The sequence below is a fragment of the Ruegeria arenilitoris genome (assembly GCF_013032445.1).
GTDB lineage: Bacteria > Pseudomonadota > Alphaproteobacteria > Rhodobacterales > Rhodobacteraceae > Ruegeria > Ruegeria arenilitoris_F.
In genome coordinates this window covers 280,912-330,731 of sequence record NZ_WQCA01000006.1, presented here as the reverse complement: position 1 = coordinate 330,731, position 49,820 = coordinate 280,912, and the positions used below count along the sequence as shown (strand labels likewise).

Annotated in this window: 55 protein-coding genes (1 of these 55 running past the window's edge); 29 read left to right on the top strand and 26 right to left on the bottom strand. The window is 58.5% G+C overall.

Features of this window, described 5'->3' with window-relative positions:
- Positions 1 to 296: 296 nt before the first annotated feature.
- From GOW98_RS11180 to trxB, 3 genes are read right to left on the bottom strand one after another with little or no spacing between them, the layout of a single operon-like run.
- A complete protein-coding gene (locus GOW98_RS11180) occupies positions 297 to 1,967 on the bottom strand; it encodes an adenylate/guanylate cyclase domain-containing protein (protein ID WP_170331948.1) in 1,671 nt (556 codons plus the stop codon).
- Between the two features lie 58 nt (positions 1,968 to 2,025).
- Complete coding sequence (locus tag GOW98_RS11175) at positions 2,026 to 2,484, bottom strand: RES family NAD+ phosphorylase (RefSeq protein WP_170331946.1); 459 nt, start codon at positions 2,482 to 2,484, stop codon at positions 2,026 to 2,028.
- A gap of 4 nt (positions 2,485 to 2,488) precedes the next feature.
- On the bottom strand, positions 2,489 to 3,430 hold the full coding sequence (gene trxB, locus GOW98_RS11170; protein ID WP_170331944.1) for a thioredoxin-disulfide reductase: 942 nt from the start codon (positions 3,428 to 3,430) through the stop codon (positions 2,489 to 2,491).
- Between the two features lie 227 nt (positions 3,431 to 3,657).
- Here trxB and GOW98_RS11165 point away from each other — a divergent pair, with 227 nt between their 5' ends.
- A complete protein-coding gene (locus tag GOW98_RS11165) occupies positions 3,658 to 4,158 on the top strand; it encodes an Lrp/AsnC family transcriptional regulator (protein WP_170331943.1) in 501 nt (166 codons plus the stop codon).
- 116 nt (positions 4,159 to 4,274) lie between these two features.
- On the opposite strand, the gene GOW98_RS11160 is transcribed toward GOW98_RS11165, so the two are convergent.
- The 4 genes from GOW98_RS11160 to lgt form a co-directional block, all read right to left on the bottom strand.
- On the bottom strand, positions 4,275 to 5,057 hold the full coding sequence (locus GOW98_RS11160) for a Hint domain-containing protein (protein WP_170331941.1): 783 nt from the start codon (positions 5,055 to 5,057) through the stop codon (positions 4,275 to 4,277).
- Between the two features lie 730 nt (positions 5,058 to 5,787).
- Positions 5,788 to 6,546, bottom strand: coding sequence for a peptidoglycan editing factor PgeF (gene pgeF, locus GOW98_RS11155; RefSeq protein WP_170331939.1), 759 nt, complete (start codon positions 6,544 to 6,546; stop codon positions 5,788 to 5,790).
- The gene (locus GOW98_RS11150; RefSeq protein ID WP_170331937.1) at positions 6,543 to 7,610 is read right to left on the bottom strand and encodes a class I SAM-dependent methyltransferase; all 1,068 of its coding nucleotides are present in this window, start codon (positions 7,608 to 7,610) and stop codon (positions 6,543 to 6,545) included. Before GOW98_RS11150 ends, pgeF begins: the two co-directional genes overlap by 4 nt.
- Positions 7,607 to 8,494, bottom strand: coding sequence for a prolipoprotein diacylglyceryl transferase (lgt, locus tag GOW98_RS11145; RefSeq protein ID WP_170331935.1), 888 nt, complete (start codon positions 8,492 to 8,494; stop codon positions 7,607 to 7,609). The genes GOW98_RS11150 and lgt overlap by 4 nt, the downstream gene beginning before the upstream one ends.
- A 97-nt stretch (positions 8,495 to 8,591) precedes the next feature.
- On the opposite strand from lgt, the gene GOW98_RS11140 reads away from it, so the two are divergent.
- From GOW98_RS11140 to GOW98_RS11120, 5 genes are all read left to right on the top strand, one after another.
- Positions 8,592 to 8,840, top strand: coding sequence for an accessory factor UbiK family protein (locus GOW98_RS11140; RefSeq protein ID WP_050604795.1), 249 nt, complete (start codon positions 8,592 to 8,594; stop codon positions 8,838 to 8,840).
- A gap of 310 nt (positions 8,841 to 9,150) precedes the next feature.
- The gene (locus tag GOW98_RS11135) at positions 9,151 to 9,651 is read left to right on the top strand and encodes a YbjN domain-containing protein (protein ID WP_170331933.1); all 501 of its coding nucleotides are present in this window, start codon (positions 9,151 to 9,153) and stop codon (positions 9,649 to 9,651) included.
- Between the two features lie 36 nt (positions 9,652 to 9,687).
- Positions 9,688 to 10,503, top strand: coding sequence for a pyrroline-5-carboxylate reductase (proC, locus tag GOW98_RS11130; protein ID WP_170331931.1), 816 nt, complete (start codon positions 9,688 to 9,690; stop codon positions 10,501 to 10,503).
- On the top strand, positions 10,496 to 10,834 hold the full coding sequence (locus tag GOW98_RS11125; protein ID WP_170331928.1) for a tRNA-binding protein: 339 nt from the start codon (positions 10,496 to 10,498) through the stop codon (positions 10,832 to 10,834). Before proC ends, GOW98_RS11125 begins: the two co-directional genes overlap by 8 nt.
- Entirely contained in the window at positions 10,834 to 11,784 is a 951-nt protein-coding gene (locus GOW98_RS11120; protein WP_170331926.1) for a 2-hydroxyacid dehydrogenase, read from the top strand. The genes GOW98_RS11125 and GOW98_RS11120 overlap by 1 nt, the downstream gene beginning before the upstream one ends.
- On the opposite strand, the gene GOW98_RS11115 is transcribed toward GOW98_RS11120, so the two are convergent.
- Positions 11,781 to 12,359 (bottom strand): thymidine kinase, encoded by a 579-nt coding sequence (locus GOW98_RS11115; protein ID WP_170331924.1) that lies wholly within the window; start codon positions 12,357 to 12,359, stop codon positions 11,781 to 11,783. The two genes, GOW98_RS11120 and GOW98_RS11115, sit on opposite strands and share 4 nt — an antisense overlap.
- A gap of 355 nt (positions 12,360 to 12,714) precedes the next feature.
- On the opposite strand from GOW98_RS11115, the gene GOW98_RS11110 reads away from it, so the two are divergent.
- A complete protein-coding gene (locus GOW98_RS11110; protein ID WP_170331922.1) occupies positions 12,715 to 13,176 on the top strand; it encodes a hypothetical protein in 462 nt (153 codons plus the stop codon).
- A gap of 130 nt (positions 13,177 to 13,306) precedes the next feature.
- On the opposite strand, the gene GOW98_RS11105 is transcribed toward GOW98_RS11110, so the two are convergent.
- Complete coding sequence (locus tag GOW98_RS11105; RefSeq protein ID WP_170331920.1) at positions 13,307 to 13,657, bottom strand: hypothetical protein; 351 nt, start codon at positions 13,655 to 13,657, stop codon at positions 13,307 to 13,309.
- Positions 13,658 to 14,188: 531 nt separating this feature from the next.
- Positions 14,189 to 15,313 (bottom strand): beta-ketoacyl-ACP synthase III, encoded by a 1,125-nt coding sequence (locus tag GOW98_RS11100; protein WP_170331918.1) that lies wholly within the window; start codon positions 15,311 to 15,313, stop codon positions 14,189 to 14,191.
- A gap of 167 nt (positions 15,314 to 15,480) precedes the next feature.
- Here GOW98_RS11100 and GOW98_RS11095 point away from each other — a divergent pair, with 167 nt between their 5' ends.
- Genes GOW98_RS11095 through GOW98_RS11085 form a run of 3 tightly spaced genes read left to right on the top strand, consistent with a single transcriptional unit; the run spans position 15,481 to position 20,034 of the window.
- Positions 15,481 to 15,948: a MarR family winged helix-turn-helix transcriptional regulator gene (locus GOW98_RS11095; RefSeq protein WP_170331916.1), complete on the top strand. Its 468-nt coding sequence runs from the start codon at positions 15,481 to 15,483 to the stop codon at positions 15,946 to 15,948.
- Positions 15,945 to 16,982 carry an efflux RND transporter periplasmic adaptor subunit gene (locus GOW98_RS11090; RefSeq protein ID WP_170331915.1) on the top strand — a complete coding sequence of 346 codons (1,038 nt, stop codon included), beginning with the start codon at positions 15,945 to 15,947 and terminating at the stop codon, positions 16,980 to 16,982. The genes GOW98_RS11095 and GOW98_RS11090 overlap by 4 nt, the downstream gene beginning before the upstream one ends.
- Positions 16,983 to 16,992: 10 nt before the next feature.
- A complete protein-coding gene (locus tag GOW98_RS11085) occupies positions 16,993 to 20,034 on the top strand; it encodes an efflux RND transporter permease subunit (RefSeq protein WP_170331913.1) in 3,042 nt (1,013 codons plus the stop codon).
- A 20-nt stretch (positions 20,035 to 20,054) separates the two neighbouring features.
- Here the strand turns inward: GOW98_RS11085 and GOW98_RS11080 are convergent, their stop codons facing one another.
- Together GOW98_RS11080 and carB are read right to left on the bottom strand one after the other, a co-directional pair.
- Positions 20,055 to 20,465 (bottom strand): VOC family protein, encoded by a 411-nt coding sequence (locus GOW98_RS11080; protein WP_170331911.1) that lies wholly within the window; start codon positions 20,463 to 20,465, stop codon positions 20,055 to 20,057.
- A 254-nt stretch (positions 20,466 to 20,719) separates the two neighbouring features.
- Positions 20,720 to 24,064, bottom strand: coding sequence for a carbamoyl-phosphate synthase large subunit (gene carB, locus GOW98_RS11075; RefSeq protein ID WP_170331909.1), 3,345 nt, complete (start codon positions 24,062 to 24,064; stop codon positions 20,720 to 20,722).
- A 176-nt stretch (positions 24,065 to 24,240) separates the two neighbouring features.
- Between carB and GOW98_RS11070 the strand changes: the two genes are divergently transcribed.
- The 4 genes from GOW98_RS11070 to aspS all read left to right on the top strand — a co-directional run bounded on the left by GOW98_RS11070 (position 24,241) and on the right by aspS (position 28,493).
- Complete coding sequence (locus tag GOW98_RS11070) at positions 24,241 to 25,368, top strand: aminodeoxychorismate synthase component I (RefSeq protein WP_170331990.1); 1,128 nt, start codon at positions 24,241 to 24,243, stop codon at positions 25,366 to 25,368.
- The gene (locus tag GOW98_RS11065; RefSeq protein ID WP_170331907.1) at positions 25,323 to 25,970 is read left to right on the top strand and encodes an aminotransferase class IV family protein; all 648 of its coding nucleotides are present in this window, start codon (positions 25,323 to 25,325) and stop codon (positions 25,968 to 25,970) included. Before GOW98_RS11070 ends, GOW98_RS11065 begins: the two co-directional genes overlap by 46 nt.
- Complete coding sequence (locus GOW98_RS11060; protein WP_170331905.1) at positions 25,967 to 26,638, top strand: CPBP family intramembrane glutamic endopeptidase; 672 nt, start codon at positions 25,967 to 25,969, stop codon at positions 26,636 to 26,638. The genes GOW98_RS11065 and GOW98_RS11060 overlap by 4 nt, the downstream gene beginning before the upstream one ends.
- A gap of 79 nt (positions 26,639 to 26,717) precedes the next feature.
- On the top strand, positions 26,718 to 28,493 hold the full coding sequence (gene aspS / locus GOW98_RS11055) for an aspartate--tRNA ligase (protein WP_170331903.1): 1,776 nt from the start codon (positions 26,718 to 26,720) through the stop codon (positions 28,491 to 28,493).
- 232 nt (positions 28,494 to 28,725) lie between these two features.
- On the opposite strand, the gene GOW98_RS11050 is transcribed toward aspS, so the two are convergent.
- Positions 28,726 to 29,442: a response regulator gene (locus GOW98_RS11050; RefSeq protein ID WP_170331901.1), complete on the bottom strand. Its 717-nt coding sequence runs from the start codon at positions 29,440 to 29,442 to the stop codon at positions 28,726 to 28,728.
- A gap of 134 nt (positions 29,443 to 29,576) precedes the next feature.
- Between GOW98_RS11050 and mce the strand changes: the two genes are divergently transcribed.
- Positions 29,577 to 29,981, top strand: coding sequence for a methylmalonyl-CoA epimerase (gene mce / locus GOW98_RS11045; RefSeq protein WP_170325901.1), 405 nt, complete (start codon positions 29,577 to 29,579; stop codon positions 29,979 to 29,981).
- 16 nt (positions 29,982 to 29,997) lie between these two features.
- Entirely contained in the window at positions 29,998 to 30,273 is a 276-nt protein-coding gene (locus GOW98_RS11040; protein WP_170331899.1) for a DUF1467 family protein, read from the top strand.
- Between the two features lie 3 nt (positions 30,274 to 30,276).
- Here the strand turns inward: GOW98_RS11040 and GOW98_RS11035 are convergent, their stop codons facing one another.
- Together GOW98_RS11035 and GOW98_RS11030 are read right to left on the bottom strand one after the other, a co-directional pair.
- The gene (locus tag GOW98_RS11035) at positions 30,277 to 30,972 is read right to left on the bottom strand and encodes an EI24 domain-containing protein (RefSeq protein WP_170331898.1); all 696 of its coding nucleotides are present in this window, start codon (positions 30,970 to 30,972) and stop codon (positions 30,277 to 30,279) included.
- The gene (locus GOW98_RS11030) at positions 30,972 to 31,550 is read right to left on the bottom strand and encodes a nitroreductase family protein (RefSeq protein ID WP_170331896.1); all 579 of its coding nucleotides are present in this window, start codon (positions 31,548 to 31,550) and stop codon (positions 30,972 to 30,974) included. Before GOW98_RS11030 ends, GOW98_RS11035 begins: the two co-directional genes overlap by 1 nt.
- Before the next feature lie 137 nt (positions 31,551 to 31,687).
- Between GOW98_RS11030 and GOW98_RS11025 the strand changes: the two genes are divergently transcribed.
- The gene (locus GOW98_RS11025; RefSeq protein WP_170331894.1) at positions 31,688 to 31,963 is read left to right on the top strand and encodes a DUF167 domain-containing protein; all 276 of its coding nucleotides are present in this window, start codon (positions 31,688 to 31,690) and stop codon (positions 31,961 to 31,963) included.
- On the opposite strand, the gene GOW98_RS11020 is transcribed toward GOW98_RS11025, so the two are convergent.
- Entirely contained in the window at positions 31,951 to 32,199 is a 249-nt protein-coding gene (locus GOW98_RS11020) for a hypothetical protein (RefSeq protein WP_170331988.1), read from the bottom strand. The genes GOW98_RS11025 and GOW98_RS11020 overlap by 13 nt on opposite strands.
- Before the next feature lie 121 nt (positions 32,200 to 32,320).
- Here GOW98_RS11020 and GOW98_RS11015 point away from each other — a divergent pair, with 121 nt between their 5' ends.
- From GOW98_RS11015 to GOW98_RS11000, 5 genes are all read left to right on the top strand, one after another.
- The gene (locus GOW98_RS11015) at positions 32,321 to 33,028 is read left to right on the top strand and encodes a M48 family metalloprotease (protein WP_170331891.1); all 708 of its coding nucleotides are present in this window, start codon (positions 32,321 to 32,323) and stop codon (positions 33,026 to 33,028) included.
- Positions 33,025 to 33,393, top strand: a complete 369-nt coding sequence (locus tag GOW98_RS11010; RefSeq protein ID WP_170331890.1) for a YigZ family protein — start codon at positions 33,025 to 33,027, stop codon at positions 33,391 to 33,393. Before GOW98_RS11015 ends, GOW98_RS11010 begins: the two co-directional genes overlap by 4 nt.
- Positions 33,394 to 33,462: 69 nt before the next feature.
- Entirely contained in the window at positions 33,463 to 33,714 is a 252-nt protein-coding gene (locus GOW98_RS25740) for a DUF6455 family protein (RefSeq protein WP_302479265.1), read from the top strand.
- Positions 33,715 to 33,729: 15 nt separating this feature from the next.
- The gene (locus GOW98_RS11005; protein WP_170331888.1) at positions 33,730 to 34,002 is read left to right on the top strand and encodes a DUF6455 family protein; all 273 of its coding nucleotides are present in this window, start codon (positions 33,730 to 33,732) and stop codon (positions 34,000 to 34,002) included.
- Positions 33,999 to 34,259, top strand: a complete 261-nt coding sequence (locus GOW98_RS11000; protein ID WP_170331886.1) for a DUF6455 family protein — start codon at positions 33,999 to 34,001, stop codon at positions 34,257 to 34,259. The genes GOW98_RS11005 and GOW98_RS11000 overlap by 4 nt, the downstream gene beginning before the upstream one ends.
- Here GOW98_RS11000 and GOW98_RS10995 read toward each other — a convergent pair whose 3' ends face one another.
- Positions 34,260 to 34,502, bottom strand: coding sequence for a CDGSH iron-sulfur domain-containing protein (locus GOW98_RS10995; RefSeq protein ID WP_170331884.1), 243 nt, complete (start codon positions 34,500 to 34,502; stop codon positions 34,260 to 34,262).
- A 229-nt stretch (positions 34,503 to 34,731) separates the two neighbouring features.
- Between GOW98_RS10995 and GOW98_RS10990 the strand changes: the two genes are divergently transcribed.
- Both GOW98_RS10990 and GOW98_RS10985 read left to right on the top strand, forming a co-directional pair.
- Positions 34,732 to 34,920: a hypothetical protein gene (locus GOW98_RS10990; protein ID WP_170331882.1), complete on the top strand. Its 189-nt coding sequence runs from the start codon at positions 34,732 to 34,734 to the stop codon at positions 34,918 to 34,920.
- Positions 34,921 to 35,050: 130 nt separating this feature from the next.
- Entirely contained in the window at positions 35,051 to 35,407 is a 357-nt protein-coding gene (locus GOW98_RS10985) for a diacylglycerol kinase (RefSeq protein WP_170331880.1), read from the top strand.
- Between the two features lie 14 nt (positions 35,408 to 35,421).
- On the opposite strand, the gene GOW98_RS10980 is transcribed toward GOW98_RS10985, so the two are convergent.
- Both GOW98_RS10980 and rimO read right to left on the bottom strand, forming a co-directional pair.
- Complete coding sequence (locus GOW98_RS10980; protein WP_170331878.1) at positions 35,422 to 35,817, bottom strand: hypothetical protein; 396 nt, start codon at positions 35,815 to 35,817, stop codon at positions 35,422 to 35,424.
- Positions 35,818 to 35,917: 100 nt separating this feature from the next.
- On the bottom strand, positions 35,918 to 37,306 hold the full coding sequence (gene rimO, locus GOW98_RS10975) for a 30S ribosomal protein S12 methylthiotransferase RimO (RefSeq protein WP_170331876.1): 1,389 nt from the start codon (positions 37,304 to 37,306) through the stop codon (positions 35,918 to 35,920).
- Between the two features lie 96 nt (positions 37,307 to 37,402).
- Between rimO and GOW98_RS10970 the strand changes: the two genes are divergently transcribed.
- Complete coding sequence (locus GOW98_RS10970) at positions 37,403 to 39,358, top strand: AsmA family protein (protein ID WP_170331874.1); 1,956 nt, start codon at positions 37,403 to 37,405, stop codon at positions 39,356 to 39,358.
- 33 nt (positions 39,359 to 39,391) lie between these two features.
- Here GOW98_RS10970 and GOW98_RS10965 read toward each other — a convergent pair whose 3' ends face one another.
- The 4 genes from GOW98_RS10965 to GOW98_RS10950 are packed head-to-tail and all read right to left on the bottom strand — an operon-like array spanning position 39,392 to position 43,953.
- On the bottom strand, positions 39,392 to 40,888 hold the full coding sequence (locus GOW98_RS10965; RefSeq protein WP_170331872.1) for a phosphomannomutase/phosphoglucomutase: 1,497 nt from the start codon (positions 40,886 to 40,888) through the stop codon (positions 39,392 to 39,394).
- Between the two features lie 14 nt (positions 40,889 to 40,902).
- Positions 40,903 to 41,736, bottom strand: coding sequence for a 3-deoxy-8-phosphooctulonate synthase (kdsA, locus tag GOW98_RS10960; RefSeq protein WP_170331871.1), 834 nt, complete (start codon positions 41,734 to 41,736; stop codon positions 40,903 to 40,905).
- Between the two features lie 5 nt (positions 41,737 to 41,741).
- Positions 41,742 to 43,316, bottom strand: a complete 1,575-nt coding sequence (locus GOW98_RS10955) for a capsule biosynthesis protein (protein ID WP_170331868.1) — start codon at positions 43,314 to 43,316, stop codon at positions 41,742 to 41,744.
- The gene (locus GOW98_RS10950; protein ID WP_170331866.1) at positions 43,294 to 43,953 is read right to left on the bottom strand and encodes an ABC transporter ATP-binding protein; all 660 of its coding nucleotides are present in this window, start codon (positions 43,951 to 43,953) and stop codon (positions 43,294 to 43,296) included. The genes GOW98_RS10955 and GOW98_RS10950 overlap by 23 nt, the downstream gene beginning before the upstream one ends.
- A 228-nt stretch (positions 43,954 to 44,181) precedes the next feature.
- Here GOW98_RS10950 and GOW98_RS10945 point away from each other — a divergent pair, with 228 nt between their 5' ends.
- Both GOW98_RS10945 and GOW98_RS10940 read left to right on the top strand, forming a co-directional pair.
- Positions 44,182 to 44,769, top strand: a complete 588-nt coding sequence (locus tag GOW98_RS10945; RefSeq protein ID WP_170331864.1) for a uracil-DNA glycosylase family protein — start codon at positions 44,182 to 44,184, stop codon at positions 44,767 to 44,769.
- On the top strand, positions 44,762 to 45,550 hold the full coding sequence (locus tag GOW98_RS10940; protein WP_170331862.1) for an SseB family protein: 789 nt from the start codon (positions 44,762 to 44,764) through the stop codon (positions 45,548 to 45,550). The genes GOW98_RS10945 and GOW98_RS10940 overlap by 8 nt, the downstream gene beginning before the upstream one ends.
- A gap of 40 nt (positions 45,551 to 45,590) precedes the next feature.
- On the opposite strand, the gene yghU is transcribed toward GOW98_RS10940, so the two are convergent.
- Entirely contained in the window at positions 45,591 to 46,469 is an 879-nt protein-coding gene (gene yghU / locus GOW98_RS10935; protein ID WP_170331860.1) for a glutathione-dependent disulfide-bond oxidoreductase, read from the bottom strand.
- Between the two features lie 230 nt (positions 46,470 to 46,699).
- Here yghU and GOW98_RS10930 point away from each other — a divergent pair, with 230 nt between their 5' ends.
- Positions 46,700 to 47,218, top strand: a complete 519-nt coding sequence (locus GOW98_RS10930) for a YHS domain-containing (seleno)protein (protein WP_170331858.1) — start codon at positions 46,700 to 46,702, stop codon at positions 47,216 to 47,218.
- A gap of 53 nt (positions 47,219 to 47,271) precedes the next feature.
- Here the strand turns inward: GOW98_RS10930 and GOW98_RS10925 are convergent, their stop codons facing one another.
- Positions 47,272 to 47,925, bottom strand: a complete 654-nt coding sequence (locus GOW98_RS10925; RefSeq protein ID WP_170331856.1) for a J domain-containing protein — start codon at positions 47,923 to 47,925, stop codon at positions 47,272 to 47,274.
- Between the two features lie 215 nt (positions 47,926 to 48,140).
- Positions 48,141 to 49,007, bottom strand: coding sequence for a methylenetetrahydrofolate reductase [NAD(P)H] (metF, locus tag GOW98_RS10920; RefSeq protein WP_170331854.1), 867 nt, complete (start codon positions 49,005 to 49,007; stop codon positions 48,141 to 48,143).
- A 93-nt stretch (positions 49,008 to 49,100) separates the two neighbouring features.
- Here metF and GOW98_RS10915 point away from each other — a divergent pair, with 93 nt between their 5' ends.
- A protein-coding gene (locus tag GOW98_RS10915; protein WP_170331986.1) for a LysR family transcriptional regulator crosses the window boundary here: on the top strand, positions 49,101 to 49,820 show its 5' portion. The gene runs 186 nt beyond the window's last position; the window shows 720 of its 906 coding nt (coding positions 1-720); it begins with the start codon at positions 49,101 to 49,103; its stop codon lies beyond the right edge, outside the window.

Sequence of the window (49,820 nt, the reverse complement as noted above, 5' to 3'; positions counted from 1 at the left end):
CCTCCACTTTCAGCTTTTGAGCCGAGTCATAAGATACATACAACTCGGAGATCGGAGCTAGATTGCTTAACATCGTCATAGGAATACTCTTGTCGAAGTGCGGTTTTACCGGTGGTTCAGGGGTATTTGCGAGGTATGTGTCCCGACTGCTGATTGAAGTCCATATACATTCATAGAATTAAGGACGATATGTGTGGTTTTTTCTCGAATTGGAAGGATTTTTCGCAGGTAGAGAGTTTTTTGCGACTTAATTCCCATTAATCAGAGGTCGAGGCGCGGATTCAGCACAAGTGTTCCTATCCTGTGCTAGTTAGCAGCAACTCCGAAGCACTTGCCACAGGCAGGGCTGGAATCGGGCGTGTCACGCCGCGCAGCTCAAAACGCCTCATGTGGGTTTGATCACCCTCATACCCTGCCGCCTGCAGCAGTTCGGCTGAAACCAGAAGCTCAACCCCCAGCGCCTTGGTTTCCCCCTCCAGCCGACTGGCTACGTTGACTGCGTCGCCGATGATGGTGCGTGCAGCATGGCCCGCAGCACCGATTTCCCCCAGCACCAGATCGCCCAGATGCAGCCCCATCCCGATGCGTATTCGGGGGCTGCCCTCGGCCTCAAGCCGCTGGTTGAACTGCGCGAGAGCACCGCTGACGTCCATCGCAGCTTTCAATCCGGCGCGAGCCGAGCTTTCCGTGTCAGGCGTTTCGAATACCGCCAGTAGGCCGTCGCCCATGTATTTGTCGACCACGCCGCCATCTGCGGTGATCGACGGAACGATGGCGTCGAAGAACCGGTTCAGCAGGAACACGATGTCATAGGGCAATTGACCGGTAGTGCGCGATGTGAACCCGCGCATATCCAGAAACAGAACGGCCAATTTGCGTTCTTGCCCCTGGCTGGCATGGGCTCGGTGTCGTCCTCCTTCCGGGCGGAACATGCGATACGCAGTAAGCGGTTCGGTCGGACGAATCTGACAGGCCAGCCGCGCCCCGTTTGGAGCGCCAACGGCAGCGAGGCTTCGGGCCTCTATTTCGCCAGGCGCAGGGAGGTTTTCTGCGCCATCCTCGACGATCACCCGGCATGTCGTGCAGCGCCCCTTGCCGCCGCACAGGGCGGTATGCGGAACGCCGTTGGCCTGCGAAATCTCAAGCAGTGTCATGCCCTTTTCAGCCACAACTTCGGGACCTTCGACATATTTTACACGTACGGAATGCCTGCGACGCCACAATTTGCGAAGCGCGTAGACCGCCAGCGCGGTCCCAAGCGCGATCCAAAAAGCCATCAGCGCATTGTCCTTGACGCTGAACATGGCCTCGAAGGCCTCGGGTGAAGGCCAGTTATAATGCTCGATATACTGCTCACGCAGGAAAGGGTCGGCAAAATCCGCCCAGATACGACGCCCTTCGGTCAGCAGCCCAGCCAAAGCGAAGGAGGGGATAAACACCGCCAGACCGATCAGATAGGGCACGGTTTTTGACCACCAACGGGTCAACCGCAGCCACATATGCAGTCCGATGCAGCCGTGCACCCACACCACAAGCAAAAGCAGGCTTTGCATCCAGATCACGGTGCCGGGCCACATCAGGACGATGATATAACCCATTTCGTCATTTACATCATAGATTTCATGCGCATAGCGCGTTTGCACGATGTGTGAGATCAGTTGCAGCGGGATCAGCAAGCCAAGCACAACCTGCAACCCGGTTGAAAACGGCATCCGTAACGTTCTGCGTTGGCTGATCGAGTACAATGCGAGCCCGGCATGTATCAGCAAGGCGGCATATAAAACCACGCTCATGGCATCGTGGCGCGTGACGGTTTTGCGCCCATCCTGCATGCCGTGAAGGTAATCGGTGTGAAACAGCCCCAGTCCGATATTGATGAAGTGGAAGAAGGCAAAGGTGAACAGGATCAGGCCACTGCCGATCCTCAGCCGGGTTGCCCACCCGCCTTGCCATAGAACGCTACTCAATCAGATCACCTGCATTCGCTTTGCTTGGGCATGAGTCTGATACGCGTAAGCGAGTGGGTCAAGAATAAGACGGAATCCATTCGGTTGCCGAAGCATCCGTGCGGATCAAGGCAGGGGAGATGTTGAACAGCACCACATGGCTGAGTTCGGGGCGCGAGCGAGAGCTGTACAGCAACCCATCGGCGCCCATCGCGCGGGCTTCGTCGGAACACTGCCAAGTGGGTGAACACCCCTGAGCGTCGTGGATGTCTTGCCAGACAATCGAAACGTCGGGTCGCCCGCTTAAGTCCATCAACCGTGCCTTCGTGATGCGGGCGCGTTGCAAGACCCGTGGCGGGTCACCGTCCGAGACATACCTACGGATTGCAACACCGGCACCCTCTGCGCTGAGAGAGGCGTACAGGGCTGTCTGCCCCGCATAATGAAAACGCCCCTCGGGCGCTTTTGCAGGGGCCAGAGGGGCGTCGATCTGTGACAGAAACAGAATTCTCCAGACGGGGCCGGAGAATTCCAGCACTGGGTCAGTCCTGCTCCGCCAGGAAGCGTTCTGCGTCCAGCGCGGCCATGCAGCCCATTCCGGCGCTGGTGACGGCCTGACGATAAATGTGGTCGGTCAGGTCACCAGCGGCGAAGACACCGGGCACCGAGGTCTCGGTCGAACCCGGCTTGGTCACGACATAACCGCCCATATGGGTTTCCAGCGAGTCCTTGACCAGTTCGTTGGCAGGCGCGTGGCCGATGGCGACAAACACGCCTTTACAGGGGATCTCGGTAATCTCGCCGGTTTTGACGTTCTTGACGCGCACGCCTTCGACACCCAGCGGGGCATCGGTGCCGACCACTTCTTCCAGCTCGTGGAACCACAGCGGCTCGATCTTTTCGTGCTTCAGCAGGCGATCCTGCAGGATTTTCTCGGCCCGCAATTCGTCGCGGCGGTGGACCAGAGTCACCTTGCTGGCGAAGTTGGTCAGGAACAGCGCCTCCTCCACGGCGGTGTTGCCGCCGCCGATCACCACGATCTCCTGGCCGCGATAGAAGAACCCGTCGCAGGTGGCACAGGCAGACACGCCAAAGCCTTTGAACTTTTCTTCAGAGGGCAGGCCCAGCCATTTCGCACGTGCGCCGGTGGCCAGAATGACGGCATCGGCGGTGTAGGTGGTGCCGCTGTCGCCCTTGGCGGTGAAGGGGCGTTTCGAGACATCCAGATCGCTGATAATGTCCCCGATCACCTCACAACCCATGGCCTGAGCGTGCTCTTGCATCTTGATCATCAGATCAGGACCCTGAACTTCGGTGAAGCCGGGGTAATTCTCGACATCTGTGGTGGTTGTCAGCTGACCGCCGGGCTCGATGCCCTGAACCAGAATCGGCTTCAGCATTGCGCGGCTTGCGTATACGCCCGCAGTGTAACCGGCCGGTCCCGATCCGATGATCAGAACCTTGGTGTGACGTGTTTCGGCCATGGTACCCCCAACTCGATCTGCCTGATTTGGGCGCGCGGCCCTTGGCCGATGGATATAGCGACCCCAGTGCCGCGCTTAAAGCCCCTTCCTGTTTCACATCCGTTATGCGCCCTGAGAATGGCGCTTAAAAAAAAGGACATTGAAAATAAACAATATTGCGCGACCGCGAAAGATTATTGCGCATCCGCCGGGTGCTGATATAACAACCGAAAAATCAGGAGCATGCGATGGTCGCGATACGGCTGGATGAGATTGACCGGAAGATTCTGGCGGAATTGCAGGCAGACGGCCGCATGACCAATGTCGAACTGGCAAAGCGCGTGGGTATTTCTGCGCCTCCGTGCCTGCGGCGGGTGCGGACGTTGGAAGAATCGGGCCTGATCCGCGGCTACCACGCCGAAGTGAACTCGCGCGAGCTGGGATTCGAGGTTCAGGTCTTTGCTATGGTCGGTCTGGAAAGCCAGGCCGAATCCGAACTGAGCGCCTTCGAGGAACGCTGCCGTGAATGGCCGTTGGTGCGGGAATGCCACATGCTGAACGGCGAGGTGGACTTTATCCTGAAATGCGTCGCACCGGATCTGAGCAGCTTTCAGCAGTTCCTGACAGGCGATCTGCTGACCACGCCGAACGTGGCCAGCGTCAAGACTTCGCTCGTCATTCGCGGCGCAAAAGACGAACCCGGCGTGCCCTTTGATGTTCTGGAAGAACGAATGAGCCGGACGGCGTAACCGCTGCCCCCTTCGGATGCGGTTTCATTGGTGGCAGAAAGGCTGCCACCAACATGTAAAAGACCCAACTTATTAATAACTGCATAATGCCCCCACATTGCAGAATTTACCCGGATTTAGGCTGTTATCGCATCCATCTCTCCATCCCCTGCGCGCGGCAGCGCCAACGGCCCGAAGTCGTTCAGCGTGTCGATATGCGCAAACAGGTTCAGATAGATCGACTTCAGTGACTGACTGACCATCCGTATGGCGTTAACACCTGGATGATAGGACTCGAATTGCAGCCCGTCGACCCTGATAACAGCGTGGCGTTTGAGACATATATGAAACAGCTCGATCGGTGTTGGTGGCAGCGTTTCAATGACGCTCATGCCGTCTTGAAACTCGTGGATCGGGGTCAGGACCTGATCGTCACCGTGTAGATGGCGAAGATGTGTGGGCGTTCCCAGTAGCCGCGCAGCGGGTCCTGCGATGACACCCGACATTGGCTTTTGCATTCCGAACGTGTCAGCCATGATCCGTGTCAGCGGCCGCGTCCGGCCGCGGAAGTCCTCGCGTCCGGGAATCAAGGTAACCGAGCCTTTCCACAGCACCGTTTCCGAGGTTCCGTTCTGCGTCAGAACGGTATCGCCGGGCAGCAGGTCTTCGATCGCCATCGGTCCGAACTCGGTTTCGACCAAAGATCCACGCGTAAAGGCGCAGAAGGCATCTTCGAACATTGGCAGGGCAGGTGCAATGTGCCGGGTCTGTACGACATCCCCGTTTTTCATCAGCGTGCTGACTTCATAGCGCCGCAGCTGCGCCTTTTTCTGTGTTGTTGGTCTTGGCGCGTCGCGTAGCAATGCCGACGTCTCGACGGCATTTCTGGCAGCGCGCGACAATGAACGTGGAATGTCCATTACAATTATTTCCCCTCTAACGTCCGAACAGACAGACTGAACCCCCGTGCAGGCCCGCCTTATCGGATTTACTCTTGTCTCGAAGGAAGGTGGCGACCGCAGGGCGGCAGGCGCACAGGACGCTTGTCGCGATGAAAATTCCCACGTTTTTGGTCACTACATTGACCCCCCAAACAAACTCACACAAACGCTGGCGAAATTGCCGGCGCACACAAGCTCCGAACCTGAAACGCGTACAATTGTCGCGACAGGTCGCACATCGGATCGGAGCACCCCTCCGGTGTGCGTCTTGGCCTCTGGGACCGGCAGCTTGGTCCCTTGGGCATTTACGGTCAGCGGCGAACTGCCAATCGGCGTGCGACCCTGACCGAGTGACTGGAGACTCGTTTCCACGGCATCTCCAATTCGTGCTCTCTGGTGGCCGCAACCACGGCGCTGAGAAAGCGTGATTTCGTCTTCATGCTATGTTCCTGCCCGCATTGGGGGCTTTTGCCCCGGTTTCCTTCTGAAGCCTTAACCTGCAGTGCCATTGCGGCAGCGATAAGGCTGATCCGGGATGAATTCGGGACAAAGAACGGTTTGCGATTCCTCTTTTCCGGACGCGTCACGCTCTGCTGAGGTTTTGATAGGTGGCCCCTGAGTGCGGACAAATAAGTCAAAAAGTTGCGACTCAGATAGGCAAAAGATTGTGGCGAAAAAGCGGCGAGTCCGCAGTTGTCCCTGCGCGGTCTTAAAGTCTGATAGCGGAAATCAGGCGGCCATAATCGGCCTCTTTCGCGTGGGTCGACCGGCGGTAGGAATAGAATCTGTCCGGGTCGGAATAGGTGCAGTGGCGTGTCCACTCGGCCTGACCGACCCCCGCCTGACGCAGCCGGTGCAGTCCAAAAGCGGGCAGGTCGAATTGCAGCCGGTCCCCGTTGCCATTTGCGAAGAATTGCAGGTTTTCCGGAGAATCGGCGACGAACTCGTCCAGAAACTCGGGGCCTACCTCATAGGCGCGTTGCGAGATCGACGGGCCGATCACGGCCACGGTGTTTTCCCGCTTCGCGCCCAAGGCTTCCATTGCGTCCAGCGTTTCCTCAAGCACCCCGTCCAGAGCGCCCCGCCACCCGGCATGGGCGGCCCCGATCACGTTTGCGTCAGTATCGGCGAACAGAACCGGTTGGCAATCGGCGGTGAGAATCGTCAGGGCCAGACCGGGTGTTGCCGTGACCACCGCATCGGCCTTGGGTTTTTCGCCATTGAGCGGGGAATCGACGGTCAGAACGGTCGGCGAGTGCACCTGATGAACGCCGATCAGTTCCGCAGGTGCGACGTCCAACGCCCGCGCCACCCGTTCGCGATTCACTGAAACGGCCTCGGTTTGGTCGGATGAACCGTACCCACAATTGAGGCCGGAAAATACACCGGATGAGGCGCCTCCGCGGCGGCTGAAGAACCCGTGACGCAGGGGCGATAGCAAATCTGAGGTCAGAATTTCCAGGGTCATGGCTCTAGTCCCGGTGGTGGCGAGGAAGGGGTGGGGTAGAGGGCCAGCACCTTGAACAGGTTTCCCATTTCCTCGGGGTGCGTCAACCGGTGATGTGCGGCAGTCAGCGCTTCAAGCTCAGACCCGCCGAGCGGTTCTGCCAATATTTGTGCGCGGGTGGTGATTCCCAGCCGTTCAAGGAACACGCCTTGCGGTGTCAGGCGCGAATGAGCGCATCCTGCCGCGCGGGTCGCCAGAGCCAATGGCTCGAAATCCACATGCGCTGTCAGGTCGGCTTGACCGGGCAGGGCCAAAGGGTCGGTGCGTTCATGCGCCTGCAACGCCTGAAACGTGTCACCTTGTGAATGCCAGTCGCCATAATCCACAATCAGACCGGCCCCGCCATGGGTGCCGATTCGCCCGGCGATTACAGTGATGATGGGAATCGCCGCGGTGCAAAGTTCCACCAGATCGCCATCTCTTGTGTCATCCAGCCGATCTTTCAGCGCAACCTGTTCACCCAGCGGTCCCAGTCCCCAGGTCAGTGCGTCGCCATCCAGACCGATCAGACGTTCGCGCCAGCCATCGCCGTCACGCAGAAACTGGCGGATGGGCAGGACGTCGAAGAACTCGTTCGCGACCAGAAACAGAGGGGCGTCGGGCAGGTCCGCAACCGAATCGATCCAGCGCGGGTTATGGTCCTTTAAGGTCTCCGCCTGAATGTCCCGCAGGGTGGGCGAAGCCTCGACCAGCACCACCTCTGCAGCATCAAGAAACCCTGGCACGCGGGCCGTGGCGCGCAGCATATCCGCCATCAGCGTACCGCGTCCCGGGCCAAGCTCGGCCAGCACGAAACGCTCAGGATGCCCCTGATCCAGCCAGCTCTGTGCCAGAGACAGGCCAATCAGTTCTCCGAACATCTGGCTGATTTCCGGGGCCGTGATGAAATCCCCCTGCGCGCCCAGAGGGTCACGGGTGGTGTAATAACCATGTGTCGGGTGCAGCAGGCATTCGGTCATATAGTCGGCCACGCTCATCGGGCCGTCCTGCGCGATCCGCGCCAACAGATGATCTTTCAGGCTCATGAAACCGATCTTGCACGCAAGGCGAACCACAATCCAAGCGCAATCATCGGTAGCGACAGCAATTGCCCCATCGTCAGGCCATAGCCGCCGACCTGCAGGGCCAGACCCAGCGGGTTACCGACCGAGATGAACTGTGCGTCAGGCTGCCGGAAGAACTCGACAATGAACCGCGAGGCGCCATAACCCGCCATGAACAGCCCCATGATCAGGCCGGGCTTGTGGAAAGCTCCGCGCCGGTAGACCAGCCACAGCAGCAGGGTGCCTAGCAGCAGTCCTTCCAGCGCGGCTTCATAGAGTTGCGACGGATGCCGCGCGCACATGCCCGCGACCACGCCGGGGCAATCCTGTGCGGCCGCCCCCGGAAAGATAACAGCCCAAGGCAACTCACTGGGCCGCCCCCAAAGTTCCGCGTTGATGAAATTCGCCAGACGCCCGAGCAGCAACCCCGGCGGTACTGTATGTGCGATCAGGTCGGCCATGGACAGAATCGGAATTTGGTGACGGCGCGCATAGAGGTAAGAGGCGATCACCACACCCAGCAGCCCGCCATGAAAAGCCATGCCGCCCTGCCAGACTTGCAGAATCTCCACCGGGTTCGAAAGGTAATAAGCAGGTTGATAGAACAGCACGAACCCCAGGCGCCCACCCAGAATCACACCGATGATGATCCAGGTGATCAGATCCTCAAGCTGTTCGGGCTTCATTGGTGGTGTCTTGTTGGGCCACAGGCCCGGGCGCTTCAGCGCCATGACCCCTATCCGCCAAGCGATCAGGATACCGGCGATATAGGCCAGCGCGTACCACCGCAGCGCGAACTCCATCCCGAACAACGAGATCGAGAACAATTCGGGTGACAGATCGGGGAAATTCAGAACAGCCTGCATGTGCGTCTCATTGCCCGGGGTTTGCGGGGCAAGTCAACCTTGAGCCCGCGTCAATCATTCCCCATATAGAGACCAACCGCGATTTCGGAGTAAAACCATGCAAACCCGCAACAAGATCCTCGATGACGTTTCCCAACTGATGACCAACGCCATGGGTGTAGCTCAGGGCGCGCGCGAAGAAGCCGAGAACGCGATGAAGTCGATGATCGACCGTTGGCTGGCTGACCGCGATTTCGTCACGCGCGAGGAATTCGATGCCGTCCGCGCGATGGCTCAGAAGGCGCGTGAAGAGAATGCTGCGCTTGAGGCGCGCATTGCCGCGCTTGAGGCAAAACTGGACAAGTAACGTCCGACTCAGAAATTTTTAGAATAAGCCATTCGCCGCGCAATCCAGCCCGGTTTGTGCGGTGTTGTGTATCTTGCCGCCTTGCAGAATTTAATCAAGACAAAGCTGCGTGATGTGCCAATATTTTGATCGCCGTGGCCATTCGTCCACAACTTATTGCTGTTATCCCCAATAAATAGGGTTGCCAGAACCCATCTTGCGTCGCACCATATTTAGTACAGGCCTACGGGGGAAGCCCGGCTTGTAGAGCAGGCAACTAGCGCTGGGGCGCTGCCAGCCCCGAAATGCTAGAGATTAGTGAGGTGGCATTATGGCCCTTTCCGAGCAGTTTCTCGAAGAAGACCTTCATCCTATCGATATTGTTGAACATTTGGCTGAACACCACGACTGGGACTTTGACCGGATCGGGGATGATCAGATCGCTATGGCTGTCGAAGGGCAGTGGCGCACATACTCGATCACTTTGGCCTGGTCGCACTATGACGAGACCCTTCGGATGGTCTGTTCCTTTGAAATGGAGCCGCCGTCCGAGCGTGAAGGCGTTTTGTACGAGCTGCTGAACAAGATGAACGATCAGTGCTGGGCGGGGGCGTTCACCTATTGGGCCAATCAGAAACTGATGGTCTATCGGTACGGCCTGGTGCTGGCGGGTGGTCAGATGGCCAGCCCCGAACAGATCGATACCCTGATCAACGCAGCGGTGCTGAGCGCCGAGCGGTTCTACCCTGCGATCCAACTGGTCACATGGGGTAACCGTACTCCGGAAGAAGCGATGCAAGTCGCCATTGCAGAGGCCTACGGCCGCGCGTAAAGCTTTGCCCCAAGCCGACTAAGGGGAGGGGCAATCATGGACATGTCACGCGTCGCCGAGCAGGGGCTGGTGCTTCTGGGCTGCGGCAAGATGGGATCGGCCATGCTCGCCGGATGGTTGGAGCATGGCCTTCCTGCGTCAGCCGTCTGGGTGATCGACCCGAACCCCTCGGACTGGTTGAAGGCGCAGGGCGTTAACATCAACACGCCCTTGCCCGAAGCACCTGCGGTAGTGCTGGTGGCCGTCAAGCCGCAGATGATGGGTGAGGCTTTGCCCGCGATCAAGGCGCTGGGCGGCGGGGGCAGCCTGTTCGTCTCGGTTGCTGCTGGCACCTCGATTGCGACATTCGAAGCCGTATTGGGTGAGGGAACGCCGATCGTGCGCGCCATGCCGAACACACCTGCCGCGATCCGGCAGGGAATCACCGCGCTGATCGGCAATTCTGTTGCCTCGGATGCCGATGTCGCGCTGGCCCAAGATCTGCTGTCGGCGATTGGCGAGACCGTCCGGCTTGATGATGAGGCGCAGATGGACGCTGTCACTGGCCTCAGTGGTTCGGGTCCGGCTTATGTATTCCACCTGATCGAAACCCTTGCCGCTGCTGGTCAGGCGCAGGGATTGCCGCATGAACTGGCAATGAAGCTGGCCAAGTCCACCGTTGCCGGTGCAGGTGCGCTGGCGATGGCGGCCGAGGAAGACCCCTCGCAACTCCGCATCAATGTGACGTCGCCCAATGGCACCACACAGGCGGCACTTGAGGTACTCATGCACGAAGAAGAAGGCTTCCCTGACCTGCTGCACCGCGCGGTCAAAGCCGCCACCGACCGATCCAAGGAGCTGTCCCGTGAGTGAGATTACCTTTGACGATTTTCTCAAGGTCGATATCCGCGTGGGCGAGGTGACCCGCGCCGAACCTTACCCCGAGGCCCGCAAGCCCGCGATCAAGATGTGGATCGATTTCGGCGATGAGATTGGGGAGCGGAAAACCTCGGCCCAGGTCACCGCGCATTACGATCCCGCGTCGCTGGTGGGCAAGCAGGTGATGGCCGTGGTCAACTTCCCACCACGCCAGATCGGCCGCTTTATGTCCGAAGTTCTGGTGCTGGGCCTGCCGGATGAAAACGGTGAGATCGTTCTGATCGGGCCGGATGGCGAGGTTCCTGTCGGCGGGCGGATGCACTGATGAGACTGTTTATCGCCCGCCCGATGACCGCCGCCGTCGAGGCCCGCGCCCGCGCCGAGTTCGATGTCGAGATCCGCGGTGAAACGCTGCCGATGACCCACGATGAGATGCTGCGCGCGCTGACGGACTTCGATGTCGTTGTGCCCACTCTGGGCGATCTTTTCTCGGCTCAGGTGTTCGCCGACGCGCCCAATCCCCGCTGCAAACTGCTGGCGAATTTTGGCGTTGGCTACAATCACATCAATGTGGACGCCGCGCGTTCCGCTGGCGTTGTTGTCACCAACACGCCCGGCGCGGTCACCGATGCCACCGCCGACATCGCCATGACCCTGCTGTTATCCACCGCCCGCCGCGCGGGTGAAGGCGAACGTCTGGTTCGGGCAGGCGAGTGGCAAGGCTGGCACCCGACGCAGATGCTGGGCCATCACGTCACCGGCAAACGGGTTGGTATTGTCGGCATGGGGCGCATCGGTCAGGCCATCGCGCAACGGTGTCATTTCGGGTTCGGAATGCAAGTTGCATACCAGTCGCGCAGCGCCAAAGACTTGGACTTTCCGGCCGTGTACACTGACGATCTCAAAGCGCTGGCCGGGTCTGTCGATTTCCTGATCCTTGCTGTCCCCGGCGGTGACGAAACCCGTCACCTGATCAACGCTTTGGTGCTTGGGGCGATGAACCCCTCGGCTATCTTGATCAATATCGCGCGTGGCGAGGTTGTGGACGAGTCGGCCCTGATTGCGGCATTGCAAACCGGCGAGATTGCGGGGGCAGGGCTGGACGTTTACGAATTCGAACCCGCCGTCCCGCAGGCTTTGCGTGATATGCAGAACGTAACCCTTCTGCCCCACCTGGGCACCGCAACCGAGGAAGTGCGCTCCGATATGGGCCACATGGCGCTGGACAACGTCGCGGCCTTTGTCGCGGGTCGCCCGCTGCCGAACCCGGTTTAAGACCCGACCGCCTCGCGCCAGTGTTTGCGGCAGAGCGAGACATAGGTCTCGTTCCCGCCGATCTGCACCTGTGCGCCTTCGGTGATGGTATTGCCGTTCTCGTCCTGACGAATCACCATCGTCGCCTTGCGACCGCATTTGCAGATCGTGCGGACCTCTCGCATCTCATCGGCCAACGCCAGCAGGGCCGCCGAGCCAGGGAACAGGCGCCCCTGAAAATCCACCCGCAGCCCATAGGCCAATACCGGAACACGCAGATCATCCACGGCGCGTGCCAGTTGCCAGACTTGCGCTTCGGTCAGAAACTGCGCCTCGTCGACAAAGACGCAGGCGATTTCTCCCCGGTTCAGGCGCGCTTCAATCATCGCAAACACGTCATCACCGACCGAGAATGTATCGGCCTCGGCGGAAATCCCGATCCGTGAGGCGATCTTACCCACTCCGGCCCGCCCATCCAGCGCCGCGGTCATAAGATAGGTATCCATGCCCCTCTCGCGATAGTTGTGCGAGGCCTGCAGCAACACGGTCGATTTGCCCGCGTTCATGGTGGAGTAGTTGAAGTAGAGCTTTGCCATGCGTCCGGGTCTAGATTGCCAGCTCCCCTTGGGCAAGATGCCAATGTCCACGAAAAGGCGACGTCGCCATTGTTGTTGCAGGGGCCGAGCCTAGGCTCAAGGGGGATGGAATCCCTGCGTCAACAACAGCGACGTCGTTGGCCAACACGTGGCCAATACTGAGCGAGGTGAATATACAGCCTCGCAATTACTCGTTACCGGCTGCAACAGCCGCCACTCACTCACAAAATCCCTGCATATCTGAGGGATAGCCAATTTATGACATTTCAATTATGACTGGAGTATGGGAAATTTCTTTTCCCTTTCCCCCACAAGGGCAGATGTTGTGGGGGATACAGGCAGAAAAGGTGAAAACATGGCAGATATCGGGGCCTATCTGAAAAAACACACCGAAGCATTGGTCAAAGATGTCGGCATTGAAGCGGCATGCGATATCACCGGAAAATCCAAGGCGACACTTGGACGGTATTACTCAGACAATGCCGAACACACGGACCGGTTTATGCCGGTGGATGCTGTGGCCCGGCTTGAGGCCGTTTCGACCTACCCGCATGTGACCTCGGCGCTGGCCGATCTGAAAAACATCACTTTGTCCTATGACGGGCGGAACACAGACACGCCGCGTACTGGTGGGGTGAACTCGGACGTCATTGCTCTGAGCCAACGGTTCGCGATGTTGATGACCGAATATCAGGCCGCCATCGAAGACGGTATCATCACCGTGAACGAGGCCAAGCGCCTGCTGAAAGAAACCAGCCTTTTGCAGCAGGTTCTGATCGAGATGAAGCTGCATCTGGAAGAGGAAAGCGTGAGCTGAGTCTAATCGCTAACCTTCTCGGGAGGAAGGGTTGCCGACACGGGTTTAGAGCGTTCGCTGTGCGGACAAAGGCGACGTCGACCTTTTCAATGATGAAGCCGGTAAGAATGACTATCTGTAAAATGGCTGGTCAGCGATAAACACCGAAAACTTTGCATTCCAACAATCCGGCCGCTTCGTAGGCTGATCTAAACCGAGACTCTTCATTTGCCAAACCTGTTTGGGTAGACTCTGCGCAAGCCTTTATCGCGTTACTTTTCGCTTCTGCTTGGGTGGCATAGTCGATGCCAAATCCTGTGTAGCCAGCTGGATTGCTTGCAATCGCGAGATAGTGGCCCGGTGTTGTGGCCCGTTTTGCCTTGGCCAATACGCCCGCATGATTATTGGGTATTGTATGTTCTGTAGGCTCATCTCGAGGAACAAAAGTTGCGTATAGGATACAGTCTGCTCCAGACACAATATCACAGTCGATCTTCGCCATTCGTTTTGCGTCAATCTCTGAATAAAGGCCTGTCACTAAACCCCATGCGCGACCATCTGGTCGAATGTAAAACGCTCCAAACGCTCCGTCTACTCGGTTGACAGCACCGTCAAAGGCATTTCGCGCCTTCGTGGAAAGCTGTTGGTCGGAGTACTGTCGAATCTCGAAGGAACCATAAGTGGTCAAGGATTGCTTCGATGGCAAAAAACTTGAGTCAGGAGTTGTCTCGGTGCACGCCGCCAGTAGCATGAGCCCAACGAGTAAAGGGCTGATTGTAGTTTTAGTCACTGTTGGAAATTACCTTGCTGTTGAATACGCCCTGCTTCTCGGCTTTTTCGTAAGTGGTATCAGCGTACAGGGTCAACGCGCTAGGCGAACTGCGCACCGTAAACACAGCCCATCGGGTGCTCCTTGCAACACGCTGTTCGATTGGGCCAATACTATGGGCGATTTAGGAAGTAGTACGCGTGCAGTTTGGGCTCCAAAACAGACAGTCGAACACTCTTTTGTGCGAATTCTGGAAACAGCCCACTACCCGTGCCGCTTCACTATAACAGAACCTACCGAATACCCGGCCCCGAACGAGCAGATCAGCCCAACATCTCCGTCTGCCAAATCATCTGAATACTTGGAAAACGCAATGATCGATCCGGCGGAGGACGTGTTCGCATAGTCTTGCAGGATGTTGGGTTGCTCACCGGCCTCGGGCTCGCGGCCCAGCACCTTTTTACCGATAAAATCGTTCATCGTCTTGTTGGCCTGATGCAACCACAGGCGCTTGAGGTCGCTGCTGGTCAGCCCCTCTGCCTCCATGTGGTCTGAGATGTGTTTGCTAACCATGGGCAGAACTTCCTTGAACACCTTTCGACCGTTCTGCATGAACTGCATGTCGCGTCGATCAACCACTCCGGCGGGGCGCGAGCGGCGCAGGAAGCCGTTGTTGTTGCGGATGTTGTTCGAAAACGACGTGGCACAGCGGGTCGAGAGGATTTCGAAATGCGGCCCTTGCGCGTCTTCGAGCCGTTCGACCAGCGTGGCCGTCGCCACATCGCCAAAGATAAAGTGGCAGTCGCGGTCGCGCCATTCCAGATGGCCCGAACAAATCTCGGGGTTCACCACCAGCGCCGACCGCACCGAACCCGAGCGGATCATATCCGCTGCTGCCTGAATGCCGAACGTGGCCGAGGAACAGGCGACGTTCATATCGAATCCGAACCCTTTGATCCCCAACGCCTGCTGGATCTCGATCGCAATCGCCGGATAGGCGCGTTCATGGTTCGAAGCGGCGCAAATCACGAGATCGACATCCTCGGCACTGCGACCGGCATGCGCCAGTGCTTTTTTGCAGGCGTCCAGCGCCATCTCGGTCATGATGCCCGGCTGATCATCGCTGCGCTGGCGCAGCAGGGGGTGCATCACGTCGGGGTCCAGAACGCCAGATTTGTCCATCACATAGCGGTTCTCGATGCCCGAGGCCTTGAGGATGAACTCTTCGGACGAATGCTGCATCGGCTCCGCCTCGCCCGCTGCTATCGCGTCGGCATTCGCGGCGTTCTGCTTGTCTGCATAGGCGTTGAAGGCGGCGACAAGCTCGGCATTGGTAATGACGCTTTCGGGGGTGAAAACACCGGTGCCGGTGATAGCGGGCGTATACATGGCTGGTCCTGGACGGTTCGAGTTTGCCTAAAATGCAGTCACAGCTGGGTTTGATCAAGGTATAGTGACCTAACGGAATGCGCGGACTTTAACCTATTTCAGCTTCATATCTTGAATAGTTCATAATTTGAAGTATATGACCGTCCTGACTCATCCGGAGGGTTCGCATGTCAGACGATATCAGCACCAGGCTTGGCCGTCTCAGCCCTGAAATTCAGGCCATCATGGGGGTGTATGCGCTGTATTGGAAGCTGGAAGAGGCGTTTGACTGCGTCGAAACCGATCTCAGCCATCTCGAGTGCCACATGCTGATCAAACTGGATCAGCCAAAGCGCATGGGCGTTCTGGCTGCTGACATGCTGACCGTCCCGTCGACCATCACGGCAACGGCGGACGGTTTGGAAAAGGCCGGGTTGCTGATACGCGAACGCGACCCGGAAGACCGTCGGGCCTGGCTGCTGGTTCTGACTGAGCAGGGCCAAGAGATGCGCAACATGCTGGTGTCCGTGGCCGGAGACCTGTTCCACCGCGCCTCTGGTCTGGATGCGGAAGAAACTGCCCAATTCGCGCGATTGGCGCGCAAAATCCGAGACAACATTCTGAAAACGGGAATTCCCGAGGGACTGACGAAATGAAACTCCTCACTGTACTGAGCGCGACCCTGTTCGCGCTGGCGACCACGGTAGTGGCGCAAGGCACGGCCAAACCCGTTAAACTGATGCTGGTGCAGGAAACCACGCCGGGGTTTTCGCGGCAGTTTTTCGGGCGCGTTGCCGCCCGGCAGACTGTTGACCTGGCCTTTCAGGTATCCGGTCAGATCGTGGAAATGCCGGTGAACGAAGGTTTTGTGATCCCCAAGGGCGAGTTGATCGCGCAACTTGATCAGGCACCGTTCCAGCGCCGCTATGACCGGGCCGTGTTGCAAAAGGATCAGGCCGATCGGACGCTGGCCCGCCTGTCGCGTCTGCGTGGAACGACAGCCAGCCAGGTGGCCGTGGATGACGCGGAAACCGCCGCGCAACTTGCAGAGATTGCCGTGCGCGATGCGGAATACGATCTGCAGCACGCCACGCTGTCCGCGCCGTTTGATGCGCTGGTGTCCAGCCGTGCGGTCGAAGCCTTTACGACGGTGTCGGCCGGTGCGCCTATCGTCCGCATCCACGACATGTCTGAGTTGCGGATCGAAGTCGACGTACCTGAAATCCTGTTCCAGCGATCTTCGCAGGAAGATGACATCACAATCACCGCAAAATTCCCTGTCAGTGACGAAGTATTTCCCCTGCAAATCCGCGAGTTCGATGCTGAAAGTTCAAGCGTAGGTCAGACATTTCGCATTCAGTTCGGGCTGACTCCTCCCGAGGGGTTACAAATCCTCCCCGGTTCGTCCGTGACGGTGAATGTTCAAGTTCAGGATGCCCGCACCGGCATCATCGTTCCGGCCTCGGCCATCGTTGCGGATGCTGACGGTGCACTGGGCGTCATGATGTTCTCGCCAGTTGGCGCCGATGAGGGAAACATCCGTCACATACCTGTCACCATCGAGCCGACCCAAACGGGTGACGTTCGGGTGCTGACCGGCCTGTCTGATGGCGATGAGATTGTTGTCGCCGGAGGCGGAGCGTTGACCGATGGTCAGGCCGTGCGCCGCTTTGCCGGTTTCGCGAACTGAGGGCTGACAGATGAACATCGCACGCGCCTCAATCGACCGGCCGCTTTATACTTGGCTGATCATCCTGTTTGCCCTGTTTGGCGGTATCTGGGGGTTCATGTCGCTGGGCCGTCTGGAAGACCCAGCCTTCACCATCAAAAACGCGGTCATCGCAACCCAGTACCCGGGGGCTACGGCGGAACAAGTGGCGTTGGAGGTTTCGGAGCCGCTGGAATCCGCCATTCAGCAGATGGGTGAAGTTGATACCATTACCTCGGTCAACCAGCCCGGATTCTCGCTGATCGAGGTCGAGATTAAGTCGACCTATGACGGCACCGAACTGCCGCGTATCTGGACTGAACTGCGCGCCAAGATGCGCGACGCGGCACGGAGCTTGCCTCCGGGTGTTGGCGCGCCGTTGGTGAATGACGGGTTTGGCGATGTGTTCGGCCTGTTCTATGCCGTCACCGCCGAAGGCTTTTCAGACGCCGAGAAACACGAACTGGCCACCTTCCTGCGGCGCGAGTTGCTGACCGTATCCGGTGTTGCCGATGTCGAGGTGATGGGCCTGCCGCAAGAGGCCATCTTTGTCGAACCCGACCTGGCCATTTCCGTGAACCAGAATGTGCCGATCCAGACTATAAACGAAGCCATCGCCAACGCGGATTCGGTTAACGCGTCGGGGTCGGTCCGGTCCGAGAATGACCGGACCACGATCCTGACGGCCGAAGGGTCAGACACCGTTTCAGCCATTGCCGGGCTGTCCGTCGGCTCGCAGGGGCAGGTGATCAACCTGTTCGACATGTCCAACGTGTTCCGGGGCCGTCAGACCGATCCGGATGTCATGATCCGGTTCAATGGTGCCGAGGCGTTCACGCTGGGTATCGCTGGCCTGTCGACAGAGAACATTGTAGAGGTTGGCCAACGCGCCGATGCCAAGCTTGCCGAGTTGGATTCTCAGATCCCCTTTGGTGTCGAAATCCTGCCAATCTACCAACAGCATGTGGTGGTCGAGCAGGCCTCGAACGATTTCCTGGTGAACCTCGCGATGTCCGTCAGTATCGTGGTTGCGGTTCTGGGCATCTTCATGGGCTGGCGCGCGGCGGTGGTTGTGGGCTCAACACTGTTGCTGACCGTTGTCGGAACACTGCTGTTCATGTCGATCTTTTCGATCGAGATGGAGCGAATCTCGTTGGGCGCCTTGATCATCGCGATGGGGATGCTGGTCGACAACGCCATCGTTGTGGCTGAGGGAATGCAGATCGCCATGCTGCGCGGCAAGAACTCGCGCGATGCGGCGGATGAAGCGGCGTCCAAGACGCAAATCCCGCTGTTGGGGGCGACGGTGATTGGCATCATGGCATTTGCCGGGATCGGTCTCAGCCCGGACGCAACGGGCGAGTTTCTGTTCTCGTTGTTTGCGGTAATCGGCATCTCGCTGATGCTCAGCTGGGTGCTGGCGCTGACCGTGACGCCTTTGCTGGGGCACTACTTCTTCAAGCAGGGCAAAGAGGGTGCAGTCGATGCCTATGGCGGCATCATGTTCCGCGTCTACGGGGCGATTCTGCGTTGGTCGCTGCGGATGCGCTGGCTGGTGATTGCCGCCTTGATCGGGGTCACGGTGGCCTGTTTCGCGGGCTTTGGTCTGGTAAAACAGCAGTTCTTCCCGGACTCGAACACACCACTGTTCTTCGTGCACTATAACCTGCCGCAAGGCACGCCAATTGCCCGCACCGCCGAAGACATGGCTGTGTTCGAAGACTGGTTGGCCGAGCGTGACGATGTAGTGTCCGTCGCAACCTTTGTCGGGCAGGGCGCGACTCGGTTCCTGCTGACTTATTCGGCTGAAAAACCGAACCCTAGCTATGGTCACATGATCATTCGCACCAACACGCTGGAGGACATTCCGGCGCTGCAGGCGGATCTTGAGGCGTTTGGCCAGGCTCAATTCCCCGAAGGCCAGTTCCGCACCAAGCGGCTGATCTTTGGTCCGGGCGGCGGTGATCCGGTTCAAGCTAGGTTCTCGGGCAGTGACCCCGCGGTTTTGCGTGAACTGGCCGACGCGGCGGTGCTGAAAATGCGCGAGGCCTCGCCCAATGCGCTGAATGTCTATCACGACTGGCGCGAGCAGGAACTGGCGGTTCAGCCGATCTATGCGACCGAGCGGGCCCAGACAGCGGGTGTCTCACGTGAGGACATTGCGGCAACGCTGCAGTTTTCGACGGACGGGATTACCGCTGGTGAATTCCGCGAGCGAGATCGTTTGATCCCGATCATCTTACGCCGCCCAGCGGACGGGGATTATTCGATCGTCGATCAGGTCGTGTACTCGGACGAGTCTGAGCGATTTGTTCCCATTGAGCAAATGGTTGACGGGTTCGAATACAAGCCGCTCAACACGCTGGTCCATCGTCGTGACCGGGTGCTGACGATCACCGTGGGGGCTGACATTCCGCCTGACATGACGGCAGCTCAGGTCCATTCGGAAGTGCGCGCTGCCATCGAAGGCATGGAACTGCCGCCGGGCTACCGGATGGAATGGGGCGGTGAGTTCGAAAACGCCGGTGAAGCCAATGAAAGCCTTGGGCGTCAGCTGCCGCTGAGCCTGCTGATTATGGTGCTGATCTCGGTGCTGATCTTCAACGCCATCCGCCAGCCGATCATCATCTGGCTGCTGGTGCCGATGTCGGTGAACGGGGTGGTGATCGGCCTGCTGGGCACTGGCTTGCCGTTTACCTTCACCGCCTTACTAGGCTTGCTAAGCCTGTCGGGGATGCTGATCAAAAACGGCATCGTTCTGGTCGAGGAGATCGACCTGGTCCGCGCGACCGGCAAACCTCTGCGCGAGGCGATTGTCGAAGCCTCGGTCTCGCGTCTGCGCCCTGTGATGCTGGCGGCGATCACCACCATTCTGGGGATGGCACCGCTGCTGACGGATGCGTTCTTCCGGTCTATGGCGGTGACTATCATGGGCGGTCTGGCCTTTGCCACGATCCTGACGATGGTTGCAGCCCCGGTCTTTTATCTCGTGTTCTTTGCGCGGGATGAAAAGCGCGAGGCCGCAGCGGCCTGACGAATACCGGGCGGCTGTTTTCAGTCGCCCGGGTCTTCTGCCGGGTCGTAGTGGTAGTAAAAACAGGACAGCTTGTTGCCATCCGGGTCGCGCAGATAGGCAACATAGAAATCGGGCGCATAGCGGTCCCGCGTACCCGGCGCCCCTTCGTCAGTGCCGCCGTTTTCCAGCCCCGCCGCGTGAACCTGCCTGACCTGCGCGGCGCTGTTGGCGGGGAAGGCCATCATCGTGCCATTCCCTACGCTGGCGGTGCTGCCGTCAAAGGGCGTACAGACCCAAAACCCGACACCGGCGTCAGGTTCGGTTCCCCAACCCGCGCTATCCTTGGTCCATCCCGGCAGGCGGGGCTGCTCCAGAACGGCAAAAATCGCGTCATAGAACCGGATGGCCCGTTTCAGGTCATTGGTGCCGTATGTGGTGTATAGGCGCATGGCTGCCCTGTTGGTTTTAGGACCGCATCATGCAGCATGCATACCCACAGGAACAGTGAAAACAGCGCCAAAGGCCGCGTCAGATCAACGGAACCAGCGGTACATCACAAGCGGCTAGGGTCATCAGGGTGGCGAATACCATAAACCTGAGCATTTCTTGTTTCCTTCTGCTCGTTTGCAGAAAAGATGCGCGCCCGAAGACACGGGGTCAACGGGCGCGTAAAATGTCTTGCATTTAAGCGGGTTCGGGCCGGTCAGCCCTGAAGCGATTTCACCTCGACATCCCCTTCGGCCTGCGCCTTGATCGCCAGCGCGGCGGCATGGCTGGCGGCAGCGGTGGTGAAATAAGGGATCTTGTCATAGAGCGCGATCGAGCGGATGGACTTGCTGTCCTCAACCGCCTGCGCGCCTTCGGTGGTGTTCATCAACAGTTGAACCTGACCGTCTTTCAGCATGTCAACGACGTCCGGACGGCCTTCATAGACCTTGTTCACCACGTCGCAAGGCACACCCTGATCCGCCAGCCAGCTTTGTGTGCCACGCGTTGCGACCAGAGTGAAACCCTGTTCAACTAGCACCTGAGCGGCTTCCAGCATCGCAGGGGTCTTGTCCGCATCCTTGATCGAGATGAACGCACGCCCCGAGGACGGCAGAACCATACCGGCCCCCATCTGCGCCTTGAGGAAGGCGCGCGGGAAGTCGCGGTCCCAGCCCATGACCTCGCCGGTCGAACGCATTTCCGGGCCAAGGATCGTATCAACGCCGGGAAAGCGGGCGAAAGGCAGCACTGCCTCTTTCACCGAGAACCACGGCATGTCCGGGTCGGCCAGCGTCATCTGATCGGCGATCTTGGTGTCCTTGCCTTCCTGATAGGGTGGACGCATCGGGAAGTTCGCCAGTTTTTCACCGGCCATCACGCGTGCGGCGATGGACGCAATCGCGCTGTCGGTCGCCTTGGCGACAAACGGCACTGTGCGCGAAGCGCGGGGGTTCACTTCGATCAGGTAAATCTCATCATCCTTGATAGCAAACTGCACGTTCATCAGGCCGACAACGTTCAGCGCCTTGGCCAGTTTGAATGCTTGATCCTTGATCTGGCCGATGATCTCTTTCGACAGCGAATAGGGCGGCAGCGAACAGGCCGAGTCGCCCGAGTGAACGCCCGCCTCTTCGATATGCTGCATGATGCCCGCGACGTGCACGTCAGTACCATCACACAGCGCGTCCACGTCCAGCTCAACCGCGCCGGCCAGATAGCTGTCCAGCAGAACCGGGCTGTCACCCGAAACCACAACGGCCTCGTTGATATAGCGTTTCAGCTGTTCCATATCGCGCACGATTTCCATCGCGCGGCCGCCCAGAACGTAAGAGGGGCGGATGACCAGCGGGAAGCCGATGTCTTCGGCAATCGCCAGCGCCTGTTCGTCGGTCGAGGCGATGCCGTTGTTGGGCTGTTTCAGGCCCAGATCGTTGACCAGGGCCTGGAACCGTTCACGGTCTTCGGCCAGGTCGATGGCGTCCGGTGTGGTGCCGAGGATCGGAATGCCTTCTTCTTCCAGCGCGTTCGCCAGTTTCAGCGGGGTTTGGCCGCCGAACTGAACGATCACACCGTGCAGCGTGCCGTTTTCCTTTTCCTTAGTCAGGATTTCCATGACGTGTTCGAAGGTCAGCGGCTCGAAATACAGGCGGTCCGAGGTGTCATAATCGGTGGACACCGTTTCCGGGTTACAGTTGACCATGATGGTCTCATAACCCGCCTCGGTCAGCGCGAAACAGGCGTGACAGCAGCAATAGTCGAATTCGATGCCCTGACCGATCCGGTTCGGGCCACCGCCGAGGATAACCACCTTTTTACGGTCGGAAGGGCGCGCCTCACACTCGACCTCACCCATCATCGGGGCTTCGTAGGTCGAATACATGTAAGGCGTTTGCGCTTCGAACTCGGCGGCGCAGGTGTCGATGCGTTTGAACACGGCCTTCACACCCAGGTTGTGGCGGGCGCGGCGGACGTTGTCTTCATCACGACCGGTCAGGTTGCCCAGACGTGCATCGGTGAAGCCCAGCATTTTTAGCTTGCGGATGCCTTGCTCGGTCATCGGCAGACCGTCCTTGCGCACCTGACGCTCGGCCGCGATGATCTCGCGGATACGGGCGAGGAACCATGGGTCAAACTTGGTGACGCCGAAAATCTCGTCATCAGACAGCCCGTGACGCATGGCTTGCGCAATGGTGCGCAAACGGTCGGGGGTCTGCTGGCTGATCGCCTTGATCACGGCGGCCTTGTCATCGGCTTCGTCCCAGAGGCCGACGTTCAGGCCGGGGATTTCGATCTCATCAAAGCCGGTCAGACCCGATTCCATCGAGGCCAGAGCCTTCTGCATCGATTCGTGGATGGTGCGGCCAATGGACATCGCCTCACCCACCGACTTCATCGCGGTGGTCAGGTAGGGTTCGGACCCCGGGAATTTCTCAAAGGCGAATTTCGGGATCTTGGTGACGACATAGTCGATGGTCGGCTCGAACGACGCGGGCGTGACCTTGGTAATGTCGTTGTCCAACTCGTCCAGCGTGTAGCCTACGGCCAGCTTGGCGGCGATCTTGGCAATCGGGAAGCCGGTCGCCTTTGATGCCAGAGCCGATGAGCGTGACACACGCGGGTTCATCTCGATCACGACCATACGGCCATCATCGGGGTTAATCGCCCATTGTACGTTCGAACCACCGGTCTCGACGCCGATCTCGCGCAGAACAGCAATCGAGCCGTTGCGCATGATCTGGTATTCCTTGTCGGTCAGCGTCAGGGCAGGGGCCACGGTGATCGAGTCACCGGTATGCACGCCCATCGGGTCGACGTTTTCGATGGAACAGACGATGATGGCGTTGTCGGCGGTGTCGCGCACCACCTCCATCTCATATTCTTTCCAGCCCAGCAGGCTTTCGTCGACGAGGATCTGGTTCACCGGCGAGGCATCCATGCCCGAGCGGCAAAAATGGATATAATCCTCACGGTTATAAGCCACACCACCGCCGGTGCCGCCCAGTGTAAAGGCGGGGCGGATGATGGCGGGCAGGCCGATCTCTTCCAACTCGTCCAGCGCCATTTGAACGCCTGAATCCAGGTCTGTGCCGCCGTCCTCGCGCTTGGGGGCGGTCACGATGGTCGCTTTGGGGTTTTCAAGACCCAGCCGGTCCATCGCCTCGCGGAACAGGGCGCGGTCTTCGGCCATCTCGATGGCGTCGCGCTTGGCGCCGATCATCTCGACACCGAACTTGTCCAGCACGCCCATCTCTTCCAGCGCCAGAGAGGTGTTCAGGCCGGTCTGTCCACCCATGGTGGGCAGCAGCGCGTCGGGGCGTTCTTTTTCGATGATCTTGGCAACAACTTCGGGGGTGATCGGCTCGATATAGGTGGCGTCTGCCAGCCCGGGATCTGTCATGATCGTGGCCGGGTTTGAGTTCACCAGAATGACCCGGTATCCTTCTTCGCGCAGCGCTTTACACGCCTGTGCGCCGGAATAGTCGAACTCGCAGGCTTGACCGATAACAATGGGGCCAGCCCCGATGATCATGATCGACTTGATGTCGGTTCTTCTCGGCATGGCCACATTCCTTCGATTGTTCGCGAGTCAGGGCGCCCCCAAGCGCCCAAATTGTCCTGCGTTATAGGGACCGCGCGAAAAGGTTCAAGGGGTATCGGAATTGGGGGTGAAATTGCCGCTTTCCCCTCTTTCCCTTACCGCCCGATCCTCTATACCGCGCAACACGGCAAATGAGGATGCAATTGCGTATTCGTTTCGATCAGGGGCCGGCCGGGCCCGGAACCAGTTTCGACCGGCCTGCCAATGTGATCCGCGCAGACAAGGCGGAAGACGTGCCCCACGCGCTGGCGGCGCTGGATGAGGCGCGCGCCGAGGGGGCGTGGCTGGCAGGTTATGCCAGCTATGAACTTGGCTATGCGCTGGAACCCCGCCTGACCGACCGTCTGCCGGACGATCGCCGCCTACCTCTTTTGTGTTTCGGAGTCTATGGAGAGCCAGTCCAGCGTGATCTGCCTGCGGCTTCGGGCGGTGTCACCGGTTTCGAACCGCGCTGGGATGAGGCGCGCTACACAGAAGCCTTTCAGCAGGTTCACGATGCTATCGGCGCGGGCGATATCTATCAGGCCAACCTGACCTTTCCCATCGATCTGACGGTCGAAGGCGACAGTGCCGCGCTTTATGCCACTTTGGCGAGCGGGCAGCCGGTAGGTCATGGCGCGCTGGTTCAGCAGGATGGTCTGCCCGATTTGCTCAGCCGCTCGCCCGAGCTGTTTTTCCGCACCGATGCGGACCGGATGATCGAAACCCGCCCGATGAAGGGCACCCAGCCGCGCAGCGAGGACATGGCCGAGGACGCGCGCCGCCGTGCTTTTCTGTCGATCGACGAAAAGAACCGGGCCGAGAACCTTATGATCGTCGACCTGCTGCGCAACGATATCAGCCGCGTCGCGCTGCCCGGATCGGTCAAGGTGCCTGAACTGTTCAAGGTCGAGACCTATGCCACCGTGCACCAGATGATCTCACTGGTGCAGGCGCAGTTGCATCTGGGGGCCGAGCTGTCTGATATTCTGATGGCGCTGTTTCCCTGTGGTTCGATTACCGGCGCACCGAAAATCCGCGCGATGGAGATTCTGTCGGACCTCGAACCCTGGCCCCGCGATATCTATTGCGGCGCCATTGGCTGGGCTGCACCCGACGGTCGGTCCGAGTTCAACGTGGCGATCCGCACGCTGATGGTCGAGGATAGCAAGGCCACGCTGAATGTGGGCGGCGGCGTGGTCTGGGACAGCACGGCCCCATCCGAATATGAGGAAGCGCTATGGAAAGCCCGCTTTGCGCACCAATTGACGCTAACTTCCGCCTGATTGAAACGTTGGCCTTTCGGCCGGGGCAGGGATTTGTGCGGCAGGACCAGCATCTGGCCCGCTTGGCGCGCTCGGCCATCGCGTTTGGGTTTCCCTTCGATGGCAGGGTAGCCGTTGAAAAGCTGGACGCAGTGGTTGGAGCATCGCCGCTGCGCTGCCGTCTGACGCTAGCCGCAGATGGGAAGCTGGACGTGACGACCGGGGCGCTGGCCGACAACCCTTCGGTCTGGCGCGTGGCGATTGCTCAGACACGCCTGACTGCAGATGACATCTGGTTGCGGCACAAGACAACCCAACGTGCGCTCTATGACAGCGCCCGTGCGTCCCTGCCGAAAGGGATCGACGAGGTTTTGTTCCTCAACGAACGCGACGAACTTTGCGAAGGCACCATCACCAACCTGTTTCTGCACATGCCCGACGGTCGTCACCTGACGCCTGCTTTGTCCTGTGGCGTCCTGCCGGGCATTCTGCGCGAAGAACTACTGGATAATAAACAGGTTACCGAGGCCACCCTGACCTTGACCGACCTGAAAAACGCATCAAAAATCTATATGGGAAATTCGTTGCGTGGTCTGATCCGGGCGGAGTTGGCAGAACAGTGAGCAAACAAACCGATTGGGTGGACAGCGCGGTCCCGCATCTGCGATTGCGACTGGAATTCGGGCTGTTCTTCATGGCTGTGCCGGTGCTAATAGCGGTGTTTTTCCCTCCGAGCTGGATGTTTCCGTCGCTTTTTGCCTTCACGGCCATCGGCATCGTGCTGCTACACTACACACCCGGCTTTTCCTGGGCCGAGCTGCGATACAACTGGCGCAACTGGTCGTGGGGCGAAGTCGCGCTGTTTGCAGTTGCAATGACCTCATTCTGTGCTGCGCTTGTGATGGCCACCCGGCCCGAGGCGGCGTTCTTCCTGCTGCGCAATCGGCCCGAGTTTCTGCTGGTAATCTGGCTTGGTTACCCGCTGCTGTCGGCCCTGCCGCAGGAGCTTTTGTTCCGCTCGCTGTTCTTCCGCCGCTACCACGCGATCCTGCCGAATGGGCGCGCGGCTTACCTGCTGAACGCGGCACTATTTTCACTCGCGCACCTGATGTACTGGAGCTGGATCGTCGCCGCCATGACCTTTGCCGGAGGGCTTCTGTTCACATGGGCCTATCGCAAGCGTGGATCGTTTTTTTATGCCGTCCTGCTGCACGCGATCGCCGGGAACATCATCTTTGCTGCGGGTCTGGGCATCTATTTCTACTCGGGCAACGTGCAAAGGCCGTTTTGAGCGGTATACCTGCCTTGACTTTCCAAGCCTGACGGGGTGTATCGGCGCGACGAATTCTGCGCCCGAAGGGATATGATCCATGCACGCCTATCGCAGCCACACCTGCGCCGCTCTGACCGCCGCCAATGTTGGTGAAACCGTCCGCCTGTCCGGTTGGGTGCATCGTGTCCGAGATCACGGTGGCGTGCTGTTCATCGACCTGCGCGACCATTTCGGCGTGACCCAAGTTTTGTGCGACGGCGACAGCGCGGCCTTTGCCGAGCTTGAGAAGGTGCGTTCCGAGTGGTGTATCCGCATCGACGGTAACGTCAAAGCCCGTGACCCTGAGCTGGTGAACCCGAAGCTGCCCACCGGTGAGATCGAAGTGTACGTGCGCGAGCTTGAGGTGCTGGGTGCGGCCGACGAGCTGCCGCTGATGGTCTTCGGCGATCAGGAATACCCCGAAGAAACCCGCTTGCGCTATCGTTACCTGGACCTGCGCCGCGAAGCGATGCAGCAAAACATGACCTTGCGTTCTGACGTCGTGGCCTCAATGCGCAAACGCATGTGGGATCAGGGCTTCCGCGAGTATCAGACGCCGATCATCACTGCGTCCTCGCCCGAAGGTGCACGTGACTTTCTGGTGCCGTCACGTCTGCATCCTGGCAAGTTCTACGCGCTGCCGCAGGCGCCTCAGCTGTTCAAACAGCTGATCATGGTGTCGGGCTTCGACAAGTATTTCCAGATCGCGCCGTGCTTCCGTGACGAAGACCCGCGCGCCGACCGCTCGCCCACTGATTTCTACCAGCTGGACCTAGAGATGTCGTTTGTCGAGCAGCAGGACGTGTTCGACACCATCCAGCCCGTGTTGACCGGTGTATTCGAAGAGTTCGGCGGTGGCCGCAAGGTTGATCAGGACTGGCCGCAGATTTCCTACAAGGACGCGGCCCTGTGGTATGGCACCGACAAGCCCGACCTGCGCAATCCTATTAAAATGCAAGTGGTCTCCGACCACTTCCGCGGATCTGGCTTCGCGATTTTCGCGAAGCTGCTGGAGCAGGAAGGCACCGAAATCCGCGCCATCCCGGCACCCACTGGTGGCAGCCGCAAATTCTGTGACCGCATGAACGCTTTTGCGCAAAAAGAGGGTCTGCCCGGCATGGGCTATATCTTCTGGCGCGATCAGGGCGAAGGCATGGAGGCCGCTGGTCCGCTGGCCAAGAACATCGGCCCCGAGCGGACCGAGGCGATCCGACAGCAACTGGGTCTGGGCGTAGGCGATGCTGCGTTCTTTCTGGGCGGCAAGCCGAAAGCCTTTGAAAAGGTCGCAGGCAAGGCGCGTGACGTGATCGGCGACGAGCTGAACCTGACCGAGAAAGATCGTTTTGCCTTTGCCTGGATCGTGGACTTCCCGATCTATGAGCAGGACGAGGAAACCGGCGCGATCGACTTTGAGCACAACCCGTTCTCGATGCCGCAGGGCGGTTTGGAAGCCCTGAACGGCAACCCGCTGGACGTGCGCGGCTATCAGTATGACCTGGCCTGTAACGGGTATGAGCTGGTTTCGGGCGCGATCCGAAACCACAAGCCCGAGATCATGCTGAAGGCGTTCGAACTGGCAGGCTACGGCGAGGACGAAGTCAAATCCCGCTTTGGTGCCCTGTTCAGCGCTTTCCACTATGGCGCCCCGCCGCACGGTGGCTGTGCTGCCGGGATCGACCGGATCGTGATGTTGCTGGCCGACGAGGCCAACATCCGCGAGGTCATGATGTTCCCGATGAACCAACGCGCCGAAGACCTGATGATGGACGCGCCCTCCGATCCGACCTCGGATCAGTTGATGGAGTTGGGATTGCGTATCATCCCGCAGGATTGATCAACGGCCCGTCGCAGACCCTGCGGCGGGCTTTTCTTTTGAATCACTCTCTGGGAAGGGGTGTTTCAAAGGCATTGCCGGCACGACATGCGAGCGTTTGCGTTCTGTCGCCGCACATGCGGGGCAGGGAAGCGCGTCACGCGCGTCCCGGATGTTCCTCGCCGTCGTTCTGGTTTGAAAATAGACCCAGATGCTCAGGATCGTGGCCGTCAGAAAGTAAGCCGTCACCATCTCAGATCGCCTCACGCTGTTCCAGCCGCGCCTGAACGATACCCGCAACCTGCGCGGCCAGAGCGGTGACGGGCGTGCCACATGCACGCGATTCCGCCAGCTTTTGTGCCGCATCGGCCAGAATCGTATCTTCGGCATCGCGGGCAACGCCGCGCAGGAATTGCGCCGCATAGTCCAATGTGCGGTGATCGTTCGGCCCGGCCAGAACGTCCGCAATATGAGCCATGTCGTCCTGATAGGCCATCGGATCGGGGCGAATGACCTCATCCTTCACCGCGTGCAGGCTGTTGGGGCGGCGATCCTCGGGCAGGCTTTCCAGAATGAACTTCTGAAAGTAGGAAAGCGATTTCAGAGGTTTGTGCAAGAAACCATCAGCCCCTGCCTGTAGCGCCGAGTCCTGTGCATCCTCATCCCCGGACATCCCCAGAATAGCACCGATACGCGGGCTGGCCTCGGTCAGTTCGGCGATCAACTCGGCCCCAGAGCCATCCGGCAGGCCGATATCCACCAGAATGACCGAGGGGCGATAGATCTGCAGGTGACGCCGCGCCGAGGTTAGGCAATCTGCGCGCCGGATGCGGGCGCCGCTGTGCAGGCACATCAGCCGGATCGCGTCACAGGCAAAGCGGCTGTCTTCGACAACCAGAATGGTTTGACCCAGCAGAGGCCGCATGGCCGTCGGCTGCGCGGGAGAGGCGAAGGGGCTCGAATCGTCCATAACAGAACTCCTAATCAGCAGATGCCCCACGCTAGGAAGTTCTGGCTAACACGACGTTAACGGCAATTTGGCGCACTTGTTCTTTGACCAAACAGCCCCCATAACCGCTGCAACGCAGAACGGAGGAGAATTCTATGATTGGTCGTCTGAACCATGTCGCCATTGCCGTGCCTGATCTTGAGGCCGCATCCGAGCAGTATCGCAGCGCACTGGGTGCCAAGGTCGGCGCGCCGCAGGACGAACCAGATCATGGTGTGACCGTGGTGTTCATCGAACTGCCGAACACCAAGATCGAGTTGCTGTATCCGCTGGGCGATGACAGTCCGATCAACGGCTTTCTGGAGAAAAACCCGGCCGGTGGCATTCACCACGTCTGCTATGAGGTCGATGACATCATTGCCGCCCGCGACCACCTGAAGGAAACCGGTGCCCGCGTTCTGGGGTCGGGAGAGCCCAAGATTGGCGCGCATGGCAAGCCTGTGCTGTTCCTGCACCCCAAAGATTTCAACGGCTGCCTGGTCGAGTTGGAACAGGTCTGATCCAAGCGAGGCTGTTATGACGATCACCGCTGCACTGGTCCTGTTTGCCGTCATCTGGTTCCTGACGCTGTTGGTCGTGCTGCCGATCCGTATCAAGACGCAGGGTGATCTGGGCGATATCGTTCCGGGCACCCATGCGGGCGCGCCGGAAGTGCATCACATGAAGAAAAAGCTCTGGATCACCACCGGGATTTCGGCGGTGCTCTGGGCGATCATCGCGGGGATCATCATCTCGGGCGTGATCTCGGTGCGCGATTTCGACTGGTTGAACCAGCTTGAACCGCGCGAGTAAGCGTCAGGGCTTAGGCCCTGACAGCTTGTGGTAGATATGGGTGAAGGTGGCGGCTCCAAGAATCGGGATCACCAGATTCACCAGAGGCACCGACAGCGGGATCGCCATCAGGGTGCCAGCCAGCCAGATTGTGGGCATATGCTTGGCGCGCAGTTTGCGCGCGCCGTCCCGCCCGACGCGGCGCATGGCGGCTAGCGTGAAATACTCCCGCCCCAGTAGGAACCCGTTCATTGCCCAGAAAATAAAAGGGGCCAGCGGCGTGAAGATCGCATAGAGGATCAGTGCCAACAGGTTCGCAACGATCAGCACGCCCATGAAACTCAGCGCGTCACGTATCCCTTCACTGAATGGAATTCCGGGTACAGCGGGCAGGGAGGGATAGTGCTTGTCTTCGACTGCCTGCGCGACCTCTTCCAGAAACATCGAGATGATGGCCGAGGCGACGGGCATCATCAGGAACACTGGCAGGATCAGCACCACGAAGATGCCGGAATAGTTCAACACATCGTTCAGCCACGGCACGGCACCGATCCAAGGCAGAGAGATCTCATCACCGGATAGCCAGTTGATCAACCAGATAGCGCCGGCACAGGCCGCGATTAGTAGGACAATCGTCAAGCCCACGCCGCGCAGCAGAACGGCACGGAACCTGGGGTCTCCGATCTGGCCAAGCGCTGCAAAGAACGCGTTGAGGATCATCACTCCGAAACCCACTCGGTCAGCGCTGCCACGTCGGGGCGTGGACGTTCCGGTGGGGCCTTGCCTTCCGTGGCGATATGGATCAGACCAGCGACGCGTTCGTTATCCTGCAGCCCAAAGGCCTGACGGCAGAACTCGGGGTCATGGACTTGCCAACCGGACAGCCAGTTCGCGCCCCAACCGGCCGCCAGTGCGGCGTTCAGAAGGGCTAAACATACGGCACCGGCGGAATAGGTTTGTTCGATGGCCGGGACTTTTTCTGACGGCTTCTGGACCTCGATCACCGCGACGGCCAAATGGCCCATGTCGAACTGGCTACGGGCCTTCGCGATGTCCTCGGGGGCTTTGCCGAGCCGCGTGCCGCAGTCCTGCGTCAGCTCCGACAGGCGGTCCATTGCCCCGTTTTCAAGCACGATAAAGCGCCAGGGTTCCAGCTTGCCGTGATCCGGGCTACGGGCGGCAGCAGTCAACAAGGGCAGCAGTTCTTCCCGCGTGGGTGCCGGAGCCACCAGTGTCTTCGCGGGGCGCGACCGGCGCGATTGCAGAAATTCCAGGGCGGCCGGATTTTTCAAGGACATATGTTAACTTCCTTTACATGGGCAGACTGTATCTGGTTGAGCCTCTGGCGCGTTTCAAGGGCAAACAGCTGGAGATGCGGGATCAATTTCATTCCCCGGCCCCCCGTGCAAGAGTGTTTGCAAGCAAGAGGACGAAGATGGCGAAACCTAAACTGCGTAATGTGCCGGATTTAAGCGCCCATGCCATACCCGGCGCGGTGATTCCGGTCCGGGTGACGCCCAAAGCGGCAAAGGACAGCATTGCGTTGGACAAGGGTACGATCCGCATCACCGTGACCGCTCCTCCCGAAAACGGCAAAGCGAATGACGCGGTGCGTCGGATATTGGCCGTCGCAATGGGTGTTGCCCCGTCCGAGCTGACCCTGAAGCAAGGGCAGACCGCGCGGGACAAGCTGTTTGTTTATGCGTCCTGATCCGGCCTTTCGTGAATCTGATACACGCCCTCGGGCAAGTCCAGCGCGGCGGCCAGATCGCGCACCTGTTCGGGCGACAGGGTTATCTTTTGAACTTGGTCCGTACGAGGATCAAATTGCTCAAGCGTCACACATTCGGCGAAGCTGTTGATGACGACATCCTCTTGCAAAGGCTTGGGGCCTTCGTCCACCAGAGTAATGACTGTCGAGTCGAATTCATGCTCAATCGAAAACATGAAGCCAAAGTGCAGGGCGTTGGTCGGCATTGCAACCCGTTCCCTTGCAATCCCGTGGTGGCAGTCCCGCTCGGGGCACGCTAAGGTTTTCGAACGGGATTGCCGTTTCAAAGGAATATGAATGCGCCGTCTGACCTATTTGCTGTTTCCTTTGGTGCTGGCGGCCTGCAGCGCCGGTGTCTTGCGCGTGCAACCAGCGGCGGAATGGTCGCAGGATTCGGGGGAGTTCCGGGTCGACGCTGCAACTTTTCAGCAGATCAGCCGCAAAGTTGGCAAAGAGGCCCGCGCCGAATGTTTGCGTCAGGGGCGGGTCCGCAATTGTGACTTTACGATTCTGGTAGATCTGAACCCTCGTGCCCCGGCAAACGCGTTTCAGACTCGGGACAACAAGGATCAGCCCGTGATCATTTTTACCCGCTCAATGATCCAGTCGGCGAAGAACGCCGATGAACTGGCATTTGTTATGGGACATGAAGCGGCACATCATGTGTTGGGGCATATCGACCGACAGTCTCAAAACGCGCGGGAAAGTGCAGCAATCTTTAACGACCTGGGCGAACTGTACGGTGAGAATGGGAAAGACCTTGAACGCACACAGAAACTTGGGGCCGAGGTAGGCGTGCAGGTAAATGTAAAGGCGTTTGAACTGGAGGCGGACCAACTGGGGACGATCATCACCTACAATGCGGGGTACAACCCACTGATCGGGGCAAAGTACTTTGATCGTCTTCCTGATCCCGGGGACCAGTTTTTAGGAACTCATCCTCCGAATGCGGACCGGGTTCAGATTGTTCAGGATACGGCAAGGCAACTGGGTCTCACACAATGACCGCTCTGATACGGCTGGGTGTGATCCTGACGGACCGAGGCTCGAAATACGCCGTCTCGGGCGCGGCTGTCAGTACACGAGCGGATGTGGACGCCGTGCTGCAGGACCTCAAGACGGACAAGGCTTATGCCAAGGCCACGCACAACACCTGGGCGGCTGTTTTGCTCACCGGAGCGCTCAAGGCGGATGACGGCGAAAGTGGCGCGGGCATGGTTATCCTGCGCATGCTGGAACGCGCCGGGATGGAAAATCACGTAGTCATCGTCACCCGTTGGTACGGCGGCAAAAAGCTGGGTGGGGACCGCTTTCGCCGGGTGCAGGATGCCACCCGGGCCTATCTGGACCACATCGGAAAGGGGCCTTGACCTGAGTCAAAGGCTCAAATCGAGTGCTGAGCTATCCTGTTCCGGACGCGTGACAGGAAAGGAACTTCGATGCCCAACCGAGAAGCTCTGAAACTTCATGCCGGTCTGGTGGACCGGATGGCCTCCAAATTGGGGGTGGACCTGCAAGAGGCAGCGATCGGCGGTGACGTATCGGTCGATCAGTTGTCTGATGCTGTATTGAGCTGCACGGACTGTCCCAACCCAGGCCATTGCCAGCAGTTTTTGGAACAATCCACCTCTGCGGCCCGAACGCCTGAGTATTGCCGGAATCAGGAATTACTCAACAAATTGATACCATAACGATCGGAGAGTTCGATGTCGCAACTCGGAGAGATCATGACCCATTTGCGTCTTGTCCTGCGTATGGGGCGGGCGACCGGAACGGATATGGTAAAGGCGCATCAAAAAGGGCACCTGACCCAGCAGGACTGGGCTGAGATGATTCAATACTGCCGGGGCTGCAGCTGGGCCAACAAGTGCCCGGACTGGCTGGATAAACATGAAACTGTGGTCGGCGCTCCGCATACCTGTAGAAATCAGCAACGGTTTGCTGCCCTGAAATCAACGCTAGAGCAGGAAAGCGTATGACACGTTGTGTTTTGGGAGAGGTAGAGAAGCACTTTTGGCTCACCCGATCTGTGGCGCGATGTATGAAAATCTCGTTGACCGAGGCAATGGCCGACGGTCGGTTAACACCGGACCGCTATGCCGAAATGGTGACCCGCTGCCGGGCATCGAACTGCAGCGACCAGTGTTCAGTCTGGCTGGCTGAACAACAGTCCGAGGCCGATGCGGCCCCGGAATTCTGCGCTAACGCAGATCAGATGAACGCGCTGAAAACCTGATCAGAGCTTGGAGTGAGATCCATCACAAAGCGGCGGCTTTGTGCTGTGTTTGCACCCACAGAAAAAGACCTTCTTGTTGCTTTCTGCGGTGTATTTGACCGGCTCGAACCCGGTGCCCTTGTGAGACCCGTCGCAAAAAGGTTGCCGCTTGGACTGACCGCAAGCACACCAGAAATAGCTTTTTCCCTCGACCACCTCGACCGGGTACGGTTCTTTTTGCGCAATGCTGGGGCTGTCTGACATGTGGCTACTCCGTCTTAGGCTGATGTCCTTCACGTAGTGTAGAGCGATGCCGGGAAAACGGTAGCGTTTGGTCAGAAACTTTCAGTTTCATAGGGGGTTACCAGCATATATTCGCCATTACTCACAATCCTGTGATTGAATTCGTTGCAATAATGCAATCTTGGTCGTATCCTGACACCGGCCCCGGATTGTTGGGCAATATCAGGAAATTAATAAAGGAATGACGGACATGAAAATCAAATTTGCTGCCGTTGGTGCATTTGCCTTTGTTCTGGCTGCTTGCTCGCAGCAGGAAGAGCCCGCACCAGTTTACATCACGCCTGAATATGACAAGTACGGCACGCCGAGCTGCCCGGCAGGTACCGAACTGGCCACAACCGAAGCCGGTCAGACCGTATGTAACCCGGTCGCTCAGTAAGAATTCCGCGGGCGGTTTTTCCTCAAAACCGCCCGCATATCTTCTGTGACGAGCCGCCCAAGGGGCGGTTTTTTCTTGTCTGCCGGACATATTTCCGGTTTCAGTTTCAGCCACTGAAAATCGAGGACAGATGAGATACTTTTTTACCCGCCTCAAAGATCGCACACGTTGGAGTTGGCAAGGTTTAGCCGCCACGTGGTGTTCGGAATATTCATTCCGTTCGTGGGTCTGGGCGAACCTTTTGTCTGCGGCTCTGGCCTTTGGGTTACCACTAAGCGATGAAATTCGCGCTTTGATATTGGTATTGGGGCTGCTTGTTTTGGTGGCTGAACTGTTCAACACAGCAATTGAGCGCGCTGTTGATCACACCTCAACTGATCACAATGAACTGGCGGGTCAGGCCAAAGACGCAGCCAGTGCAGCAGTTGCCTTGACGGCTGTGGCCGCAGGAGTGGCCTGGATTATTGGACTTGTCAGCCTGTTCTAAGGCGCGTCACGGCTTCAGTACCTGCTGTGGCGAAAACCCCGCTGCGAAATGCCGTAGGTCTGCGGAATATGGTAGGGCGAAGCGAGCCTATTAGGGAAAGCTCTCACCGAACTGCGACGCTGTTTTTTGCGTTTGTTATAGTACGCTTTGGGCTTTGTTTTTTGATAATAAACCTTTGATTTCTCTTTGTGATGGTACGCACTTGGTTTGGTCTTGCGGTGATAAATAATGGGTGCGCCATAATAACGGTGCACGTGGTGCTTGCTTCGCAAATGAAGGCTCACCGATTTGGAGTCGATGGTTATGAACCCACCAGAGCGAAAACTGTCTGCGACAGCAGGTGCAGCGTAAAGCTGCACAGCCAGGAGCAGCGTTAAGAACTTCAGGCCAAAGAGGCGTACACAGGACATTGGACCCTCCTTCACACAGGGCGGAATGTCCTGCCATCATCCACGAATCGATAGAGAAAGGCTAATAAACTCGGCTCACGCTTTGCCGAGTCGACTGCGTTTAGACGAGTTTGCCCCACAGATCGTATTCGCCGGCCTCGTCGACCTCGACGGAAACGATGTCGCCGGGTTTGAGGGATTCATGGCCTTCGTCGATGAACAGGTTGCCGTCGATCTCGGGGGCGTCCGCCTTGGTGCGGCAGGTGGCGGCCTCGTCATCGACCTCGTCCACGATCACGTCGATCGTCTGGCCGACCTTTGCGGCCAGCTTGGCCTCGGAGATCGCCTGCGCCTTTTCCATGAACCGTTCCCAACGGTCTTGCTTAACCTCGGCCGGGACGTGATCGGGCAGGTCGTTCGACCGCGCGCCGTCCACGTTCTCGTATTGAAAACATCCCACGCGATCCAGTTGCGCTTCATCCATCCAGTCCAGCAGGGTCTGGAATTCAGCCTCGGTCTCTCCGGGGTAACCGACGATGAAAGTGGACCGCAGGATTATATCGGGGCAAGTCGCCCGCCACGCGGCGATTTCATCCAGCGTTTTGGCGGCCGCGGCAGGGCGGGCCATGCGTTTCAGAACGTCCGGGTGGGCGTGTTGGAAGGGAATGTCCAGATATGGCAGCACGTTGCAACCAGCATCCGCCATCAACGGAATCAGGTCACGCACATGCGGGTAGGGATATACGTAGTGCAGCCGCACCCAAGCATCCAGTTGCCCTAACTCGCGCGCCAGATCGGTGATGTGGCTGCGGACCTCGCGGTCTTTCCACGGGTTCATATCGTATTTGCGATCCAGCCCATAGGCTGAGGTGTCCTGCGAGATCACCAGCAGTTCACGCACACCATTGTCGGCCAGCTTTTCGGCCTCACGCAAGACCGCATGGGCTGGACGGCTGGCCAGTTTGCCGCGCATGTCAGGGATGATGCAGAACTTGCACTTGTGGTTACAGCCCTCGGAAATCTTGAGGTAACTGTAGTGGCGCGGGGTGAGTTGAACGCTCGCCGCTGGCAGCAGGTCCACGAACGGGTCCGGGTCGGGCGGAACGGCTGTGTGCACCGCATCCAGAACCTGTTCGTACTGGTGCGGGCCGGTAACGGCCATGATGCGCGGGTGGTGTTCCCGGATATAGTCCGGTTCCGCCCCCAGACAGCCGGTAACGATAACCTTGCCGTTTTCCACCAGAGCTTCTCCAATGGCATCCAGAGATTCCGCCTTGGCGCTGTCGAGGAACCCGCAGGTGTTCACAATAACGGCATCGGCCCCGGAATAGTCCGGTGAAATGCCGTACCCTTCGGCCCGCAGGCGGGTCAGGATCCGCTCACTGTCCACCAAAGCCTTCGGGCAGCCCAATGACACCATCCCAATAGTGGGCTGGTTCAAACGCGGCGTATCGGTGATCCGGGCGGCGGGCGCTAGGTCGGGGCGGAGGTTTGGCGGGTTCGTGCTCATGGCGCGGCATATAGTGGGGAACGCTTCCCCTTGCAAATGGCGGCTAGGCTTTGAATGATCTTTTCAACGCATGCCCAATAAGCGGAGAGCAGAAAAATGAAGTGGCTGTTGCGCATAGTCTTTCTATTTGTGGTCGCAATCGGATTGGTTATCGGCGCGTTGTTGCTGATGCCGGGCGATAAGCTGGCGGCGATTCTGGCAGAGCAGGTCAAAAGCGCGACCGGGCGAGAATTGAAACTGACAGGTGATGTGAACCTGTCTTTCTGGCCGGTTTTGGGGATGGAAACAGGACCGGTTACCTTTGGTAATGCGCCTTGGGCGGGGTCTGAACCTATGCTGAGTGCCGACAGTTTGGCCGTTGGGGTAGACGCCGCTGCGCTGCTCAACGGTGATTTTCGAATCCGACGTGTTATTGCAGACCAGCCGGTACTTCGGCTCGAATTGTCAGATGGGCTTGGCAACTGGGAGATGGGTGCAGCAAGCCCCGAGCCAACCTCTGGCAGCAGCAGTGCGTCGTCAGAGGCATCGCAGCAAGGCGTGGTAACGCTGGACCGGCTGGAGCTTACCAACGCGCGGCTGATCTATATTGAAAACGGAACGACGACTTTCGATTTTTCGGATGTTGATCTTTCCGCCAGTTGGCCCGCCCCTACCGCCCCGATGATTATGGAGGCCCGGATGGCCGCCCCGGGGGGGAAGGTCAATGTGGATCTCAAGATACTGGACTTGCCTGCTTATGCTTCGGGCGCAGTTGCGCCGCTGCAACTGGCCCTGACCGCGCCCGGAGGAGAGTTCGGGTTTGATGGCCGCGTTAATCTGGCTGGTGAAATGGACGGCAATCTGGAGGTTAAGACAAAAAATACAGAAAAGATGCTGGCCGCATTTGGGCAGGCTGGGGTCGGGGTGCCGCTGGGGCTTGGCCGTGCGGCCGATGTCTCGGGCCATATGACCTATACGAGTGACGGTCGTGTGTCGCTGCGCAATATGGATGCGAAGCTGGATCACAACCGTTTCACCGGAGAGGCGGATATCGAGATATCTGACCCGCCCAAAATCACTGCGCGGCTAAAGGGCGGCGATATCGATCTGTCGCGCTACAACGACACGCCCGCACCGACAGGGGGCGGGTCCGGCACTGCATCGACGCAAGACAGCGGATGGTCAACCGATCCTATCGACGCCTCAGCCTTGGCGCTGGCAAACGGCGAGATACGTCTAACAGCCTCGTCAATCGCTGTGCCAGAGCTGACCTTCGGCCCAAGCGACCTGACGCTTAGCCTTGACCGGTCCCGCGCCGTTTTGCGGATGAACCCGGCTACACTGTTCACAGGCCAGATCAACGGACAGGTTGTTGCCAATAACAGAAACGGCCTGTCCGTCGGTGGTAAGCTGAACGCAAATGGCATCGACCTGCGGCAAGCCCTGTCCGCCGTGGCCGAAATCAACCGTCTGACGGGTGCTGCTTCGGGTGAGTTTGAGTTTCTGGGCGTTGGTCAGACCGAGGATCAGATCATGCGGTCCCTAAGTGGCAAGGGCAGCCTAGATGTGGGGCAGGGCGTCATATCGGGCTTTGATCTGGATCGCCTGATGGGGCGCGGCAAAGGGACTGGTGGGACGACAGTGTTCAATAGTCTGACGGCCAGCTTCACCATTGATCAGGGTGTTCTGAGGAACAAAGACCTGCTTATGTCTCTGGACAACTACCGCGCCGACGGCAAAGGCAAGGTGAATATCGGCGCGCAGACGATTGACTATCTGTTCACACCTACCGCGCTCAGGGCAAATTCTGGTCAGGGCCTGTCTGTTCCGGTGCGGGTCATTGGCCCGTGGAGCGATCCGTCCATAAAACCCGATCTTTCCAAGGTGATCGAAGCCGCAGCTGAAGGGCAGCTCAAGGATATTGAAGATGATGCCAAGCAAAAGGTTTTGGACAAAGTAAGCGATGAACTTGGCACCGTTGTGACCGACACCGAAAGCGCTGAGGACGCCCTGAAGAACAAGCTGGAAGAAGAAGCCAAGAAAGGCCTTCTTAAACTGTTGGGCGGAAATTGAAGGGTGGGGCGCTCAAGGCGCCCCAATCATGGATCAGATGGTTTGATCGTAGTCGCCGACGTCGGGCTCGGTCCGGATCACGGCGTCGATATCGGCGAAGATGGCGCGCATTTCGTCTTCGCTGTCGCTGCTTTCGCATACCACAACCAAGTTCGGCGTGTTCGAGGACGCACGCACCAAACCCCAGCTGCCGTTGTCCAGAATGACGCGCGCGCCGTTGACGGTGACCACTTCCTTGATCGCGCGGCCTGCAAACGCTTCGCGCGCGTCGGCTTTGGCGACCAGCTTGTCCACCAGACGCTTGAGAATGTCGTACTTCTCGGTGTCTGCGGCATAGGGTGACATGGTCGGGGTCGACCAGGTCTTTGGCAACGCCTTGCGCAGGTCCGACATGCTCTTGTCAGGGTTGCGATCCATCAGCTTGCAGATCTCTACTGCCACCCGCATGCCGCAGTCATAGCCGCGCCCGATTGGTTCAGCCAGAAAGTAATGACCTGATTTTTCGAACCCAGCCAGAGCATCAATCTCTTTGACCCGGCGCTTCATGTGGCTGTGGCCGGTTTTCCAGTAATCCGCCTTGACACCGTGGGCTTGCAATTCGGGATCGCTGGCGAACAGACCAGTAGATTTGACGTCGGCCACGAAGGTCGCATTGGGATATAACTTAGCCAGATCACGGGCCATGATCACGCCGACCTTATCAGCGAAAATCTCTTCACCCTCGTCATCCACAACGCCGCACCGGTCGCCGTCGCCATCAAACCCAAGCGCCAGATCGGCACCGCTGGATTTCACGGTGTCGGCCATGTCATGCAGCATCTCCATGGCTTCGGGGTTGGGGTTGTAGTTTGGGAAGGTGTAATCAAGCCGGTTGTGGCTGGGCACCACTTCAACGCCCATGCGTTCGAAAATCTCGGGTGCAAAGGTCGACGCGGTGCCGTTGCCTGTTGCGCAGACGACCTTGAGCGGACGGGACATTTTGAAATCCCCGACCAGATCGTCGATGTAAGCCTCTTTCACGCCTTCAACGAATTCGTACGATCCGCCCTCGTGCGGAACACCTTCGCCGTTCAAAACGATGTCGCGCAGTTCCGACATTTCGTCCGGACCATGGGTCAGCGGGCGCTCAAAGCCCATCTTCACGCCCGTCCAGCCGTTCGGGTTGTGGCTCGCTGTGACCATGGCCACCGCTGGTACATCCAGATGGAACTGGGCGAAATAGGCCATCGGGCTGAGCGCTGGGCCGATATCCTTGACCTGAATACCCGCCTGCATCAGGCCAAGGATAAGCGCGTTCTTGATCGCCAAAGAATAGTCGCGATAGTCGTTGCCGACTGCGATCACCGGTTCAATACCGCGTTTGTGCATCTGGGTCCCCAGCCCCAGACCCAAGGCCGTCATACCGGGCAGGTTGATCTCTTCGGGGTATTTCCAGCGGGCGTCGTACTCGCGAAACCCGGTGGGTTTGATCATGGGGTCGCGCAGAAAGCTCCAGGTGTTCGGTGTCACCTCGGGGATGGGTTTGGTCATACTATCGCTCTTGCTTAAATTTGAATTGGGTTGGCTTTGGCCAGCGCATCAAAGCGCATCAATGTGTCAATAAGTTGGGGCATCTGATCCAGATAGATCATGTTTGGGCCGTCAGATGGCGCATTGTCTGGGTCCTGGTGGGTTTCAATGAACACTGCTCCCACACCCAACGACACCGCTGCGCGTGCCATGACCGGAGCAAATTCCCGCTGCCCGCCAGAGGATCCGCCTTTGCCGCCCGGTTGCTGCACCGAATGCGTTGCGTCCATCACGACCGGGTATCCCGTTTTTGCCATTTGCGGCAAGCCACGCATATCGGCCACAAGCGTGTTGTATCCAAAAGATGTTCCGCGCTCGGTCAGAAGGATGTTCTGGTTTCCAGTACTTTCGATCTTGTCAACGATGTTACCCATTTCCCAAGGCGCTAGGAATTGACCTTTCTTGACGTTCACAGCTTTTCCGGTCGCACCGGCGGCCAACAACATGTCGGTCTGACGGCAAAGAAAGGCTGGAATCTGCAGGATATCCACGGCCTCGGCCGCGATGGCGCATTGGGACTCGGTATGAACGTCGGTCAGAACCGGAATTCCCATCGACGTGCGGATGTCTTCCAGAACCTTCAGCCCGGCATCTATACCCATGCCCCTTACACCAGACAGAGACGTCCGGTTTGCCTTGTCGTAAGAGGCCTTGAAGACATACTGCGCTCCGGCGGCATCGCAGGCCTCTTTCATTTTGCCTGCAATCATCCGAGCATGATCGGCAGTTTCAAGCTGGCAGGGACCGGCGATGATCGTCAGGGGCAGATCATTGCCGACCGTGAGATCGGAGATTTTTACATGTTTCATGTGTCTTACGAGGATACCTGTTCACGAAGGACTGACGCAGTCAGCGAGATCATCAGGTAGATACCAGCAAACAACAGGAAAGCCAAAATCGTATTTTCGAACTTACGCGGGTAACTGGGTTCCTGGCTGGCGACCGGGTTTACCGAAACGGTCAGATAGCGCACTTTGCGGTTTGCTTCGGTCCGCGTAGTTTCCATCTGTTCCATGGCGGTTTGCAGCATCATATCGCGTGCGACGAGGTCGGCTTGGGCCATCTGAATGCGTACGCTCAACCGCGCCAGCGAGTTCTCGCCCGCCGACGCATCCAGCATTTCGGCGTTCAGTTCTGCCAGCACGGCTTCGAGTCTTTGTATATCTGCGCGCACGCCTTCTACTTTGGCTTGGTTGGGGCGCAGGTTGTCCAAAAGGGCGGCCAACTGCAGTTCCTTCTCTTGCAGCTCGATTTCGATTGCGTTGATTCGTGCCCGCAGGCCAGCCAGGACATTTTCCGGGTCCAGAACGGCGCCTTGCAACTGCAGCTCGATCAGTTCCTCCTGCGCTTTCCGACGTTCTTCCTGAGCCAATTCAAACCCGGCCCGCGCATCGCGCATTTGGTCTTCACGCTTCAGTTCCGTCAAGCCGTTGATGGTTTCCTCGGCATAGGACAGCAGAAGTGTCGACAGCTCGACTGAGATTTCAGGACTGGGGGCCGCAACCTCCATGCGAATGATGCCGTCGCTGGGATCATATCCAATGGTAATCATTCGCTTGTATAGTTTGTAAGTATCCTCAAGCGTTGCGTCCTGCGGCAGGCGTTGGATCGGGTCTATCCAATCTTGTTTGAAGATCGCAGAGAAGTCGGTGTCATTCTCAAGTCGAACCAGAGCGTCTTTTGACTCCAGAAATTCCTGCGTAGCGACCGAATCCTGCGCGGTGGCGTATTGGGTGCCCGCCAGAAATCCGCCAAAGGAGGCTCCACCGCCGTCCGCCTGTAGAATCGAAAAGGCAGAGTCGCTTGCGTACATTGGCGTTGCGACCCGATAGAAATAATAGCCGACGATCACAGTTGGTATCAGTACAAATACCGCTAGTCGTGCGAACAGTGCAAACAGCTTGCGTCTGCGGCGGCGCGCGATGTCCTTTTGGATCTCGCCGATTTCCAGATTGCGTCGTTCCGCGGGGCTCAATTCGGGTCCCGGCAGGGTCTGGGGCGTTTCCTTGACCGTCTGCGGCAGCTGGATGGTGATTTTGTCCTTTGCCTGTTCTTCCGAGCCTTTCTTTTCGGCTGCAAGGTCCAACAAGTTTGCCCGTTCAAACGGGTCTATGCCCTTTTGACGCAGCAAGCGCACGGCATCGTAGTCCGACGTCGCCGCCAAACCGTTTTTCTGTGCCAAACGCCGTGCAACACGCAACTGCCGCCCTGTCAGGCCTTCGCGTTTGATTGCATCGATATCGGTCGCAGGCTGGGCGGTATTTGCAGCTTCGGACGGTTGTGTCGCCTTTCTGATGCGCGAAATCGCATCGGCCCGTGCGTCCGCAGAACCCGAACCCTGACGGTCGCGTCGCCAGCGATACTTTTTAGCCTTGGGTTTGGTAGTCATATAACTGTTTTGCCTCTTCCAAGGTTTCGAACATGTACAACTGACCGTCCAGAAGAACGGCGGCCTGCTGTGCAAATTTCTCCAGAGTGTCGGGGCTGTGGGACACGATCACCAGAGTCGTCGTGCGCAACCGCTCTCTCAGGATATCGCCCGCTTTTCGGTTGAACTCTACATCCGTTGTTGCTGGCATCCCTTCATCAATCAGATACATGTCGAATTCCAGCGCCAACATCAGGGCAAAGGTAAAGCGTGCCCGCATGCCGGATGAATAGGTTCCCAACGGCTGATCGAAATACTCGCCCAGACCGCAAAGCCAGCTGCAATACGCCTCGACATAGTCCGGATCCATACCATAGATTTTTGCGATATAGCGGGCGTTTTCCAAGGCGGATAGCCGTTTTGCCACGCCGCCCGAAAACCCCAACGGGAACGAGACCCGGCAGGTTTTGCGGATTACGCCTTCGTCAGGTTTTTCCAGCCCGGCCATCATGTTGATCAACGTGGTCTTGCCGGTTCCATTGGGGGCCAGAATGCCGATGGACCGGCCAAGCTCGACTCGGAACGAGACCCGGTCCAGGATCACCTTGCGGCGCGTCCCGGTCCAGAAGGACTTACTGACATTCTCGAACTCAAGCATTCAGGGCCTGTGGTTTTTGTGTTTGTTGCACCGGTCGCGCCGGTGAAGGAACGGAGAATTTACCGATCCATATTGGCTACATTATGTCGAATTATGAAACAAATGTTCAATGTGCGCGAACGCCGCCCTTCGGTATTGTGACTTATCCATCGGTTGGCCCCGCGATGCGCGTTGACTATCTTTCATGTCGACCGTCAACCAGTTTGGTTCAGGAATTCTTGCGATCTGATGAATTCGCTGCAGAAAGAGATTGAAGCCTGCCGCATCTGCGCGGACAGATTTCGTGCCACGCACACCGCGCATGACCCGCGCCCGGTGGTCTGGTTTCGGCGGGGTACGCCATTGCTGGTCGCGGGGCAGGCGCCGGGCGCGCGGGTCCATGCCTCGGGCCGTCCGTTCACTGATCCGTCGGGCGACCGCTTGCGCGACTGGCTGGGGATCGATGAAACCGTGTTCTACGATCGCGCCCGCGTGTCAATCGTGCCGATGGCGTTCTGCTTTCCGGGGTATGACGCACGCAAAGCCGATCTGCCGCCTCCGCCGGTCTGTGGACAGACATGGCACGACGGGGTGATGAACGAACTAGGGCGGGTGCCACTGACCGTTCTGGTTGGCGGACACGCGCATAAGTACCACCTTGACGCGCGCGGTTCGGTCACGAACACCGTGCGCCGCTGGCAAGACCATGCGCCGCAGGTCTTTCCCTTGCCTCATCCGTCCTGGCGCAATACGGCATGGTTGAAGAAAAACCCGTGGTTCGAGGCCGAGCTGCTGCCGGTTCTGCGCGCGCGGGTGCAAGAGGTTCTGAATGACTGACACAACCGCCCTTGATGCCGCCCACGCCGCGATGGAGGCCAACCCGCAGGACGATGCGGCGCGGCTTCGGTTCTTTGAACGGCTCGCCGACAGCGAGCTGTTTCTGTTGTTGGCTGAAGAAGCACAGGATGAAAACATTACACCCGAGCTGTTCGACGTCGCCGACGGCCGGTTCGTTCTGGCTTTCGACCGCGAGGACCGGCTGGCCCGCTTCGCCGAACGCCCGGTGCCCTATGTGGCGCTTTCGGGGCGGGTGCTGTCCGGGATGCTGGCAGGGCAAGGGATCGGTCTTGGGCTGAACCTTGAGGTCGCGCCGTCCTCGATGCTTATCCCGGCCGAAGCGCTGGGCTGGCTGGCCGAAACGCTGGAACATGCACCGGAAGAGGTGCAGCAGCGTCTGGCCGAGTTTCTGCCTCCGACCGGTTTGCCGGATGACTTGCTGAAGGCGCTGGACGCGAAGCTGGCCACAGCCGTTGGCTTGGCCGAGGCCGCGTATCTGGTTGGCACCAAGTCAGAGGATGGAGGCGCGGGGCATCTTCTGGGCTTTGTCGGCGCGGTTGAGGGGGCGGAGCCTGCACTGGCCAAAGCGGCTTCCGAGGCGCTGACCTTCTCCGGAATCGAGGCCGGGGCGATGGATGTCGGGTTCTTTGGCCCGCACGACCACGCCGCAGCCGCATTGGCGCGTGTTGGTCTGAAATTCGACTTGCCGCAGCCCGAACAAAGGGTCGTTCAACATATCACCCCGGGCAGTGACCCGAACAAGCCGCCGGTTCTGAAATAAGCAGACCCCGCGAACCGTCAGGTCGCGGGGCCGTGCGTTGTTATTCCGCTGCGGCTTCCAGCTTGTCCTGCGTGCGGGTTTCAAAGTCGTTGGCGTCGTGGCGCTCGTGCAGTTGAGTGTGCGGCTCACCAAACGCGCGGTTGACCATGCGACCGCGCTGAACGGCGGGGCGTGCGTCAATCGCCTTCGCCCACCGCATCACGTTTTCATAGGATTCGACATCCAGGAACTCTGCCGCGCTGTAGAGACGGCCAAGAACCAGCTGACCGTACCAGGGCCAGATCGCCATGTCGGCGATGGTATAGTCTTCACCTGCGATATAGGTGTTCTCGGCCAGTTGGCGATCCAGAACGTCCAGTTGGCGCTTGGTTTCCATGGCAAAGCGGTTGATCGGGTATTCCCATTTCTCAGGCGCGTAAGCGTAGAAATGACCAAAGCCACCACCCAGATAGGGCGCGCTGCCCATCTGCCAGAACACCCAACTCATCACTTCGGTCCGCTCAGGGCCGGATTTTGGCAGGAAGGCATCGAACTTCTCGGCCAGATGGAACAGGATCGAGGCGCTTTCGAACACGCGCACGGGCTTATCACCCGACCGATCCCAAAGCGCTGGGATTTTTGAGTTCGGGTTCGCCTCGACAAAGCCCGAACTGAACTGGTCGCCTTCGCCGATATTGATCAGCCAGGCGTTGTACTCCGCCTCTTCGTGACCCAGTGCCAACAGTTCTTCCAGCATCACAGTCACTTTGACGCCGTTGGGGGTTGCCAGCGAATAAAGTTGCAGCGGGTGTTTGCCGACCGGCAGGTCCTTGTCATGGGTGGCGCCAGAGATGGGGCGGTTGATATTGGCGAACTGGCCGCCGCTTTCGCTGTCCCATGTCCAGACTTTGGGGGGCGTGTATGGGGATTGCTCGGTCATCTGTTGTCTTTCTCAGCAAAGTTCTGGTGAATTGTCCGTCCGCTTCCACAGCTAATGTTGCAAAGCCCCGAGTCCAACCCCGGAAGTCAAAGCAGTTTTGTAACAAACGGGGTCGAACCTCTCACGTTTCTTCATCCAACCTCACAGCGGCGCGAGCGGTACTGCCCAACGGGGCGAAAATACCTATTCTCTCAGCAACGCCAAATCCAAAGGACAAAAGGAACAAACATATGAAACGCTTTGCCCTGACTTTTGCGACTGCTCTGACCCTTGCCGTTCCCGCTTTTGCCGGTGATCAATATGTAGACGGCACCGGGTTTGCCGTGTCAGGTTATGACGTTGTTGCCTATCGCAGCCTGGATCAGGTGGCGGTTGGGCAGTCCCAGCCAGAAGCTGTGCGCGGCAACGCCGGTATCACTGCAGAATATAACGGTGCGACCTGGGCGTTCTCGACCGAAGAAAACCGCGACAAGTTCCTTGAGAACCCGGCCTACTACGCTCCGGCCTATGACGGGCATTGTGCTTATGGTGTGTCGCGCGGCGGCAAGGTTCCGGCGAACCCGAACCTGTGGCGGATCGTCGACGACAAACTCTACCTGAACATTACAGATGTGGTCGTCGGTTTCTGGGAAGAGGACGTCCCGGGCAACATCAATCTGGCCGAAGGCAACTGGCCGGGTATCGAAGCCGATGCTGCGTCTAACAGCGTTATTCCGAAATTTACCTCGGAAGGCCCGGTTGCGAACTAAACTACCACTCACCAAGAACGAACCCGGCCAATATCAGGCCGGGTTTTTCAATGTTAGCCTGCCAGCCAGAAATCGTCCCGCACCTGCTGATCGGCATCAAATTTGATCCGCACGCTTTTGGCACCGGGAAACTTGCGTGTCGTGATCGTTTCCGGAACCACAACCTCACCCGCTCCGGTGTCTTTGGACTGAAAGCTCAGCAATTCTGTTTCCAAGCGCCGCGCCGAAGCCAGAAATGAGGTCGGCAATGCCACGCGGTTGGCCCCTTCCTGTACGGGGGTAGAGACGAAATATGTCAGATGCCGCCCATAGAAGCCGACAGCTTCGGGGATGTGGTCCGCCTCCGCTGTGAAGTGTGGGTCTGCGCTTGTGTCGTCACCATCCGGGCTATGTGTCAAAGCCGTGTTCAGCAACATGCGACAAGCATCGATGTCTGTACTTTCCAGTTCAATCACACGTTTGCGCAGCTGAGGTCGCCGAGGCGTGCCGGTGGCTCGTCCTTTGACTGTCAGCCCTTCGCTACGCAAAAAATCATAAGCCTCTTTGGCCCGGGTGAAATGGGCGCAATCGCCGTTTCTATGGTCCGGATGGGCACGAAAGGCGATGTGACGCCAGGCATCCCGGATATCATCGGATTCTGCGGTCTGATCCAGGCCCAGAGCCGCCAGCGCATCGGCGCGCGCATTTATTTTGTCGACAGGCTCCATACCCACTTCACTCTTTAAACAAACACAACGATCCCAGTCTGAAGGGGTTGATAATTTTGTCAAATTTTAGCGGAAATTTATAGCAGCCCTTAAGACAGTTCGCGCGGGAGGGACCTATTGTTCACTCTTAAAATGCAGCTGTTGCGCGCCCTGCATCGCAACAAAGAAACACAGAGCCTGAGCAGGTTCCAGGTGAAGACAACACGTAGGAAAATTCAGGCGACGTTTTGCAATTCGGCCTTGGGTGTAATGCCCAATGCAAAACATACATCGCGCGTCAATTCCGGCCGATTCAGCGTGTAGAAATGAAGCTTGTCCACGCCACCGTCGATCAGATCCGAACACAGTTCGGTGCACAAAGCGGTGGCTAGCAAATCCTCACGATCATCGCGAACCGCTTTTTCAAATGCGTTCTCAACCCATACCGGGATATGCGTTCCGCACCGGCGTGCAAAGTTGCGCGCTCCCTTCCAATTCTCGATTGGCAGGATGCCGGGCACGATGGGTTTATCGATTCCGGCCTTGGCACAGGCATCGCGGAATCTGAAAAACGTTTCGGCCTCGAAGAAAAACTGAGTTAGGGCTTCGTCGGCACCAGCATCCAGCTTTGCCTTGAGCCAGTCGATATCCGCCGCGAAATCCTGCGCCTCAGGATGCTTGTCAGGATAAGCGCCGACGCGGATGCCAAACTTTCCGGTACTGGCCAGTGCCTCAATCAATTCGACCGAATTTGCAAACCCGTCGGGGTGAGGTACGAATTGATCCTGGCCTTTTGGCGGATCACCACGCAGAGCGACAATGTCTTTAACTCCGGCTTTGGCGAAACCGTCTGCAATCTCAAGTGTCTCCTGCCGCGAGGCATTTACACAGGTCAGATGGGCGGCCACTGACAGGCCGGAAGAGTTGTGTAGGGTAGACACGGCATCACGAGTCAACTCGCGCGTGGTGCCTCCGGCACCATAGGTGACCGATACAAAGCGGGGCTCCAGCGGAGCAAGCGTTTGTACTGTGTCCCAAAGGCGAAATGAGGCCGCGAGCGATTGTGGTGGGAAGAACTCGAATGAAATTTCTGGTGTCGTCATAGCAGCCTCACAGGTCTAACCTGTGCTCTTGTGTCATTTTATGCATTGTGAGACAAACTCATATTACTCAAGAACAACATGAGTCTCATTGAAATGCATATCGAATTCCGACACCTGCGCACGATCAAGGCCATTCACGAATGCGGCGGGCTAGCCCGTGCGGCGGACCAGCTGAACATCACCCAATCGGCGTTAAGCCATCAGATCAAGGGGTTGGAGGATCAAGCCGGGGTTGAGCTGTTCCTGCGCCGGTCCAAGCCGATGAAGCTGTCGGCGGCGGGACTGCGCCTTTTGCGGCTGGCCGAACAAATCCTGCCACAGGTCGAGGCGACCCAGCAGGAGTTTTCATCCCTGCGCGACGGGCGCACCGGACGGATGCATATCGCCATCGAATGCCACGCCTGTTTCGAATGGCTGTTCCCTGTGCTGGAATCGTTCCGCAAGTCCTGGGGTGATGTGGATGTCGATATCCGTCCGGGTCTGGCGTTCGACGCTTTGCCCGCCCTGCAGAAGGAAGAGGTCGATCTGGTCGTCTCATCCGACCCCGAGGACCTGCCGGGCGTCGAGTTCATTGAACTTTTCGACTATGACGCGGTTTTCGTGGCCGCATCATCGCACCCGCTTGCACAGAAGGAATACATCGAGGCCGAGGATTTCCGGGGCCAGACCCTGATCACATATCCGGTCGAACGCACCCGTCTGGATATCTTCAGCCAGTTGCTGATCCCCGCGCGGGTTGAACCGGCTGCAATCCGGCAGGTCGAACTGACTGCGGTGATCCTGCTGCTGGTCGCGTCGAACCGAGGCGTTTCA

Bases quoted from the DNA above. Each gene is read 5' to 3' on its own strand.
- trxB (WP_170331944.1), bottom strand. From the start codon at position 3,430: ATGGCCGAAACACGTCACACCAAGGTTCTGATCATCGGATCGGGACCG.
- GOW98_RS11165 (WP_170331943.1), top strand. From the start codon at position 3,658: ATGGTCGCGATACGGCTGGATGAGATTGACCGGAAGATTCTGGCGGAA.
- GOW98_RS11160 (WP_170331941.1), bottom strand. From the start codon at position 5,057: ATGGACATTCCACGTTCATTGTCGCGCGCTGCCAGAAATGCCGTCGAG.
- pgeF (WP_170331939.1), bottom strand. From the start codon at position 6,546: ATGACCCTGGAAATTCTGACCTCAGATTTGCTATCGCCCCTGCGTCAC.
- GOW98_RS11150 (WP_170331937.1), bottom strand. From the start codon at position 7,610: ATGAGCCTGAAAGATCATCTGTTGGCGCGGATCGCGCAGGACGGCCCG.
- lgt (WP_170331935.1), bottom strand. From the start codon at position 8,494: ATGCAGGCTGTTCTGAATTTCCCCGATCTGTCACCCGAATTGTTCTCG.
- GOW98_RS11140 (WP_050604795.1), top strand. From the start codon at position 8,592: ATGCAAACCCGCAACAAGATCCTCGATGACGTTTCCCAACTGATGACC.
- GOW98_RS11135 (WP_170331933.1), top strand. From the start codon at position 9,151: ATGGCCCTTTCCGAGCAGTTTCTCGAAGAAGACCTTCATCCTATCGAT.
- proC (WP_170331931.1), top strand. From the start codon at position 9,688: ATGGACATGTCACGCGTCGCCGAGCAGGGGCTGGTGCTTCTGGGCTGC.
- GOW98_RS11120 (WP_170331926.1), top strand. From the start codon at position 10,834: ATGAGACTGTTTATCGCCCGCCCGATGACCGCCGCCGTCGAGGCCCGC.
- GOW98_RS11115 (WP_170331924.1), bottom strand. From the start codon at position 12,359: ATGGCAAAGCTCTACTTCAACTACTCCACCATGAACGCGGGCAAATCG.
- GOW98_RS11110 (WP_170331922.1), top strand. From the start codon at position 12,715: ATGGCAGATATCGGGGCCTATCTGAAAAAACACACCGAAGCATTGGTC.
- GOW98_RS11105 (WP_170331920.1), bottom strand. From the start codon at position 13,657: ATGGCGAAGATCGACTGTGATATTGTGTCTGGAGCAGACTGTATCCTA.
- GOW98_RS11100 (WP_170331918.1), bottom strand. From the start codon at position 15,313: ATGTATACGCCCGCTATCACCGGCACCGGTGTTTTCACCCCCGAAAGC.
- GOW98_RS11095 (WP_170331916.1), top strand. From the start codon at position 15,481: ATGTCAGACGATATCAGCACCAGGCTTGGCCGTCTCAGCCCTGAAATT.
- GOW98_RS11090 (WP_170331915.1), top strand. From the start codon at position 15,945: ATGAAACTCCTCACTGTACTGAGCGCGACCCTGTTCGCGCTGGCGACC.
- GOW98_RS11085 (WP_170331913.1), top strand. From the start codon at position 16,993: ATGAACATCGCACGCGCCTCAATCGACCGGCCGCTTTATACTTGGCTG.
- GOW98_RS11080 (WP_170331911.1), bottom strand. From the start codon at position 20,465: ATGCGCCTATACACCACATACGGCACCAATGACCTGAAACGGGCCATC.
- carB (WP_170331909.1), bottom strand. From the start codon at position 24,064: ATGCCGAGAAGAACCGACATCAAGTCGATCATGATCATCGGGGCTGGC.
- GOW98_RS11070 (WP_170331990.1), top strand. From the start codon at position 24,241: ATGCAATTGCGTATTCGTTTCGATCAGGGGCCGGCCGGGCCCGGAACC.
- GOW98_RS11065 (WP_170331907.1), top strand. From the start codon at position 25,323: ATGGAAAGCCCGCTTTGCGCACCAATTGACGCTAACTTCCGCCTGATT.
- aspS (WP_170331903.1), top strand. From the start codon at position 26,718: ATGCACGCCTATCGCAGCCACACCTGCGCCGCTCTGACCGCCGCCAAT.
- GOW98_RS11050 (WP_170331901.1), bottom strand. From the start codon at position 29,442: ATGGACGATTCGAGCCCCTTCGCCTCTCCCGCGCAGCCGACGGCCATG.
- mce (WP_170325901.1), top strand. From the start codon at position 29,577: ATGATTGGTCGTCTGAACCATGTCGCCATTGCCGTGCCTGATCTTGAG.
- GOW98_RS11040 (WP_170331899.1), top strand. From the start codon at position 29,998: ATGACGATCACCGCTGCACTGGTCCTGTTTGCCGTCATCTGGTTCCTG.
- GOW98_RS11035 (WP_170331898.1), bottom strand. From the start codon at position 30,972: ATGATCCTCAACGCGTTCTTTGCAGCGCTTGGCCAGATCGGAGACCCC.
- GOW98_RS11030 (WP_170331896.1), bottom strand. From the start codon at position 31,550: ATGTCCTTGAAAAATCCGGCCGCCCTGGAATTTCTGCAATCGCGCCGG.
- GOW98_RS11025 (WP_170331894.1), top strand. From the start codon at position 31,688: ATGGCGAAACCTAAACTGCGTAATGTGCCGGATTTAAGCGCCCATGCC.
- GOW98_RS11020 (WP_170331988.1), bottom strand. From the start codon at position 32,199: ATGTTTTCGATTGAGCATGAATTCGACTCGACAGTCATTACTCTGGTG.
- GOW98_RS11015 (WP_170331891.1), top strand. From the start codon at position 32,321: ATGCGCCGTCTGACCTATTTGCTGTTTCCTTTGGTGCTGGCGGCCTGC.
- GOW98_RS11010 (WP_170331890.1), top strand. From the start codon at position 33,025: ATGACCGCTCTGATACGGCTGGGTGTGATCCTGACGGACCGAGGCTCG.
- GOW98_RS25740 (WP_302479265.1), top strand. From the start codon at position 33,463: ATGCCCAACCGAGAAGCTCTGAAACTTCATGCCGGTCTGGTGGACCGG.
- GOW98_RS11005 (WP_170331888.1), top strand. From the start codon at position 33,730: ATGTCGCAACTCGGAGAGATCATGACCCATTTGCGTCTTGTCCTGCGT.
- GOW98_RS11000 (WP_170331886.1), top strand. From the start codon at position 33,999: ATGACACGTTGTGTTTTGGGAGAGGTAGAGAAGCACTTTTGGCTCACC.
- GOW98_RS10995 (WP_170331884.1), bottom strand. From the start codon at position 34,502: ATGTCAGACAGCCCCAGCATTGCGCAAAAAGAACCGTACCCGGTCGAG.
- GOW98_RS10990 (WP_170331882.1), top strand. From the start codon at position 34,732: ATGAAAATCAAATTTGCTGCCGTTGGTGCATTTGCCTTTGTTCTGGCT.
- GOW98_RS10985 (WP_170331880.1), top strand. From the start codon at position 35,051: ATGAGATACTTTTTTACCCGCCTCAAAGATCGCACACGTTGGAGTTGG.
- GOW98_RS10980 (WP_170331878.1), bottom strand. From the start codon at position 35,817: ATGTCCTGTGTACGCCTCTTTGGCCTGAAGTTCTTAACGCTGCTCCTG.
- rimO (WP_170331876.1), bottom strand. From the start codon at position 37,306: ATGAGCACGAACCCGCCAAACCTCCGCCCCGACCTAGCGCCCGCCGCC.
- GOW98_RS10970 (WP_170331874.1), top strand. From the start codon at position 37,403: ATGAAGTGGCTGTTGCGCATAGTCTTTCTATTTGTGGTCGCAATCGGA.
- GOW98_RS10965 (WP_170331872.1), bottom strand. From the start codon at position 40,888: ATGACCAAACCCATCCCCGAGGTGACACCGAACACCTGGAGCTTTCTG.
- kdsA (WP_170331871.1), bottom strand. From the start codon at position 41,736: ATGAAACATGTAAAAATCTCCGATCTCACGGTCGGCAATGATCTGCCC.
- GOW98_RS10955 (WP_170331868.1), bottom strand. From the start codon at position 43,316: ATGACTACCAAACCCAAGGCTAAAAAGTATCGCTGGCGACGCGACCGT.
- GOW98_RS10950 (WP_170331866.1), bottom strand. From the start codon at position 43,953: ATGCTTGAGTTCGAGAATGTCAGTAAGTCCTTCTGGACCGGGACGCGC.
- GOW98_RS10945 (WP_170331864.1), top strand. From the start codon at position 44,182: ATGAATTCGCTGCAGAAAGAGATTGAAGCCTGCCGCATCTGCGCGGAC.
- GOW98_RS10940 (WP_170331862.1), top strand. From the start codon at position 44,762: ATGACTGACACAACCGCCCTTGATGCCGCCCACGCCGCGATGGAGGCC.
- yghU (WP_170331860.1), bottom strand. From the start codon at position 46,469: ATGACCGAGCAATCCCCATACACGCCCCCCAAAGTCTGGACATGGGAC.
- GOW98_RS10930 (WP_170331858.1), top strand. From the start codon at position 46,700: ATGAAACGCTTTGCCCTGACTTTTGCGACTGCTCTGACCCTTGCCGTT.
- GOW98_RS10925 (WP_170331856.1), bottom strand. From the start codon at position 47,925: ATGGAGCCTGTCGACAAAATAAATGCGCGCGCCGATGCGCTGGCGGCT.
- metF (WP_170331854.1), bottom strand. From the start codon at position 49,007: ATGACGACACCAGAAATTTCATTCGAGTTCTTCCCACCACAATCGCTC.